Origin of the sequence: Endozoicomonas sp. ALB115 (assembly GCF_049310245.1) — a bacterium.
Lineage (GTDB): Bacteria > Pseudomonadota > Gammaproteobacteria > Pseudomonadales > Endozoicomonadaceae > Endozoicomonas.
Genome location: NZ_JBLYZG010000049.1, coordinates 1 through 43,321 on the forward strand (window position 1 = coordinate 1; position 43,321 = coordinate 43,321).

The window sequence follows — 43,321 nt, forward strand, 5'->3', positions numbered from 1 at the left end:
CTGCCTTATGCCGAAACGGTTGAGAAACTGGAGCAGCTTCTACCCTGGGCAGTGAAGGCATCTCAAGAATAAGCCGATCCGGCGGGGTTGGCTATTACGCTGGTTAAATTGGCGTTTACGTTTCTGTACTTAATATGGGGAACCTGGAGATATTCTGTCATGACAATACACGCCATGACTGCCAGAACTTGATGACTATAAAGTCAGGAAATATCCATTTGAAAGTACAACATTTGCCGAAATAAAAAAATTTTTATGCGTTCTAATCTGTTGAACTTTTATAAGATTTCTAACGTTGAAATCTATCAATACGACGGTGAATATATAAACGTCGTGGCAAGCTGGCTGGTGTAACGGAGAAACTTTAATACAAAAGAGTGGTCTTAATCTGTAATTCAATAGTTCAATAGTTCAATGAATAGACTTAACTTAGAGTCAACGTTCGTTTCTGTTGATTCCTGTCTACAGGATTCTGCAGAGACACCTTTTATACCACCTTGTTGTGTTACCAGTTTACAGCCAAGGATGGTCGGCTATTATACGCAGATACTGGGTCCATACCGTCACGGATATTTAAATGAGGTAGTAATAAGTCAGAACACACCATCTTCTCCACGTTCGATTAATGATTTTTCAATTTCTCTTTTACCACCCACTGCAAGCGAATTAGTGCCTCCTGAATTATCACCAGAAAACCTTGATGAAATTTCAGGTTGTGACTCAGCCAGTGAATCTGTTGATAATGATTTTGCATCCACAGATTTAACCTCAACAAACTCTCAACAAATAGCTCAGCAATTCCCCCGGGAAAGTTTGTTAGCTGATCTTTCTCAGCCATCATCACGTCCAATTGCTGTTGCTGGTCCGTTGAATAAAGACACACAAAAGAAAGCCATAACGAAAATTATTGAGTTTAAAGCACCTGAATTGTCCGGTTCTGGTGAACCCCTACACCCCACACCCGCAGCAGCCCACGATCAGTCCAAGAAAGGGAAGGCTTCAGAACAGTCCGAGCAACGGAAGGCTTATCAGAAAGCTTACCGTAAGTCCGAGAAGTATAAGGCTACCCAAAAAGCTTACAGACTGTCCGAGAAAGGGAAGGCTACCAAACGAACTTACAGTCAGTCCGAGAAAGGGAAAGCTGCCAGACGAGCTTACGAACAGTCCGAGAAAGGGAAGGCTGCCAAACGAGCTTGGGCACAGTCAGAGAAAGGGAAGGCTTATGGACAGTCCGAGAAAGGGAAGGCTGCCAAACGGGCCTGGGCACAGTCCGAAATAGGGAAGGCTTACCAGAAGGCTTACCAGAAGGCTTACCAAAAGGCCTTCAAGATTTTCGGTGATGTAGAACAAGCAAAAGTCGCTGGTAAGCAAGCTGCAACCTTTATAATAGAATCAAATAAAGCAAAAAAATAAAATTTGGTTTCAACTTGAATTCAAGTCCATTTAGAAATCTCTTACTAGCAGGACTTGTTGCGCTCGTTGCTTTTTATTTCAACTGTGCGACGGTATCCCGCCGTGCCGGTTTTCGTATTTTGGGCAATCAAGGCACGCCATCCAATCAAATGGCTGTCAAGATAAGGTTCATTGTTATTTGTGCTAACTTCAATAGTCCGATAATTCAATGAGTCACTTTAACAAAACATCTCAACCAGAAACTACTCTCAAGTGGTTTGATGATACTGGCACAATTAGTACAATACCTTTCCGGTTAACTGTTAACCACCGTACTCAGCGATAAGTAGCCATTTTTATGCCAGAGCGAGATGACGAGCAAAGCTTTCAGGAAGCCATGAGGGATGTACAACCATTGGTTGGCAAAAAAGGCAACAAGACGCATTCTGGCATCCATCGCAAGACGAATTCAGATATTCCACAAAGCACTCTAAGGGCTCGCCGCAAGGCTGCCGAGCTGGACAAGCCATCCTCTGGTGCTGCACTCTCTGACGCCTGGATTGAGCCTGTCGATCCTGAACAGTTTATTGAATACTCTCAGCCCGGAATCCAGACCACAAGGCTCAGGCAACTGCGTCAGGGGACGATCCCGGTTCAGTTTCAAGTGGATCTGCATGGCTATAAGATTGATGAAGCCAGAGATCTTATCCATGAGTTCATTCAGGTTTCCCGCTACCGTGGGCTGACCTGTGTACGCATCATTCATGGTAAGTCTCACCGCAGCAAAGAACGACAATCGACGTTAAAGAGCCATACCAATCACTGGTTAAAACAGATACCGGATGTTCTGGCATTTTGTTCTGCCCCGCCTTCCGAAGGTGGCACCGGTTCTGTTCTGGTTCTGCTGAAGAGGAAATAAACCGCTAACTTTCCCGGTGCAGATAGTCACCAAAATAGATGGCCGGTTTTTTCATTCTCAGCTCATTACGTTCCCGGGTTACATTTTCAAACTCTTTTGCCAACGGCATAAAATGGTAAAGGTTGCAGTCATCTTCCGAAGTACTCATCAGGGTTAGTCCGACAGGCATACCATGAACTTTATCATGGCCAACAGGCAGAGTAATTGCAGGCACATCAAGCAAGTTGGCCAGACTGGTGAGCTGACTCAACTGCAATGAACTCCGTAAGTCAGCCATACCGTATTGTTTTTCGCCCCTGATAATATCTCTGCTCACTTCGGGAATCGTGGGCATCAGAATAACGTCAACGCCTCGATCTTTGAGTGATTTAAGGTGCTGTTTGAATTGCGCACGGTTTTCTCTGGCAACGCGCTTCATCCGATCAGTAAACGATTTGGCCAAATTCATATTCAGCTTGAGTTCCGGATCGGCCTGGTTCCGTTGATCATCCGATAACGCGGTTGAATTAAAGGCTTGCAGTTCTTCAGAGCCAAAAAGTACCACATGGGACAGGGCCAGTGCCCTGGCATTCCCGGGAGAGTTCTCAAGATCCATAAGGTGGACTTCCTGCACATTTCTGGCCTTGCCATATTTACTCTGCCAGCAGCCAATGGCCTGCTGGCATTTTTCTGCAACGGCCGGATTGGCAATGCCCATGGCATCCAGATCAATCGCCACACCCAGCTTCTGGTAGTCCAAACAGCGTTTATCTGGTCTGACACTGCTGGACGCCAGAAACGCCTTTGCAATATCGCCCACCTTAAGTCCTAAAATTCCTGACTCTACCATTGACTCCGGGTTATCTTTATAGGCTCCCCCTGTCTGATCAAGAAACGATTCAGCACGACTTTCTTCCTTGCCACACTTCCCCCCGACAATGCCCGTTGCTGCCGCGGGTATGCGGACAGAACCACCACCATCACTGCCGATGGCAATGGGCAACAGACCACTGCTGACCGCAACGGCACCACCAGAAGTGGAACCACCGGGAATTTTAGGTCGGCCATTTTTCCCCAGATAGGTATTAGCCAAAGGACCATCTTTGGGATTGATACCACTGGCACCGGCACCCAGTGCATGCTGGGTGTTGGTTTGCAGCAGGCAAAATTCATCAGAAGCACCAAGCATATCGAGAAACCTTGTGGTTACCGTTTGCTTAACACCATTCCCTTTCATTCCATGGGTTGCTGTCATCCCCTTTAAGTGAAATTCAGCCTTGACCGAAACGGGTATTTTATTATGTTGGAAATCAGCGGCTTGCAACGGCTGCTCAAAAATACCCTGTTCGCTGATACACCCTCTCTCTGACTCTGATAGTTGATCTGATTGGCAGGCTTTTTTAATAGCATCTGACATATTCTCAGCATTAACGCCACACCAGTCAGACAGTGGCTTATCCAGATGGCTATCAGGCTCCCGGTCAGGCTTGATTTCAGATAACAATTGCAGATATTCATTGTCGTTTATTGTCTCTTCATCACCAGCGGCCCGAGACGTAACAGCACTATCCGAACTTGCCTGGTTTATCCTCTGATCACTGAACGTCACTCTTTCGGGCATTGAATTCGATAATCCGGAAATAAACCGCATAATCGGTGTAACGATTTCAAAACGGGACATTCGTTCAAGAACATATTTCAGAAAAGGCCCTTTGTTCATGCGGCCCGAAGGAACCAGATTCTCAGCCCGGCATTGAGGGTATTGTTTAATTATACGATGGCAGAAGAACCCGGAGTCATTAGCCTTTGATTGAGAACAAAACTCACATGCAAGAGCTACTGACTTCGATGCTGATAGTGCAGTTGACGCATCCATTTTGACCCCATCTTCTATATGTCTGCTGAAGTATCTATGTGTGTGCTATCCCTGAAGTGAATAAGTATGAAATAACTGTCATGTGAATGAAGCCACACATGATGAAAAACTGAACCGTCGCTCCCAGCGTTGCACCCAATCAGTCTGTCTTCTGATAAAACGAATACAATAACGATGCGGGTTAAACAGGGAACTTGTCTGTTCCAGTCCACTGACCAGACCGGGCAACAGTCCAGCCTGTATACCAAAAATTTTTCGCCAAAGTTTGGACAATGAACAGTAACATTAGTTCATTGCCAATATCCCAGATTTTGCCCTGTGAACTTTGAAAAAGTTCGATGAAGTTAGCTACTTGCTATCCCGCCCGCTTCAATTGTCTGAATATGGGCTTTCACTTCCTCTGGAATACTGGTCTTGCGATTGGTCAAAAAGTTAAACATAACGCCCGTTGCGGTACCGGTTGTGGTCACTTTGTTCAGGCTTTTACTGAAAATCGCATACTCCATGGTAAAACGGTCTTCCTGCACATCACGAACTCTTGAGCCCACCAGCAAGGTGTCTGGATAGGTAACCGGAACCTTGTAAAAGCATTGGGTATGACTGATCACCGGGCCAATACCACTGCCTTTCGCTTTTTCCATCATCTGCATTTTGCCGAAATAATCGATCCGGGCTGATTCAAAATAACGGAAATACACGACATTATTGACATGCTGAAGGGCATCCATATCCCCCCAGGCTACGGGTATCTCAGTGATAACGGTATAGTCTTCCAGCAGGTGCTCCACAGTAATTACTCCTTTTTTCTTTCTATTATTGTGTGCATTTAACAGGAATGCGCGTGCAACCATAAAGGGAATTCGGGTAATTAACAACAGATCGGTAACCTTCTGCTCGGTGCCTACACGTCAGGTCTCACCTGGATGGGCTGTAAAACCGGCCTTTCTACTCACCTTCTCTCTGAATACGCTTTTGATAAGGTGTGCCGCCAGGCTTCGGTCATCCTCTCTATCCGTCGAGGTAAGTTGATTGCCAGCACCGAGCCAGCCCGAACCAGGCTCTATTACTCTGGCCAGTCCAGGGATATTGACCTGAGCTGGTCGATTTAGGAATTGTTACGAAATAATTTCCACATTTTGAACTCGATCTCCGTTCATCCTGAGTGCTGAGCTTGTCGAAGTATCGAAGGGTGATTGGCACAATACATGAGGCCGGAGTTCACGCCCTTCGACAGCCTCAGGACGAACGTAGTTTTGAAACCCTGAAGTGTGGTCATTATTTCAGAACAGCTCCTTAACCGGTCCCCTGCTCCCCATATTCCGGGGAGCAGCCGCTTTTTTCGCGCCATTTGCAACCCTTTCCCCATTTATCTGTCTATATTGTCTGAGGCTTCATGAAACGCTGGATTCACTGAGGAAGTACAGATGGCAATAACAAGATGGCTGATTTTCACTCTCCTTTGCGGGATAACCGCGCTCGCCGCCGCTTATCCTGAAGCTGACCAACAGGGCGCTGTTTATAAAGGGCTGCAGGATGTCCATACCATCGCAGAAATGCAGGGAATCAACCCCCGGGATACAACGGTCCGATGGGAAATCGGCGACAATAATCTGCAGGAGTGGCTGCTCGCTCCCTGGAACAAACTGAAAGTGGACGAAGCCCTTGCCGCTTACCAACAGCAGTACGGCTCTATCACCCAGACGGCTGCCAGAGTGGTCATTGGTGCCATCAGCAATAATTTTGATGCCTCTGGCCATCTGATTACCGAAGCTGAACGCCAGCAGCTGTTAGAGCGGGTTCAGCAGACTCAATATCTTCAGAGGTTTCACCCCAGAGCCCGGGCCATAACCATCGCCGATGCTGATGCGCAGTTTTTCCCCAGTGATGTATTTTTTACCAATAATCTGGCTCAGGCTTCCAATGTTGCCGCTAACCAGAAATCATCCAGTACGCTTATTCTGAGAAATACCCCGGTCTTTGTGCTTGGTCAGTTAACGACTATTGACTCAGCAGGTCTGGAGTCTGCCGAAGATAGCTGGGTAGCCCTGTGGCGTCCGGAGTTTGGCCTCAAGTTCACCAAGGCAAGGCATATCGCCTTTGTCGATGACTCTCTGGCGGGTGAACTTCCCGTTTCATCCCGGGATCCTGATAGCCAACTGAAACTGACCGTCACCAGCCGGGTCAGAAGTCAGGACATAAACCTGCGATTGCCTTTAGGCACCCCGGTATACAGCCTGAGTGGCAGGTACTTTTTCGCAGCGCGAAACCATCAACCTCCGGCATCCCGGCAGATAGAATCGTCAGAGTTACGGCTTTATTCTGCCCAGCTGTCCCCGGAGGAATTATCGGTTGATCCTGCGGGAAAACTGGATAATCAGGTGATACAAGTGCCAATTCCCCTGAGTTACCAGAACTATCTGAACCAGCTGAGTAATACCCTGTTAAAATACCCGTCAGACTATGTTGCGCCGGAACACAATGAGAACCGTTACTTTGCCTTTGGCGAAGGCACCATTGGCCCTGACGGTGAAAGGGGGATGGACGCTTCCACCTTCGTCCTGAAGCTCATTCAGCCTTTTGGCAAATGGCTTCCCAGATATTCCGTTCATCAGGTTGAAGAAGGCATCAAAAACCGTTTGATCATGACCACTCAAAATGCATCCCCGGAGGAAAACTATCAGGCCATGCTGAATCATTGCCAGGTGGGTCATTTTGTCTCCGTGGGACGTGGCAGCAATATGGCCTGTCTGGGCAGTATTACCCTGGATCAGCTGGGACAGCTCAGTGACCAGGCCTATGCGGATGCGGTAACTACCGGAGGGATGACAGATCAGGACCGTGTCCCACTACTGGCACTCAGCACCGTCGGACTGACAACCATAGAGGATGTTATGATCAATAAACCGGCAGGTTCTATGGAATTCCAGGCAACCGGTGAAACGCTGCCGCTGTATCTGGCGGCAAAAACGTCAATGCCCGTCTGGTATATTACTGGTAAGGCGGCAGTCTACCCCGTCTTTAAATCGGGCTATCTGAGCAGCCTTATCCGCGATGGCAGATCACTGACATTTTACCGTTATTTTGAGCCTGTAGGCGCGACACCCGGTGATTGAGCTTCCGGGCACAAACTTCAGGTAGCAAAGGAAGGCGCATTCCTGCCTTCCTGCTGTCTCATTCGGCTGATACATCACATTCCAATGAGTTTGATGAATACAATCTCCGTTCACCCTGAGCGGAATCTGGACGTCATTGATAGAAGGAAACCATCAATGGAACCTATTAATTATTTTGAGGTCAAATTCCGGAATTTCCATTCCATGCTTGAAAGGTTTCATTCTGAGAGCAACAGCACCACCTTTCTACCCTTCGGGATCGATTGATCGACGAGCTGGTTCAAGCGGGACTCCTCACCGCTCCCGAAGTGCATTTAACGGTAAACAAGTATCAAACCATCAGTCTCAGAGAAGTACGACGCCGCTCCATGTCGATAGTAAATGCGTTGAAGATGCCTTTTGGGAAAAACAACCATTTCAGGGTCGTAAAGTCACCTCGGCTGTTGTCCTTAACGCCTATGGGAATGATACAACGTCCCTTCGACCTGGCTTCTTCCTGCAAAAACTGTGCTTGCAGAACATTCTCCATGGCAATAGAAAAGTTACCCCGGATCAGGTCATTCAAGAATTCAACCGTAAACCGGATCGAAATAATAAGTGCAAATTAGCCTTGGCACGCTTTATGCAGCACTGTCTCCATAGGGGCATGCCGGTGAAGGGCCAGAGTGTCACGCCGGATATGGTGGTTAAGTATTTCCCGGATGGTCCGGAAGGCAAACTGGGGTTAGCAAGGTTCAAAGAAGAATGTTGCCTGAGTGGCCTGCCGTTAAATGGCCAGCAGGTCACGACGGAAGCAGTGTTCAGGAATTATCAGGCCATCAGGGCAACACTGGAGCTGGCACGCTTCAAATCGGAATGTTGCCTGAGGGAGTTGTCGTTGCATGGTCGGCGGATCACACCGGAGGCAGTGGTTAGAGGTTGTCAGGCTGCCATGGCAACACTGGAGCTGGCGCACTTTAAGGAACAATGGTGCCTCAGGGGTCTGCTGTTGAATGGCCAGCAAATCGCACCGGATGCAGTGGTTAAGGATTATCAGACCGCCAACGCAACACTGGACCTGGCACGCTTCAAGCAAAAATGTTGCCTGAAGGGCCTGGCGCTGAATGGACAGCCGGTCACACCGGACGAGGTCGTTCAGAGTTACCCGGATAGTCCGGAAGGCAGGCTGGGGATAGCGCGCTTCATAACGGAGTGTTGCCTGCAGAACCTGCCACTGAATGGTTGGGAAGTCACAACAGATATGGTGGCCAGGAATTATCAGGCAGCCAACGCAACATTGGAGCTCGCCCACTTTAAGCAACACTGTTGCCTGATGCGGCTGCCGTTGAATGGTCAGCAGGTCATACCGGATGCAGTGGTTAAGGCTTTCCCGGACAGTCGGGAAGGCCAACTTGGCAAGGCACGCTTTAAAGCAGAATGTTGCCTGAAGCGCCTGGTGTTGAATGGCCAGTTCGTCAATCCGGATGAAGTGTTAAGGGGTTTTCAGGCAGTCAATGCAACACTGGAGCAGGGACGCTTCAAAGCGGAATGTTGCCTGAAGGGCCTGACGTTGAACGGCCAGCAGGTCTCACCGGATGCTGTGGTCAGGGATTATCAGGCAGCCAGGGCAAAACTGGAGCTGGCACGCTTTACAGCGGAATGTTGCCTGAGGGGCCTGACGTTGAATGGCCAGCCCGTCGCACCGGATTCCGTGGTTAAGAATTATCAGGCAGCCAGGGCAATACTGGAGCTGGCGCGCTTTAAGCAACAATGTTGCCTGAAAGGCCTGGCGTTAAATGGCCAGCCGGTCACCCCGGATGAGGTGGTCAGGGATTTCCCGGATAGTCCGGAAGGCAAACTGGGAATCGCGCGTTTTAAGCAATACTGTTACCTGAGGGGCATTGCATTGAATGGTCAGCAGGTTACATCGAATGAGGTGGTCAGGGGTTATCTGGCAGTCAAGGCAACACTGGAGCTGGCACGCTTTAAGGAACAATGCTGCCTGAAGGGGCTGCTATTAAATGGCCAGCAGGTTACCCCGAAAGAGGTGGTTAAGGGGTTTCAGGCAGCCAGAGCGACACTGGAGCTGGCGCGCTTTAAAGCGGAATGTTGCCTGAGGGGCCTGCCATTGGGCGGCCAACAGGTCTCAACGAAAGCGGTGGTCTCTGCTTATCAGGCAGCTTCAGCAGTACTGGAGCTGGCGCGCTTCAAAGAGGAATGTTGTCTGAGAGGCCTGACATTAAATGGCAAGCTGATTACAACGGACGAAGTGGTCAGGGGGTTCCCGGAAAGCCCCGAGGGCAAACTGAGATTAGTGCGCTTTAAGGAAGAATGTTGCCTGAGGGGCCTGACCTTGAATGGTCAGCAGGTCTCATCGGATGCGGTAGTTAAGGGTTATGAGGCAACCGGGGCTGTGCTGGAGCTGGCGCGCTTCAAAGCGCATTGTTGCCTGAAGGGCATGCTGTTGAATGGTCAGCCGGTCACACCGGATGCGGTGGTTAAGGTTTGTGAATGCGGCGGCTGGTTACTTCAAAAAGCCATTTTTTATGCTCAGCTGGCATTGAATGCCAGGGAATTGGATATTACCTGTCCGGATGACCAGGAAGTATTGGCAGCGTTTAATGAAGTCCCCGGTAATCATTCTGCAAGGCAAACCAGGTATCTGATGCTAAGGCTGCAACAATCTCAGCGGGACCATGAAACCGGTGAAGCCCGGAGTTTGCTGCAAGAGGCCTGGCAAATTTTGAACAGCGTATCGGTCAAAGGTGCAGAGGAACTTCGACTGGAATGTGTATTGACATTCATGGCTATGTATTATGGGCTGCCAATCAATCACCAGAAAGTGTCAGCAGAGCAGGTATTGCAATCCATCAAAACCCTGAGAAGTTCAGTTCAGACTTTACGCCTGCATTTCTTCTTCATGGCACACTGCTGCATCACGAAACAACCTGTAGATGGACAGGTAATCCATGAGGAACAGGTTCTGGAGTGTCTGCACAGTTTTTCTAAAGGTAGCAAAATGTCCCATGCTTTAGGCTGCTGGTTTGAACAGTCCGGCCCCGAAGCCAATGTTATGGATGAGATACTGTTGCTTCGGGAAAATACCATAGCCCTCGACAGTGATTGGCAGCTGTGAGCTGAGTGGTCGACCAGCGTCTGACGTGACAACTCTGTTAAGAAGCCAAACCAGAAGAATTTAACCCTGGAGCCTGATATGAATCGTGTTAGAGGTGTCTTTCATCTGCCCCGTGAGACTGTCAACCCGGATCCCGTTCATGAACCTCATGATAAGGTCCCGGCGGTACCTGAATTCACTGAGGCGGCGAGCAGGTTTCTGAATTCGGCAGAGATAGACGAGTTCGTTGGCAACGCCAGGGCCGTTGCGGCCGAGTTGCTTGCTCCCGATGGTTCCCTGGTGGATAGCTGGAACCTGCCCCATCAGCTTAACCCGTTTCATATTGCCTGCCTGGCGAAGAATAACGAGCTGTTGGAAGCCGCGCTTGAAGCCCCTCAATGGTGGAACATGATTGATCAATGCACCGCTGTCATTGATGTGAATGAACTGGCCGTTACTGCGGGTGATAAGAAAATGCCAGTCATGAACGGTGACCCTCCATTGCATTTTGCCCTGTCTAATGGCTGGAATGCCGGGGCTATAAGACTCATTAACGCACTTCTCAGCGCCGGAAAAATTGCCGATACGGTGAATAACACCGGCATTAGTACATTAAGCCTGGCTGCGGCCAGGAGCAACCTTAATGTAGTATCCGAGCTTTGTGATTATCTCTGTCATGAATTTCGCCAACTTTACTCCCAACGCTTTCTGATGCACCGCACAAACAATCAAAGCAATCTGCTGCATCACGCTGCACAGCAGCCAGATCCGGAGGTCTTTGAGTTTCTGCTGAAAGAGCAGCTTGCGGGTACTGGACGATCAACACTGCATCAGCCGGATGAGAGCGGGAAGACTCCGGTTGACCTGATTAAGGATTTATTGCTTGAAAGGCGCAGAATTGCCTTGAATGAAGCTGACAATTCCATGATGGCAGTTTACGCAAAGCGGCGAAAAATTGATTCGCTCCTGGCATTGTCAGACTATAAGAAGCAATTGGATAGCAATGATAGCCTGACGCGGAAATACTTTAAGGATTGCGGCTATCCTGATGGTCCATGGCAAAAGTTTTATATGGAGAATATTCTCGAGGCTGAACAGTTGCAGGCTCAATCCTCCTGGAATTCCAGCTGGTCAACCCCCGGGACATCTGCTCTGATTTCTGAGCAGCCTATGAGCCACTAATCCAAAAAACGGTCCAGAAATAACTAACCTGATTTTCTCTGCCCGGCCCCGGGTTTGACGATCAGTCGTCTTCCTTTAATACACGACGATATGCTGTGAACTGATGACCAAACGTGTCAATGCCCTCCTGGCGAAATGCAGGAGCAAGGTTTGCCAGGTAGTGATCCAGCGCATCCTGCCCGGACACTCGATAGCGAATGGAAAAACCGGTTGAATAAGGTCGTGCTGTCAGCTGATCATCTACCGTCAGCTTCAGTATCTCCGCACTGTGAAACCCTTCGGCCTTCAGCACAGCATCAACATGTGGCTTTAGCCAGGCCCTGAACTCATCCACAATTTCATTATCCACCAGACAATTGACTTCATAGATAATCATGAACGCCCCCTTCTTAAATACTCATTTGCGAGTAATGGATAATAGTGGATAAATGGCAGAAAGGCAGAAGGTCAGACTTTTCGCACAATATTTAAACCATGCCGGATGGGCAGCAGCACACTCTCAAGGTTTGGGTGCTGATAAATGTAACGATTCAGATCGGCAATCACCTGATCACGCTCCTCCTGAGGGTCAAGCACCTTCCCTTTCCAGAGGGCATCATCAATCACCACAAGCCCGTGAGGGTTCAGCATGGGCAGTACCAGCTCCAGATAATCGCGGTACTTCTTCTTGTCTGCATCAAGAAACACCAGGTCCAGTTTTTCCGCTGTTAATTCCGGGATCGTATCCAGCGCCCTGCCAAAGAGCACTTTGACTTTATGACCATGGGGAGACCGGTCAAAAAACTCCTGACCAATGGCAATGGACCGTGGGTTGGTTTCACAGGCATACACCACGCCATCATCGGGCAAACCTTCTGCCATGGATAGCGCTGCGTAGCCGGTAAACATACCAATTTCCAGCACGGTTTTACTGCGGCTGATCTTAACCAGCATTTTCAGGGTCTGCCCTACCAGCCGACCGGAGAGGTTAACGGGGTAACGGGTTCTGTCCACCGTGGCCTGAGCCAGCTCGGCCAGAAGCGGAGACTCACCGGACGTCATCGTCTGGCAATAGTTTTCTATTGCTGGATCAACCATCCAATCCATGCACTGTACCTTTCTTGATAAAAGAACCTTAATAAAAGAACCTTGATAAAAAGGGCACTCTCCATGAAGATGAGGCCACAATTTATCAAGCGTTGAAAAAAACAGCGGCGAATTTTAAGCGAGGGAGCCATGACAGAAAAGCCCGTTATTGAGATAGAGTACTGCAGTCAATGCCAATGGCTGTTGCGTTCTGCCTGGCTGGCACAGGAGCTGCTAAGTACCTTTAGTACTGATATAGGGGAAGTTCGGCTAAAGCCGGGAACAGGGGGCATCTTCATCATCAGGCTCAATGGCGAAGAGATCTGGGAACGGAAAAAGAACGGTGGATTTCCTCAACCCAAGGAAATCAAACAGAAAGTCAGGGACGTGATTGCCCCTGAAAGAGATCTTGGCCACAACGACCGTTGAGGGAGGTCAGATTCATCTAACCTCACCTCTGGAAACTCTAAGATAAACCCTAAACCCAGGCGCTCTCTTTCTTGCGGATTTTCAACATCGGCAGGAACAAACCAAGCAGAATACCCAGCAGTATTGTACCACCACCAAAGAGATACCAGCGCAGGCTGGTGTCTCTGAGCAGCTGACGGTTTTCCGCCTGCAGCACCTGCAACTGGTTCTTCAGCCGTTCGTTTTCCTCAACCAGCTGCTGGTTACGACGATCTATCGCCAGGGGCTCAGCAGAAATATCCTGAAGTCGTTTCAGCTCCACCTGCTGGCGATCCAGTTTATTATCCGCCTTGTTGAGTTCGGAGGTTACCTCTTGCAGCTGACCATCCCGTTCAATCAGGCGTTTTTCCAGCGCTTTATTGTCCGCCGCCATTTTTCTGGCCCGATCCAGGGCCGCGGGTAACTGGCGAAAAGCCGGTGGGTTGGTCATCAGGTATTGTGTCGGTACATAACCTTCCTGATCACCGTATTTCACTTTACTGAAGCCCTTGCCGGAATTTTCTTCCAGCAGTACCAGCGAAGTGCCGGTCTTCAGTCCACGGTGCAGAATCCGGTATTCATTACCGGGTCCGCTGCGCATGGGCACATAGGTAATATCAGTGATATATCGTGTCTCTGCACAGACCTGCCCGATCCATAACAACCCGAACAGAACAGCCAGCCAATGTTTTTGCATTTTCACAGGTATCAGCATCTCAAATCACGGCAGAACTTTTTTAAATGGCTTAACGATAACCTGTCGATAAACGCCAGCCTCAATATAGGGATCTGCATCTGCCCAGGCCTGGGCTTCGGTTAAGCTGGCAAATTCGGCAACCACCAGACTGCCGGTAAAACCAGCCTCTCCCGGATCATTGCTGTCTATGGCAGGACAGGGACCGGCCAGCACCAGCTGCCCTTTATCCTTTAGTTGCTGAAGCCGCTCAAGGTGTGCGGAGCGCGCCTTCATTCGCAATGGCAGGCTATTATCGACATCTTCACTGAAAATAGCGTAGAGCATTTATTTCTCCTCAGTCTGAATATGTTTTGAAATCACCAGAAACTGACCAATCACAAACAGGAATGTCAGAATAAGACTGCCGAACACTTTAAAGTCCACCCAGATATCGTGGAAGGTAAATGCCACAAACAGGTTGGCCGCCCCCAGAAGAATGAAAAAGATCACCCAGCTGATGTTCATCTTGAGCCAGATATTGTCCGGCAGTGTCAGGGCGTGTCCCATCATCCGCTCCAGCAGGGTCTTTTCACCAATAAACTGACTGCCCAGAAAAGCAACCGCAAAGATCCAGTTGACGATGGGGGTTTTCCACTTCAAAAAAGCTTCATCGTGAAACGTCAGTGTCATGCCCCCAAACAGCATAACCGCCGCGAGAGTAACCACATGGCTTTTTTCCAGCGCACGGTTTTTCAGATACAGGCTGCCGTACACCAGAACGGAAGCAACCATCAGCACCAGAGTTGCGCTGAACGGTCCACCCAGTTCAAAGTCATTTGCCCCCAGACTGACCGTTCTCGGGTCCATTTTATAGACGACAAAGAAAAGAATCAGAGGAATAAAGTCAATTATTTGCTTCATATTTGGCCAATCAGAGTAGAATAGGAGGCACCAATCAGGAGGCTGTCCGAGAATAGCGCCCGTAGCGAGGACGGCAGAAAATTGAGGATAAAAATTCGGTTTTGTGAGGTGAATAGCGGGGCTATTTGCCGAACAAAAGCGGATTTTTAGACCAATTTGCTGCCGCCACAGTAGGGCAGTCTATTCTCGGACAGCCTCCTAGTCACCCCGTTAGTAAATAACGGTCAGGGAGTTTGAGCCTGCTGGCAATAACAGTCAAACTACATAATAAACTAATTGAATTTCAGGGTAAGAGGCAATTTTGATTTCCATTGATTTACACAGCCACACCACCGCTTCTGATGGAACTCTTGACCCAGTTGAACTCTACCTCCGGGCTCAGGAACGACAGGTCCATACCCTGGCCATTACCGATCATGACACCGTTGCTGCCCATTACTTCCTCAGAGACCACCAGCCTGAGGGGGATATTCGATTAATCACCGGCATTGAGCTCTCCACTACCTGGTCGGGTGCTGAAATTCATATTGTCGGTTTGAATTTCTCCCTTGATCACCAGGACCTGGAGCTGGTCATAAAAGCCCAGGGCGAGTCCCGCAGAAAACGCTCACATCATATTGCCGAACGGCTGGCCCGCCGTTTGCCAGAATGGAATGCCGATCAGATTTTCCGCAAAGTCCTTGAGGTTGCGGTTGAACAACAGCAAAACAGCCATCATGGCTTTATGCTGAAACCGGACGACGTGCAGATTGGGCGGCCACACTTTGCCCGCTGGCTGATCAGTGAAGCACGATGCCATGATATGGATGCTGCGTTTCGCAAGTACCTCGATAACAGCAAAATTGGCAACCTTAAAGCCTTCTGGCCAAAGATGAGTCAGGGCGTTGCCTGGATCCGGGCACTGGGAGGAACGGCCGTTCTTGCCCACCCCGGAAAATACCGGATGACCGCCACCAGACTCCGGGCTCTGATCAAAGACTTTACCCTGGCAGGCGGGCACGCCATGGAGGTTCAAGGCTCTAACCACCCACACAGTCAGGTAGAGCAAATGGCACGCTATTGCCGGGAGTTTAACCTGATGGCATCACAGGGCAGCGATTTTCATAACCCGGACTACCCGTGGGTTGATATTGGTCGACTGCCTCCCTCTCTCCCTGCCAACCTGAAACCGGTTTGGGATATCTGGACATAGCACCTGCTGTGGCCGGGGAAGAAGGTGAAATCATTACCGTGTTGTCTGGGTAACACCCGTGAGTAATCACAAACAGAAATGTGAGCCCCACTGGCCAGCTCTTCTTTCCTGCTGACCTCAGTGTTATGATGCGCCACCGCTTTTGCGCAATCACCACCGTGCTCTTTCGCTGAAGCATCACTCTTTCGGCTGAAGGCTATTTTTTTAGCTAAAGACCCTTTTCTTGCTGAAGGCTCTACTACATGGTTTCAATGAGTTTGACGGGTTGTCGTGCCTCCGCACTCCGTTCGTCCTGAGCCTGTCGAAGGACCCATAGGGCCTAAAGGCGGAAACTCCGGACTCTGATAGATCGTGCCAAGCACCCTTCGTCCGTGCATCCTGAGCGGGGTCGAAGGGCGCTCAGGGTGAACGGAGATCGTACACGTCAAACTCATTGAAACCATGTACTACCCCTTCATCACTCTGAGTTATGGCCGACAAACTTGTTTGCTTGTCACCACCCACACCCCGGGCCATAGGTAGAGTGAATAACCCTGATGCTGACGATTACCATGAGCCAGTTCTTTCAGATTCACCCCGACAACCCGCAACTGCGCCTGATCCGTCAGGCTGTCGATATTATTCGCGATGGTGGTGTGATCGCCTACCCTACCGACTCAGCCTATGCCCTGGGTTGTCACATTGGCGATAAAAAGGCGGTTGAGCGCATCCGGAAAATTCGCAGGCTGGATGAAAAGCATAATTTTACCCTGGTCTGCAGAGACCTCTCCGAACTTGCGACCTATGCCCAGGTGAATAATACGCAATATCGAATGTTGAAAAATCACACACCGGGCCCCTATACCTTTATTCTGAAAGGGTCCAGGGAAGTGCCTCGACGGTTGATGCACCCGAAGAGGAAGACCATCGGCATACGTGTGCCTGAAGGTGCCATTGTGCAGTCATTGCTCAGCGAGCTGGGCTGCCCCATTATGAGTTCAACGCTCCACTTGCCTGGTGACGAGTTCCCCATGATGGATCCTTACGATATCCGCATGACGCTGGAACCCCAGCTGGACCTGATTATTGATGGCGGGTTCTGTGGCATGGAGCCGACGACAGTGGTCAGCCTGATGGAAGATGTCCCGGAACTTCTCAGGGTTGGCAAAGGTAATCCTGAGCCTTTTATGATTGATTAGTTTTTCTTGCGGTAAAGCAAGTATCAGCTGTTAGTTCACACAACTATCCATGACATGCCATGATGTGGAATTAACAGCAAATCTATTTTTCTACTATTCAGAAAAGTCGTCTAGGATAAATAGTCTAATTCAAAAGCCTGAATCCCATACTGCATCCAACAATCAAGAATCAATTAGTGAATATGTGAATAGTCGAAATCAATCAACAAAGCATTTATCAAACCATGCCAATATCAGCAATCAAAAAACCGGAAACCAAAAGATACCAAAATAAATTATTCATAATAATCTTTGGATTTCTTATACACCCTTTAGATATTCAGGCTGAACTTGGTATAAAAAACACCTATCAAACATCACAACAACACTTTTCTCAAGCCTACCCGGACACTAATGAAAAAATTGAATCAAAAGAAGTTAAAGGTGAACTTCCTGATATTATTCTTACACCCGGAGAAAAAAGAAAAATCGTATTAAAATCACTCACCCAACAAACCATCGACCAGGCCAGTTCCACAAACAAAATTCTGACACATTACGCCGTTAAAGACCTGGATTTATTAAATGGACCAACGCAGTCACCCGACCACAGCATTCTGAAAAGCCTTGGAACCCCGATTACCATATCCGGAGAAATCATGTTAGCCAATATGCTGATTACTCCGACAACCGATATCAACGTACTGAAAAAAAGACAATCCACCATTCAATACCTGATCGATAATCCAATAATCATGGCCAGGCTGGAGAATCATTTACAACGGTTCTCCGCCAATGAGGATGGCATCATATCTCTGCTTGACCCCTCCGATACTGTCTATAAAGGACTTTTCCAGAGCCTGGATGCTACCACTCAGTTTGGTATGAACCCGAAAACCAGCAATGAAAAAGAAGCCTCCCGTCGTTTTATTGAAAGCCTGAATTTGCTGAGCCTCGGGTTTATGCCAACCTACCTTTATTACAATTCTTCACATCCATTGCATCTGGTCAGCGGCTTGACACTTTATGGCCTGACACTTTATCTGACACAACGAAGTGCCAAAAGAGAGAGGAAATATTACACCTACGTAATGGAACGCAGCAGACGCCCGGGCCTTGCCTTATTTGAAGCCAGAAAACTCTGGATGACCCTTGAGAACCATCCACCGTTTCATGAAGTGCTGTTATCCTACCCGGAGCTTGCAAGGCTGGATTACTCGAAAGAGTTCCGGGAAATGCTCGCGCTATTGAAAGAGCCCCCTGAAAGCCCTGTCCGTTCTAACTGGCACTACTACACCTCTCACATGGGGTGCTACCACATGGCATTAGAACTGATGCAGAAGCACAAAAGTTCTCTGTTATACATCCTCAAGGCCGTGGGTGAAGTGGATGCCTGGCTGACCATTGCCAGACTGGTAAGCCAGGGTCAGCAAAGAGAAAGCAACCCAATTGCCTTTGCAAAATACATTCCGGAACACGCTTCACCCTACCTGAGACTTGACCGATTCTGGAATCCACATTTATCACCAGCAGTCGCCGTGCCAAACAGTATTGAAATAGGCGCGCAATTACCGTTGAACACCATCATTACAGGCCCTAATGCCGCCGGAAAATCGACCAATATGGAAGGCATTGCCATTGCCGTCCTGCTGGCACAGACCTTTGGAATTGCACCAGCGCACGATATTGAAATAACCCCGTTTTCCCTGATCCATACTCACATGGATATCAGCTCAGAGGTGGCAGCAGGGCTGTCAACCTTCAAGGCAGAATCGGTAAGAGCTATTGAACTGATGGACCATATTGAAAACATGGTAGAGTACCAGTTCAGCCTGACACTGATGGATGAGATTTTCAGCAGCACCAATCCGATAGAAGGTGAGGCTGGCACTTATGGCTACCTGAAAATCATTTCCAACAACCGGAACTGCATTAATATCTGCACAACCCACTACCCCAGACCCACACTGCTGGCTGATGAATACCCCGGAATATTCCAGAACATGCATGTTCACGCCGACATCACCAGTGACGGCAGACTGGTCTATGACTACCTTTTAAAATCCGGTTTTTCTGAACAGCATATTGCCATCAAGATTCTTGAAGATGAGGGCATTCAATCAGAATTTCTTGATATCGCCACGGACATCATCAAATATCCGGAACGATACCCTCTTCAAAACCGCAGACACTAGGAGCCTGGTTTCAAAGAGTTTGACGTGTACAATCTCCGTTCACCCTGAGCGGAGTCGAAGGGTGCTTGGCACGATCTATCAGAGTCCGGAGTTTCCGACCTTCGACAGGCTCAGGACGAACGGAGTGCGGAGGCTCAACAACCCGTCAAACTCACTGAAACCATGTACTATGAGACCGGGAAAAACGCTTTATCAATGCCTTGTTCAGGGGAACATCCAGTCTTTTGATACTGACCACAAGACCCATCCTATTATCGGCCACTAAAGCCGGTAATGCGCGGCAGGGAATACTGTCTCGCCCCTCTTTCCCCTGGATTAAAACTGTCGTACCCTGTCCTCTCAGGACTAATTTGGGAGAGCCCTTTGAGCGCTGTAGACCCTCAGTCGCGTGTTTTATCTGGCATGCGACCCACTGGCCGATTGCATCTTGGCCATTATCACGGTGTTTTAAAAAACTGGCTGGCACTGCAACACGAATACGACTGTTTTTTCTTTGTGGCAGACTGGCATGCATTGACCACTCACTATGAAGATACCCAGCACCTTCAGCAACACATGCTGGATATGGTCACTGACTGGCTCGCCGTTGGTGTGAACCCTGGCTCTTCCACCATTTTTATTCAGTCCCGGGTACCGGAGCATGCCGAACTTCACCTGCTGCTTTCCATGATGACACCGCTGTCATGGCTGGAACGGGTTCCAACGTACAAAGACCAGCAGGAAAAACTCAGAGAGAAAGACCTTTCTACCTATGGCTTTCTGGGGTATCCCCTCCTGCAAAGTGCTGACATTCTGGCCTATCGGGCAGGCAGCGTGCCTGTGGGTGCGGATCAGGAAGCCCATGTGGAGATTACCCGGGAAATTGCCCGCCGTTTTAACCATCTCTATGGCCGTGAACCCGGTTTTGAACAAAATGCCGAAATGGCCATCCGGAAAATGGGCAGAAAGCAGGGTGAAATATACCGGAAGCTTCGCAAAACCTATCTGGAAAAAGGCGATGAACAAGCCCTGGAAACAGCCAGGGCCCTGCTGAAAGAACAGAACAATATTACCCTGGGTGACCAGGAACGCCTCTTCGGTTATCTGGAAGGCACCGGCAAGGTTATTCTGCCAGAGCCTCAGGCATTGCTGACACCGCAAGCCAGAACGCCGGGGCTGGATGGACAGAAAATGTCCAAGTCCTACAACAACACCATCAGTCTCAGAGAAAGTGCGGACGAGGTGGACACCAAGATCCGGAAAATGCCCACGGACCCGGCCCGTATTCGCCGGAATGATCCGGGTGATCCCATAAAATGCCCAGTATGGCAATTTCACCGGCTCTATTCTGACCAGCAACGTCAGGACTGGGTACACAGTGGCTGTACCAGTGCCAGCATCGGTTGCCTCGACTGCAAAAAGCCGGTCATAGAAGCGATCCAGGCCGAGCTGGAACCGATACGGATTGAAGCCCTGGAACTGGAAAATAACCAGGATGTGGTCAAGAGCATTATTACCGAAGGGTGCGAGAAAGCCCGCGATGAAGCCCAGGACACCCTGAAGGAAGTCCGGGATGCCATGGGACTGCACTATCGCTAAGAGCCTGACCGAGAATTGGTATAGTTCCTCTCTGGACAGACACCACCTCTGGCAGGCATGATGGAACTGATCAGCAAATAAGCCATCTAACCTCCCAGGAGCCTGTCGGACTTAAGCGTCCGTAGCGAGGATTGCGAGAAATTGAGGATAAAAATTTCTGCTTCTGAGGAGAATAGCGGGGCTATTTGACGAAGAAGCAGGAATTTTTAGACCAATTTATCGCAACCGCAGTAGGACAGTCTTAAGTCCGACAGGCTCCCCCGGCCCAGCAAGAGGTGAACTGCCCATGACCACGACGGAAGCCGTGGCCGAACAACCAGCACAGACGTCAGCCCCATCGGAAGCAGAATCCGTTGCACCCGAAGCTCCTCATATAAGAGCGGAAAAATCGCTGGCGCTGGTTAAGGGTCAACCATTCACCAAGCTGCCTGACGATCTCTACATTCCACCGGATGCCCTGGAAGTCTTTCTGGAAGCCTTTGAAGGCCCGCTGGATCTTCTGCTCTACCTGATCAAACGGAACAACATGGATATCCTCGATATCCAGGTGGCCCAGATCACCCATCAGTACATGGAATACGTCAAGCTGATGGAAAGTTCCCAGTTTGAGCTGGCGGCAGAATATCTGGTGATGGCCGCAACACTGGCGGAAATCAAATCCCGAATGCTGTTGCCACGAACCGCAGAGGCTGAAGAGGAAGAAGACGACCCCCGTGCTGAGCTGGTCAGGCGACTGCAGGAGTATGAGCGCTTTAAGAAAGCGGCCGAAGACCTGGATGACCTGCCCAGAATGGGCCGGAATAACTGGCCAGCCAAAGTTCAGCCTCCTGAGTTTGAGCGGGTTCAGATACATCCGGATGTTGATCTTCAGGATATTCTGGTCGCCCTGAGCGAAGTCATGCGTCGGGCTGATATGTTTGAGCACCACCATGTAGCGGAAGAAGCACTGTCCGTTCGAGAGCGGATGAGCGAGGTGCTTGCCATGCTCTCCCCTGAACGCTTCACCCCCTTTGTGGCACTCTATCGGGTCAGCGAAGGCCGACTGGGCGTGGTGGTCACCTTTATGGCCATTATGGAACTGATTAAGGAATCCCTGATCGAGCTGGTACAAAGCGAACCCTTTGGACCGATTCATGTGAAGGCCCGGAATAACATGGAAAATATCAATGAGCGAAAAGCCTGATCTCTCACTGATTCTGGAAGCAGCGATCATGGCCAGCAGTCGTCCACTGACGATTGAACAGCTGGCGGCCCTCTTTCCGGAAGACAATCGCCCTGATGGCAATGAAATCCGTGAAGCCCTGGTCAAAGTATCTGACGCCTGCGAGAGCCGGGCCTTTGAACTGAAGCAAGTAGCGTCCGGCTTCCGCTTCCAGGTTCGTCAGGCCATGGCTCCCTGGATTGGCGGCCTGTGGGACGAAAAACCTCAGCGCTATACCCGTGCCCTTCTGGAAACCCTGGCCCTGATCGCCTATCGCCAGCCCATTACCCGGGGAGAAATTGAAGATATTCGTGGCGTCAGTGTCAGCAGTAATATCATACGCACCCTGCAGGAGCGGGAGTGGGTTCGCGTTGTCGGCCACCGGGATGTGCCCGGCAGACCCGCCATGTTTGCCACCACCCGGCAATTCCTGGATTACTTCAACCTGCAGAACCTGAATGAACTGCCGCCGCTGTCGGAAATCCGGGACCTGGAAGAAATCGCCAAGGCTCTGGAAATCCCGGAAGAGATTGCCGAGGCACTGGCGGCTGCAGGCGGTACGTTAGAACAGCCGGAGCTGGCAGACCAGGAGATCATCAAAGAGCGTTCGGCCCAGGAGCTGTTCGATGAACTGGACGCCATGGAAGCCGAATTACCCACTGGCTTTAATGACTTGATCAAAAAGCAGAAAATACCGGCCCTGCAACTGGAAGAGGAAAAAGAGCAACACAGTGCTGAACCAACTGAAGATGAATTAGCCACCTCTTCAGAAAGCCAGACTGCTAATGAGCAGTCATCTGAAGAATCACTTTCTTCCCAGTCTGAAGAGCCAGATGAAACCTTTTATTAATCAAATATTAATCAAAGGCACTCTGAAAGTATTCTTACAGGGTGTCTTCTGGAACAGAGCCCCCTGCCCAGCCCCAAATACCAGTAAAAATAAGCATCCAAGCATAAAAAAAAGCGTATGTGATTCAAACTATTCTTACTAATGCCATACAACTGGCTACCATTAGCCCTCACCATTAACGCGTTTACAAATATAGGAAAAAATAGAAATTGCGTTTCAGAATAGTTAAATACCACATAACCATTTTCCCTTTTAATATTGGCCATATAAGACAATGGATTGATATCAACATAATCAACTTTGTTATGAGGTATTGATTTTGATACGGCAACCAGACTCAAACCCGGCAGGCATTTTCATCGACCCACAACCTGTAACAACCCAGCCTACAGAACCGCAGGGGCAATGGAGAGGGTTGGAGGTAATTCGATTGCAAGCCCGTGAGTTAATTCGGTCATTTAATCCCTTCTATGATCCACCCAATTCCCAACCGCCACCGGATGTTGCAGACTCTGCTGCTGCTATTGACTTTCAGGGCCGTGATGGCAAGACCAGTCACTGCCTGCAGTTCACCGCACTGGCAGGACGGGCGATAGCGGCCTATGCCAACATGCCCCCGGAAATCAATAATGCGCTGAGCTATCTTGCCACCCTCGCGGTTGCAGGACGGCTTGCCAATGATCAGCTTAACGCGTTCACTGCCCACGCCGATTTGGTACCCGAGCCTGGCACACACAGGGAAACACCGGACGAGACTCCGGCAAATGCTAAAAATAAAACCGGAAAAACTTCACTGAACCCACAACAACAGCCTGATAACTCCGCCACCTCAACGCTGCGTGCCAGCCAGTTGCCAAACACCTCCGTGGCACTGGGAGCTCTGGTCGGCCTTTCCGCTGTCGGCGCGTCATCAGCATCCACCCCTGACAATACCCCCTGGGTTGAAGTGGCGGACGCCGAGACACTGGGCAAGATTTGCCAGGATGCAGAATCATGCAGCAATAAATATCGGCTGACAAAGGATATCGACGGTAGCCAATTGCCTAGGCCCATTGGCAATGAAACCCTTCCATTTACTGGCAAGGTGGTCGGTGACTGTCGTACCATCTTCAAACTTCCGCACTGCCTGATAGGACACTTGTCCGGTGACGGCCTTATTGATGACCTGCGCTTTCGTAATGCCAATATTACATCAACAACTACGGCCGGGGTTGCGGCTTGTAAAATGTCAGGCGGTGCCACAATCAGTAATATCCGGGCTGAGCATGCTTACCTTGCTACCCTTGCTACCAATGAAGTTGTAGGCGCAGCTATTGGCGTGGGTAAGGTTAATGGAGGCAATGTTATCAACACAACAGCAATAAACTGCACGGTGGAAGCCTCCATTGGTGATGATATATCAGCAGCATTTGCCGGTATTGCCGTGGGCTGGTTAGACTCGGGAATTGTTACCAACACAAATGTGATGAACTGCACAGTGAAAACTTCCGATTATTCATTCGCCGGTATCGGTGCGGGATATCTGGAACAAGGCGCTGTTACCAACACGACAGCGGTGAACTGCAATTTGGCAACCTCTGGTAGTGAAGCTAACTCCGGTATTGGGGCGGGAGAGAATAAAGGAAGTGTTACCAACACGAAAGCGGTGAACTGTCATATTGAAACAAAGAATCGTTTTGCATATGCCGGAATCGGGGCGGGACTTAGTTATGGATCTGTTACCGACACGACTGCAGTAAACTGCACGGTGACAACCTCGGGCGGACAGGCAGATGCCGGTATTGGGGCGGGAAATAATGTAGGAGCTGTTACCGGCACGACAGCGCTGAACTGCAAAGTGACAACCTCGGGCGGACAGGCAGATGCCGGTATTGGGGCGGGAATTAGTTATGGAGCTGTTACCGACACGGCTGCAGTAAACTGCAATGTGACAACCTCTGGCGCACAGGCAGATGCCGGTATTGGGGCGGGAATTATTAACAAAGGAACTGTTACCGACACCAAGGCGTTTGACAGCATCATTAATAGTGATGGTAAAGCAAATATCACGGGAGGGGATAACCCGGTTATTTGTAATGTCAGAATTAATGGTAATAAACAAACAGACAGTTCCCGAGACTGTCGTTATGGTTTGGATAATGATTTCTGTGCAAATACAGACCCCAGCCTGGTAACACCGGATTGCCAGCCCGTTAAGTATGTTATTGATACATCATACTGTGCTAATGCCACACTGACGCCCCTAATCACAGAGACGCCGGTAACGGTACCGAGTACCAACATTTCCCTTCCCGGCCCGGCTTCTGCCACACTTACGCCCTTGATCACAGAGACGCCGGTAACGGTACCAAGTGCCAACATTTCCCTTCCCGGCCCGGCTTCTGCCACACTTACCACTTTAACTCCGACAGTGGCATCACTGGGTACAGGCGCTATCACCGGTATCGCCCTGGGTGCCGCGGTGTTTTTTGTGGCGGCCGGTGCTGTTGGTTTCTGCGCCTACCGTTACCGCCAAAGATCATCATCAGCTGATATTGGCCGTAACGAACCCATGCCAATGCACTCCAACAGCCAGCCACGGACTGGTAGACCGTTGGCTGCTCCTCCTCAGCTCAATTACGAGAACGATTTCGAACGGTTGTTGCCTGCCTGCCAGACAGGAGAACACAGCGATGAGGAGCAGCTACTCGAAGATAAACTGTAGAAAAGAACCTGAATGAACTGCCGCCGCTGTCGGAAATCCGGGACCTGGAAGAAGAGGAAGAACCGGGTACTGAACCTTCAGCAAGCCAGACTACTGATGAGCAATCCTCTGAAGAAGTACTTTCTTCCCAGTCTGAAGAGCCCGATAAAACCTTCCATTAATCAACGACACTCTGGAAGTATTCTTCCAGAGTGCCTGCTGGCCCCCCCCCCCCAACCTCACCCAGCTCCTGAAATACCGGTTGAAAATAAGCATCCAACTCATGGGCAAGGTGGTTCCAGTCTTTATTTTTATCGCCATCAAGAAGGTAAGTGAAATCTGGTAATTCTTCGCCATCAAAAAACTCATCTGGAAATTGTGAGTCTAATATATTTTCCTGGTAAAATGAGAAGGAAAGTATTGGCTGATGGACGTCTTTGCTCATATCTGTGCAAAGACGATGACTGTGGCGTAGCATCGTTACATCACACCCTCTCAGATAACTGTCAATTTTATCAAGCCCTTTGCCAAGATCAGACATAACACCTGTATTAATAATACCGTTGATTAGATCATCGAACTTTATTGGAACCATTCCCCGGGTAGTGAGATCGGGTATGTAAGTGTCGAAGGAGTTAACTTTACATTTTTCAAGTAATCTGCAATTCGTTTTCTGCCACGACTCGAGTCTACAGGCAATGGTATGCAATTCTTCCAGTCTGGCTGTTGTGAAATAGTCAGCGATCGTTTCACCAAGTTCTTTCCTGACACTTTCAACGGCCTTATCGCTAGCGCCCTTCCCCGCAGAAGATATTGACGCCAGTTCATTCAAGCTGGATGTCAGAGACTCCTCCAGAATCAGCTCACCGCCACGATAAGCGCAGCCCCCTGCAGCACCTTCAGTGGAATCCGCGTCCTTTACCAGAAGAAGGCTCTTTAACATTTGCTCCAACTCCATGAAGCAATCGGGTTCTGAACCAGGACCTGAACTTAGGGAGGATAAGGGTGAAGCATCATCATCAGAACTCTCATCATCTGAGCCAACCGTAAATTTCACAACCGATGGATTATCAGTTCCACCCAATGCTGGATTCATATAATTATGGGCAGGCAAAACAGCACTTGCAGCCCGAGCACCAACGGCCGTACTGTGCTGAAGATCTTCAGTGGCACGACTCCGAAAAATACCGCCCGCATGTTGAGCATTCGCTGGCAAGGCAGAATCATTCTGGTCATAGCTGTTGCTTTGTGATCCGTTTACAAAGTTTGCCAATCCGGCATTTAGACTTGGCGGAATCATCATTAAACCTTCTAACGATAGATATTTATTCCCCATAGACAACTTGCGTTCTCAATAGGTTCAGTCATTGGAATAATATTTTGATGAGTCAAATCAGGACCTGTGACCATTACAGTGTGTAACTCAGCCCAACCCAATAAGCGCGTCCCATCTGATAACGCTTGCCTGCTGTGGTGTCCGTGTGCGGCAGTTTATTAAACAGGTTAGTAACACGCAGATCCAGCGTCGCCTTGGAATCAGGCGCGTCCCAGAACAAATATTTGGTATTCAGGTCAATTTCATAGTGAACGCTTTTGCCATCATCACCAATGATTTTATCGCTGCGGGAGAATTGATCCCGATTTTTTCTCAGTACGGTTTTCAATCGAACATTACCATCCATGGGAGTTGGAATAGTCAATGCGGCAGTCAACTCATCACTGAACGGTGTATCCAGATCAGACTCCCGATAATCTGTCGGCGAAGTAATGCGATAAACCTCCCAGTCCCCCAGCTCGCCAGTAGCCGTATTGTAGTTACGGCGATAAATCGTGCGATCAGGCTCTTGTGACTTGATAGCGTAACCCACCATGCTTTTAGCGTAATATCGGTTAGCACCTAACGTCAGGAATGTGTCGTCCATAAACTCCCACGCAGCCGTGAGTCTTGGGGCGAGATTATGATTATCAAGAAAATCATCGTGGGAGTAGCGAAGGCCAGCCCTGATATTCCAGGCACCAAGCGCCTGAGAGTACTCACTCCACAGCGCCTGACTATTGATCCGCCCCGGGCATCATGGGCGGCATAGTTTATGTATTGTCTCGCAGCGTTGTCGGCTTTACAGGATGGGTCACCAGCGGGGCAATTCCAGTCCACGCCATTGACAGGACTTTTTTGCAAACCGAAGGAGTTGTAATCGGCAGAGCGGTTTTTTTGAGCCTCGATTGTTTTTAATTCAGCTCCATAATTAACATCGCCAGAAAATAACGGAGAGCTTGCCTTAAAATTCCAGGTGTAATCCGTTTGTGTCTGTTCAAGGTCACCAACGCCGCCTTCATAACAGTTCGTTGCATCACACCAGTCAACCGTAGAACCGGACCAGCGATACTGATAATTGGGCGAGTTTCTGCTGGCATCACTATGCTGCACCGAAATCTTTGACTCCCAACGGGTTTCACCACTGAACCCGTTTACGGACAGGTAACTCTGCAAGCCGGAAGAATCATTATCATTTGCAACTAACCCGGAACCATAATCCTTCTAACACTGGTGCAGTTGCTAACATGCGGAATTTTTGGTGTTTTATTCGAAGAAAAATACATACAACAATAATTGTTTGTGTTGCTTCAGCCTTCATAACTTCATTCGCCCAGGCGACTGAAACACCAAAGTGGGATGACCAGCTAATCGTACAAACGCTGAACAACGGCTTTCGATATGTTGTGCACGACAGTAATCAGGAAAGCGCCCCCTTCAACCTCCGCCTGATTGTCAATGTGGGCTCGGTTGACGATGAACTAAAAGGTATGGCCCACATTATTGAGCATATGGTTTTTCGCACAAATTCCGGCCTTGGGAGTTCCGTTCATCAATATCATATTGCCTTTAATGCCGCCATGCAGGAACAGGATTGGGCTGTTGAAAAAAAAGTCATTATCGAGGAGATGAGGCTGGGTACCGGTGTGGCTGAGCGCATTAATAACGAAAAAAAAGCCATCGTTCGCAATAACTCCCGATACGTACAACGACCCACCATTGGTTTGGCAGAAGATGTGCAAAAAGTAGCGGTGCAGGATATCAAAGATTTTTACACCAGGTTTTACGTTCCTGCCAACATGACCCTGGTCGTCTCTGGCAATATTGATGAAAAAACACTCCAAAAAGCCATAGCCGATACCTTTGGGAAACAACCGTTCAAAGCCAAGCCTGAGAGGGATTATCTGGAACTGCCCCTGCAAAAGCAGCGCTTTATCGGCAAAGTTCAGGATCCTCAGGGTGTGACCTCAATGGTGTCCATGGGTTTTCGTAGCCCGCTGCAACCCTATGACAGAATGGCCGGGCTATACCAGCGCTTACAAAATTACTTTCTCAGAAAGCTGGCGGTCAGTCAGGTGCGTTCGCAATTGGATGCCCACGCTGATCAGGGTATCGAGTCGCTTTCAATGACGTTCAAAGAGTCGACCAATGAACGGCTGGTAGTTGCCCTGGCAGCTCGTACCGCTAACCACGATCAAGGGATGGTTGCGGTGCTGACTGAAATTGAACGACTGAAGCAGAACGGACTACGCCGGACTGAACTGGAGAAACTGAAAGAGAAAGCGAAAAAGACGATTGCAAACAATGTTGAGGCTGCTTCCCTACGCAACTTTCAGCAATGGGAAGACAAAATAACAACGGCCATTATGCAAGACGGTATGTTGGAAGATTATAACGTCCGGGCTAAACGTAACCTGCAGTGGATTGACGCCATGACGCTGGATGAATTAAACGCACGCTTGCGCACTCTGCTCAGTGCTGATGACCAGTTTGTCTATTATCAAGTTCCGGGAGCCATGGCGCGCAACCTGCCATCTCAACAACACATTGATCAATTACAAAGTAGCATTGCCAGTAAGCCATTGTCTTATGAAGTTTACAGTTCAAGTCGAATTGTCAGTGCGCCAGCCATAAAAGAAAAGACAACAATACACTGGCCAGAAGATAAACAGCACCACGGGACAGCAATCAAGCCTGAGGCCTGGGATAAAACGTCAGTTAAACGATGGACGCTGGACAATGGTGACTCGGTTGTCTGGCTGAACCGACCAACCGCTGATGGGAACCTGTATATAAAAATGCTTTCCAGTGCGGGCTATGAAAACCAGCAGTCGCCTGCCTGGTTAAGTCGGGTTGCGGCCCAGGTCTGGGAACAGGCTGATTTTTCTTTTGCTACCGCAACCCAGGTTTCTGCCTGGAAAGCCGAACAGGGAGTACAGTGGCAATGGTCACAAAAACAACAGCAGCTTGATCTGAGTGCACTCATTCAGCCGGAAAAACTGCCATCATTGATGGCGCTGTATGCGGCGCATCATAAACACTGGCGCATAACTGAGCGTGAGTTTAAGCAGTTGAACCGCCAAATTCTGGCAGAATCGGGCTCAATGGCAACGACAGCAGGTGCATCACTTGTGAATGTTGACGCATCAGGTTCCCTGCAACCCCATTCACTGACACAACCAATGCTGGAACAAAAGATTCAGGCATTGAGTGAGCAGCCTGTTACGTTATTTATTGTCGGTGAACTTGCCCAAGGTTCCATTACCGAATCCGTGATCCCCTATTTGGCAGGGCTGCCCCGGCAGAAGGCAACGGCTATAAGCAACGAGCGCCAGCCCGGTGGCCACCAAAAAATAGATCGCAAGATCCACAATGACAACAAGGCGACAGTGACAGTAAAAGGCATCAGCACAATGCCATGGAGTCCGGAAGCCAGTTTTCTGGTGTCAACGCTTAACCCGATTATCCAGAAGGCTCTGAAAAATGAATTATGACATAAGCTCGGTGGTGTCTACCGGCTGCAGTTTGAGATGCTGCTGGACCAGGGGGGCCTGGTAACCACTCGCCTGCACTTTGTCACTGCACCGGAAAGGGTTGATGAGCTGCTTAACGCCGCTAACCGGGTTCTGGCTAATCTGAACACACCATTAGACAACGAGAACTTTGCCCGAATTCGTGAGGACATCGCCTTTGCCGAAAGTCTTCGACTAAAAGACAACAACACCTGGCTAAGGAGGCTGGCACTCAGTTTTGCCCGGTACGATTCACCAGAGTATCTCGAAAGCATGTCTGAGCTGCACCAGCAGGTGAACCATACGGCCATGAAGTCTCTGACAAAACAGATTTTTCCACAAAGCAACCAGATCGTGACAGTGGATTTACCCAGGCAATCCTGATTCAACAATGCAGCCGGTTTTTTAGCAGTTGTTATAAATATTTCACAGAAGTAGATGGACTATGTTTAAAAGTTTTTTTCTTGATGCCCGTTGGCGCCTCTGGTCCTGGGCGGGCACCCTGTTGATCTTCGCCGCCTCCTGGATGAAGGCAGAGATTGATGTGGATATCAACAGCTGGTTCGGTGACTTTTATAACGCGATTCAGAGTGCTCTCTCCAATCCGGGATCAGTTACTGAAAAGGAGTTGCTCAGCCATCTCTTGACCTTTGGCAAGATATCCGTGGTTTTTATCGCTATTGCTGTCTTTCTTGAGTTTTTCTTAAGGCATTATGTTTTTCGCTGGCGCATCGCAGCGAGTACAGGAAGACACCATGCGCTTTGCAAAAATTGTTGAAGGGCTTGGTGTTTCTCTGCTGCGTTCAATTTTTACCCTTGCCATGTTCCAACCGCTGTTGTGGGAGTTGAGCAAGAAGGTTAATCAGGTGCCGTTTATTGGCCAGGTAGACCATGTTCTCATTTACGTAGCTATTTTGACGTCCATCGTTGGCACCGTGCTTCTGGCTGTCGTTGGGGTTAAGCTGCCAGGTCTTGAGTTTAACAACCAGAAAGCCGAAGCCGCTCTGCGCAAAGAGCTGGTTTTGGGTGAAGATGACGAAACCCGGGCTCAGCCCAAGTCCGTCAAAGAGTTATTTCTCCACGTCCGGGCAAACTATGTTGCGATCTATCAGCACTACCTGTACTTCGACCTGACCAAGTGGTCGTATTTACAATTGTCGTCCATTGTCCCCTATGTGGTCATGGTGCCAACCATTGTTGGCGGGGTCATCACTCTCGGCGTGATGCAACAGATTCTGCGGGCATTTAACCGCGTTGAAGGCTCTTTGCACTTTTTGATTAACAGCTGGTCCACCATCGTTGAGCTGATGTCGGTGTATAAACGACTAAAGTCGTTTGAAGATCAGATTAACGAAGCTTGCGCAACCAGCAATGTCGGTAAGCTCTCGACTAACACTATTTAATGGGAGCTTTGCGGCAGATGGGTGCAGATTGGTCATCAAGGTTTCCGATATATCTTGGGATGTCTTTATTCATTCATTTTGGCATGGCTTTGGCGATGCCAGAAGATAGTGCCGAGATCCCGGTGGCCAGGCCATCGAACAGCAACGTTATCAGCATTGGCATTCAGACAGCAATGGCAGGCACGTTTAATTCACAGCCAGTGAGTGAGTCGTTACCCAAGTTGAACTCCGAAACGGTAAAGGTCGAAGAGGTTGCACCGGAGCAGGTAAAACAACAGCCGCCCCAAACCACTGGAAAACCAATATTACAGCCACAGAAGAAGCCTGACATAAAGCAACAGCCTGAAAAAAAACCTGAGGCTTTGCCAAAGCCTCCTGAACTCGAACAACAGCCGACGCCTCAACAAGCCCGGCCTGCAATGAAGGCGGGTCATCAAGGTGTCAGTGGTTCCAGTGAAGCGCCATTAAAGCAGACAGAAACCAGGCAGAAAACCACAGAAGGCGGTGCTCGTGAAGCTGCGTTCGATAGCTATGTACTGGAACACTTGCTCGCCAGAAAGAAAAATCCCAGGCTGTTAAAGCGTCGACGCCTCAAGGCAGACGTGATGGTGGAGTTTGTAATCGATCGCCACGGGGCGCTGTTGCAGAGCAGCATTACCAAACCGTCGCGCATAAGAGAGTTTGATCGCGCCGCTATAAAATTGATAAAAACTGCCAGTCCTTTTCCACGGGCTCCTGAATATGTCGGGTGGGACCAACGCCGCTATGAAATCGTGCTCAACTATGAGGTTCGTTAGGGTCACAGGTTGCTGTCGCTCAATACACCGATGCAACCAGAGTTCATCGAGTTGGGTTTTCCTTATTCAGGGTGCATCAGCGCAAGCAGTGTTTTGACAAATTCCTTTTTCTTGCATTGGTAATCATTAACTGGCTGAAAGGCCGATAGCCAGCCATTCACTCTGTGCTCAAAACCCTTACGCCACAGATGGCTGAGCAATTTCATGTGAAGATTCTGAGTCAATGCATAAAGGCGTCGGCGCTCTTGCCCCTGGTTTGTCCGGTCGTCCGGGTTTCCGGGGTCTCCTTGAGCGTGCAGTGCAATAAACTGCCGGGCTTTATTCAGGGTAAGCAAAGAGCGTATCAGCAAACCATAAATACGGTCACTGGTGTTTTGGGGGGTGTTAAAAAGAATGGTTCGGGGCAAGGCAAATGCCGCTCCTTTTTGCAACTGCTCAGTGAGCGGATCGAGGTTATCGGTGAGAAATTTCAGCGTATCGTTCAACAACCTGGTTTCTTCAGCAAACGACAAACACCACACCAACTTCTCTACGCCGGGAACTTGAACGGCCAGTCGTGCCGCGTTTTGATGACCTACTCTGTCGTCCACGCTGACCTGCAGCCCCATTGCCCTGGCACCCAGATCACCGTCTGTCAGATTGATATTGAAAGCTTTTGGCAGTTTAATCGCCGGACATCCCGGGACTGGCCCGATGATGACACTTTGGGGGATTTCTGAATCCCTGTCGACATTCAATGTCCGCAGCTCTCCAAACAGGACTCTGGCAGGCTCTTCTGCCGTGCAAATAAGGTCTATGTCGTTGTATGATGAGCAGCGGTTTTGTAAGTAACGGGCATAGGAACCGGTAATCAGGATGGGGGGACAGGGATAAGCGTCATTGATTACCTGAATAATCTCCAGTGTTCTGAGCGTTAGCGAATTTAACTGCGGAACCTGATGATCCAAAAAAACCGCTCTGCCTGTAGTGAACGTATTTTCTTCTGTTTCACACCAGTACTCACGGGGCGGGTAAGGGAATGGATGTTCCCTGCCGAAATTGGCCACGGATGCTTCAACCGCTCTTTCTCTTCGACCAGGGTATTCTAAAACCGGGATCGCGACAGGCAGTTGGCCTCTATAGCCATATCCGGCGTTATTGACACCGTTGGCGGAATATCTGTTTTCATGACCAAAGCCAGACCGGAAGTTATCTGTGGTCTGTCTATACGATTCAGGTCTGTACGATACCGGGCACTCTCTACGAACGGCAACAGCAGCGACATGCTGACTGGCAGAGGCTGCGTATCTGTACCGACTATCACTGGCGACAGCATTTTCCGGATTAAACAGAAACTTATCCCCTGTGCCTGTTTCGTAGAGGCACTGTTCAAGGTCGCGCCCTAAAGCATGGCGCAGTTTACTTCCTTCAGGAAAACCCTTAAGGCATTCCAACACCTGATGCCTTTGGATTCTTCGTCCATAAACAGGCTGTCCAGTGATATAACAGTGTTTCAGGAAAAAGAAATAGATGCGCGAATTCTGAAATGAGGGCCTCAGTGTCTGGATGGAATGCAATACCTGTTCTGCGGACAATCTCTGGTGATCAATGGTCAATCCATTCTGCATAGCCATGAAGATCAATCTACATCGCAATCGTTGTTGCTTATCTTTGATCAATATGCTGTCCAGAAGTTGCCAGGCCTTTTGGATGGCATCCTGAGCATCATTGCTTTCATCGTATCGCTGAGGTTGTTGCAACCTGTGCATCAGGTATTCAATCTGCCTTGCGGCATGATTTCCGGGGGCTTCATTATACGCTTCCAGTACTTTCAGGTTATCCAGATAGCTGCCATTCAATTCTCTGGCATTCAATGCCAACCGGGAATAAAAAATCGCTCTTTCGAGCAACCACCCCCCCCGTTCATAATCCTTAACCACGGCATCCGGTGTGACCTGTCGGCCATTCAAATGCAGCCCCCTCAGGCAACATTCTGCTTTGAAGCGCCCTAGCTCCAGAGTTGCCCTGGCTGCCTTATAATCCCTGACCACGGTATCCGGTGTGACCTGCTGGCCCTTAACCATCAGGTTCCTCAGGCAACATTCCGCTTTGAAACGTGCCAGCTCAAGCATTGCATTGGCTGACTGATAACCCTCAATCACCTCATCAGGGGTCACCTGTCGGCCATTCAACACCGTGCCCTTCAGGCAACACAGTTCCTTAAAGCGCGCTCTTCCCAGCTTGCCACCGGTATCATTATCCGGGAAACTCTTTAACACAGCATCCGGTCTGACCGGCTGGCCATTTAACGCCAGCCCCTTCAGCCAACACTCTTCCATAAAGTGTGCCAGCCCCAGTACTGATTTATTGGCCCGGTAACCGTTAACCACCGTATCCGGTGAAACCTGCTGGCCATTCAACGGCAGCCCTCTCAGGCAACATTCCTCTTTGAAGTGCGCCACTCCCCGTTTGCCTTCCGGACTACCCGGGTAATCCTCCACCACCTCTTCCGGCGTGACCCGTCGGCCATGCAACAGCAGGTCCCTGAGGCAACATTCGGCTTTGAAGCGCGCCAGTTCCAATCTTGCCCCGACTGCCTGATAGCCCATAACCACTTCCTCCGATGTGATCTGTCGGCCATTCAATGGCAGGCGTTTCAGGCAACATTCCGCTTTGAAGCGCGCGATCCCCAGCCGACCTTTCGGATTATCCGGGAAATCCTTCACCACCGCATCCGGTGAGACCGGCTCGCCATTCAACGCCATCCCTCTCATGCAACACTCCTCTTTGAAGCGCGCTATACCCAGTTTGCCTTCCGGGCTATCCGGGAACTCCTTCACTACCGCATCCGGTCTGACCGGGCGACCATTTAACATCAGGCCCTTCAGGCAGCATTCCGACTTAAAGCGCGCTATCCCCAGTTTGCCTTGCGGACTATCCGGAAAATCGTTAACCACCTCAGCCGTTGTGACCGGCTGGCCAGCCAACAGCAGTCCCTTCAGGCAGCATTCCGACTTAAAGCGTGCCAGCTCCAGTGTTGCTTTAAGGTCCTGATAACCCTTAACTACCTCATCTGGTGTGACCGGCTGGCCATTTAACGCCAGGCCATTCAGGCAGCATTCCGACTTAAAGCGCGCTATCGCTAATAGGTACTTATTGTTTTGATCTGGTTTCCGGTTGAATTCCTGAATCACCTGTTCCGGAGTCACTCTTTTATTGTCATAAAGAATGTTCTGCAGGCAAAGTTTGAGCAGGAAGAAGCCACTTCTAAGAGACGATCTATCAGTTCCGTAGGCTGCAAGCACACTGGCCGGGGTGATTCGATGTCCATATAATGTTTTTCTCCCCCAGAAGTCATCCTCAGTAAACTTGCCGTAATCCGGGGGGGCAGCGGCCATTCTATAAGGCTGATAGTTTGCGACCCTTTTACCGTTAAATGTATGTCCGGGGTGTTCTGGCATCCCGCTGAAACCGGCTCTCTGGTCAACCCAGAGAGCAGACTGTGCATGGTAGTAGGCTGGTAAAATTGTTTTCAGAATAAAACCCTGCTAGCTGAGGCTATAAACACCGCCGTTTGACCACAAAATGATTATCAGGTTCCATTCCTCTTCTTTATTTCACCTGTTTACTCTATTTCACTGCGGCTCAACCGGATTGTTTGTACCCGAACCTCCCGTTATACTGCGTTCCCTCTTGTTAAATTCCGGGCGGAGACCCCGCCGATATCCCATGACCACAGAAACTACACTCCCTCCGCAGGGCGAAAAACTGCAAAAGATCCTGGCGGGCGCTGGCCTTGGCTCACGCCGTGAGATGGAGCGCTGGATCACTGAAGGACGCATCAGCGTCAACGGTGTCAAAGCCAGCCTTGGCGACCGTGCAGCCCTGGCCGACGTTATTGCCGTGGACGGCCGGGTTATTAAGCTGGACGCTTACGCCTCTGGTATTCGCCGTGTCATCGCTTATAACAAACCGGAAGGCGAAATCTGCAGCCGTTCTGACAAAGAAGGCCGTCCAACGGTCTTTGATAAACTCCCTAAACTGAAGGGCGAGCGCTGGATCTCCATCGGCCGTCTGGACCTCAATACCTCCGGTCTGCTGCTGTTTACCAACGATGGCGAACTGGCCAGCCGCCTGATGCACCCCTCTCATTCCATTGAGCGGGAGTACGCCGTGCGGGTCATGGGTGATATTACCCAGCAGAAAGTGAAAAACCTGTTTGAAGGTGTCGAGCTGGAAGACGGCATGGCTCGTTTTACCGATATTGTGGACTCCGGCGGTACTGGCATTAACCACTGGTTTCACGTCTGTATTCTTGAAGGGCGTAACCGTGAAGTCCGCCGTCTCTGGGAATCCCAGGATCTGAAAGTCAGCCGTTTGAAGCGGGTCCGTTTTGGCAGCATGATCATTCCTGATCACCTGCGTCAGGGGCAGTTCCAGGAGTTGGAAAAACAGGATATCGACGCGCTTGCCGCACTGGTGGACCTGTCACCCGCACCCGCCTTCCATAAAAAGCCGCAGGATCGGCTGAAAAAGAACGAAGTGCAGGCCAGGAAAGTCAAAGGCAGTACCAAACGTTTCAGTCCTCATCCGAAAAAGCGCTCCCGCTAGGAGGCTGTCCGAGAATAGCGCCCGTAGCGAGGATGGCAGAAAATTGAGGATAAAAAGTCGGAAATTTTTAGTGAATAGTGGTTCTATTTGCTAAAAATTTCCGACTTTTTAGACCAATTTGCTGCCACCGCAGTAGGGTAGTCTATTCTCGGACAGGCTCCTAGGGAAATCTTCATAATGGCAACATCCACCCGGCCCTCTCCCTGCGCTTGATGAGGGGGCTGGCGGTTGGCTTCTCATACCCACCTGGCACCGCCTGTCCGTATCATTTTTGCAGTAAGGGTGAATCCTACTGGTATGCCCGTGCTTCAACCAGCAAATGCCCCTGAAAGCCATACAAGTGCTTTTTCCTGGCAGCGCAGTAACCATAGTCTGCTTCTCCATTGAAGACTCTACTCTTGGGAGCCCTTGTACGAACAACTACGTCGATGGTGATAACTTCACTATCTGAGAGCCTGGCATAATATTTTGCTAAAAGGACAACGGCCGGTAGACAAAAGTTTTCAAGTCCTTGGGCAGCGGCAAGAAAAAGTGAACTTCATCAATCAGTTGTGATCCTTATACATTACTCACAGCCATAAAATGATGATATGAACGTAACATCACCGGGCAATCTCCCTGCACACAATATTGGTACGAGTGTAAATGAAACGACGCAATGTCCGGGTACTGACGCTAACGGCCCAGTGCCAGAAAATCTTATACGCCGCGATTCATTGTCCATTGATGCACTGTTCCCACATAACGTTAAACTTTTATCGAAATTCTCAGTCATTAAAGTCCGGGAGACCGACCCGGCCGAAATGATCCGGTTGATGAAGAAGGGTAATGTTTCCGATAACCTCTGCTATAAAATTAATGGCGACCTGTTTCCCACTCTCAGCCGGTCCCAGCGCAGCAGGATTCAGGCTGTTCCGAAACACCTGTACGTGCTCTTCAGTGTTGATTTTGAGGATTTCAGCCAACTGCCTGAGTTACCGCAAAACTTCTTCGTGGGGCGGACCCTCTTCCTTAAGGCTTGCTCCAGCCTCAGGGCTCTGCCTGAAAACCTTACCGTAGGACTGAGTGCTGAGCTTAACGAATGCCATAGCCTGGAAACTTTACCGACAAATTTCTTTGTGGGGGAGAACCTTCTGCTCAACGGTTGCACCGGACTTAAATATTTGCCCGATGACCTGATTGTCAGGCGCAGCCTGTTTCTTAACGATTGTTACAATCTGCAAAAACTGCCGGAAAATCTCTCGGTACTGGCGACCCTTAGCCTTATTAACTGCACCAGTCTCCGGGAACTGCCCAATGGTATGAACATACCGGAAAATCTATACCTTAAGGGTTGTACCAATCTGGAGTGGCTGCCACAAACCCTCAAGGTAGGCCGAAACCTTATCCTTGAAGGTTGCACTGAACTGAGAATAGCGTCAGATACTCGACTGGAAATAGGTGGCGACCTCATCCTGAAAGATTGCACCAACCTGAGTGAACTGCCTGCCAGGATCAAGCTCGGTGGCGATCTTGATCTCTCTGGCTGCGTTAGCCTGACCGCCCTGCCTCACTGGATTACAGAACTGGGCTGGAGGACGGACGGTCAGGAATTGCGTCTACGCAAGGTTTATCTGGAAAATACCGGGTTGTCGGCAGCGCAAATCGCCCGCCTTCAACATGAACAACCAGAAGGCATGCAATTTTATGTATCTGACCCGGAGGGGGTGCCAGAGCACACATTTGATACGTTTGAAGAGGCTTTTATATTTTGGGAGAATCTTGCACAGTCTGGCACATCCCCCCCAACACTGGATTTGCGGCCTGATCAGATGCAAAGCCTGATTTATTATCTGCAACGCCTGACCGGTACTGCGGATTACCAGAACCTCATAACACGACCAATTCTGGCCCAGCGGGTGTTAGGGGTCATATCGCTGCTCAGCAGTAATCAAGAGATTCAGGAAAACGCCCTGATGCGCATACACCATGCCACCAGCACTTGTGACGACCGGGTTATTCTGGCTCTGGATGACCTGGAAACACTGGAGCTGACCAGATCAGCAGAAACCATGGCTATGCAGCAGCACAGCGACCCCGAAGAATTGCGCGCCCTGGGTCGGCAAATGATGATTCTGGATGCGGTGAAAGAGATTGCCAGACGTCATATAAACACCATGAATTTCGTCAGTCCGATTGAAGTAGAGCTGGCTTATCAGATTGGTTTGCGCAAGCGCTTTAACCTGCCGGGCGCAACTCGGGACATGCTGTTCAGAGCCTGTAGCCGGGTTTACCCGTGGCATATTAACCAGGCCGCCATGGATATCGAACGACACTGTACTGAAGATGCCCTGGAAGACTTCCTGAGAACATGGGGACCCTGGCAAAAATACCTGCGCAACCTGGCCATTCCAGCTTTTGAGCAGCTCCAGCCCAGAATGGTTGCGCGGATCAGGGAATGTCCGTTCTGCCTGGACAAAACAGACCACATGGTTGTCTTTGATAACGATCACTATGATTACCACAGCCTGCGCCGGGCTTTCCTGGAAAACAGCAAGGATCCATTTTTCAAAAAGCCGCTGGACTGGTCAATTGTCTACCGGCTGACGGAAAAATCACGGGATGCCAGTTAGAACCACGTTCCTGAATATCTGATCAGCCTTTGATAACAGGTTTCACTGAAATATTGAATGTTTTGTGTTAGGAAGGAACTTTTATAAGAAAGAGTAGTCTTAAGCTGTAATTCAACAATTCAACAATCCAGTAATTCAATGGATTTCTTTAGTAGCTTACCTTTATCCGATCTTGCTTTTGACGAACTTTGTTCCGACTCATTAGATTTAATAGAACAAACATATCGATTTGATGCCAGCGAACAATCCCCGACATATCAAGGAATGTCTGTACAGACGCTGGATACTTCTTTTCCTGTTTACCATAACCATTCAGATATAGCCAAAAATAACGCTGATCCTGTTAATTCATTGATTAAACATAACATTAAACCTCTAACACTTTTAGAGACAGCAGACTGTTTTTGCACTGGTATTCCTGAAATACCACAATCAGTTCTTGATGAATATGTACCCTGGAAACCTGATAAACCCGATGAACCATCATCAAGACCAAAAATTCCTCTTATTCAGCAGATATGCTTATCAGGGAGTGATCCTGAAATTAGGGAGCCAACACCAGCGAGCCATTCGAATCCAGATTATCCATTAACTAATCTTCCTGACTTACTCTCTAAACCACAATATTTACGATCATATACTGTAGTTAGCCCGCTAAACCTGAACCAAACTACAAGTGATAACCAAACGACCCAGGCAACAGAAATTGTTGATGATCACTCTTCAATGATTGAGCGCCAAAGGCAGAGCAAAAGGGAGCGCCATAGGGAGAGCATGAGAAAGCTTCGCAAAGATCCCGCTTACGCCGAGCGCGAAAGGGAGCGCAACAGGGAGCACCAAAGGAAGCGCTACCAGAATGATCCTGATTTCGCCGAGCGCAAAAGGACAAGCCAAAGGGCGCGCCAAAAAGAGCGCTACCAGAATGATCCCGATTTCGCCAGGCCCGTCAGGAAACGCAGCGCTGAGTACAATGAGTACAAAAGGAAGCTTGGCAAAGATACAGCTGTTCAAAATGGCTGCGAAGTTCATGTTTAGAAGGTGGAATTGCTATTACGTTATTGAGCGAAAACACGCCCGGCAGGGCCGGGAGTGCGGGGAGTGTCACTTGCTCAGATCAATCTGGTACACCGCAAAACCTGTTTCATCCTGCCCCTGCTTTTGCAAGGGATAAGCTGCCCGTTTTGCAATGAAACTTTCTGCGCTTTTGGAGTTACCGGTTTCAAAGGTAATGTTCAGTTTTTTGTCTGACCTGATGGGTGCCAGACGCCAGTTGTTGTCAGCACCTGGTATCACCTGACCGTTCTTTTTGGTCTGAGCCGTAATATACGCAGAAAGAACCGTACGGTTTTCATCAGGAGAAGCAAACGCGACAAACTTATCCCCCGTTCCGGCAAAGTTACCACCGCCATAAGCGCGATAGTTATTGGTAGCAATAATAAATGCCTGGTCCGCTTTCACCGGCTTACCCTGGTAAGTCAGGTTGATGATACGGTGAGAGTCGTTTACCTGAATACCGTTTGCATCAAAACGGGCGGGCTGGGTCACATCAATCTGATAATCAACCCCATCCATCACGTCAAAGTTGTAGGTCTGGAAACCATCCCAGTTCAGCAGCGGTTGTGGCTCGGTACTTTCAGGATTGATCTGATTGAACTGACCTGCGGAGCGCTCCAGCCAGTTTTTCACCTCTTTTCCGGTGACTTTCAGAGCAACCAGTGTATTGGGATAGAGGTACAGGTCGGCAGCATTACGGAAGGTCAGGGTGCCTGCTTCCACCTCGGTGTAGCCAGCCGGATCATTTTTACGACCACCGGCTTTGAAAGGGGCAGCAGCGGAGATAACAGGAATACCTTCCAGATCAGGATCGCCCTGGATAAAGCGCTCAACGTAATCTATCTGCGCATTGTTCACGATCTGCACGGTGGGGTCGTCCTGCACCAGTGCCAGATAGCTGTACATCTGATCAGAAGCCTTGCCAATAGGCTGGTTAACAAATTCCAGGGTGCCCAGGTGCTCTTTTTTGATGATGTTAACTATGTCCCTGTAAGACTTAGCCTTGGAGGTATTGGTCCTGGTATTAAAAATAGCGCGTGTGGTTGCCCTGGCATCAACCACTTCCCATTTGCCACTGCGGTTGTCCAGTTTCAAATCAACCAGCCCCAGATGGCTGCCCCAGCGACCTGGCATAACCGCGGGTACGCCGTTGATCGTCCCTTTTTCCACATCTACGCCGGGGATCTCAGCATAAGCCTCTGCCGGAAAAACGGCGTGGGAGTGGCCAAACATGAGGGCATCAATGCCTTCTACCTGAGAAAGGTAGTAGGTGGAGTTTTCCGCCATGGCTTTGTAGGGCTCGCTGCTCATGCCGGAGTGTGGAATGGCAATGATAATATCAGCACCTTCGGCTTTCATTTGTGGAACGAACTTTTTTGCAGACTCAACAATGTCGAAAGCGACCACTTTTCCTTCGAGATGTTTACGGTCCCACTGCATGATCTGTGGTGGTACAAAACCGATGTAGCCAACCTTAACGGTCTGCAGCTTGCCATCGGAATCCTTAAACTGCTGGCTCTTGATGAGATAAGGCTGGTAGAGGTTTTTGCCGGTTTTGGCATCCACCACGTTAGCGCTTATATAGGGGAAGCGGGCATCATTAATGGCTTCATTCAGAAAGTCCAGACCGTAATTGAACTCGTGGTTACCAATATTGCCTACGTCATAGTCGAGCAGGTTCATGGCTTTGTAGACCGGGTGCATATCCCCTTGCTCAAGGCCTTTGTCGGCCATGTAATCGCCCATTGGCGAGCCCTGCAACAGATCGCCATTGTCTACCAGAACACTGTTTTCAACTTCGGCACGGGCCTGTTTGACCAGTGTTGCGACACGGGCAAGTCCAAACTGTTCGGTGGGCTTGCCCTTGTAATAATCAAAATCCATGACATTGGCGTGAAGGTCGGTTGTTTCAACAACCCGGAGGTCAATCGTAGCAGCGGAGGTCAGACCACTGACAGAAACCAGGGCAGCAAAGACAGTCATGGAAACAGGGGAACGTCGAAAGTACATGCAAAACCTTTCATTCAATGATTGCTGAGTAAGACGGTGAACTGTCGTATCACCAAATTACAAAAAACGTATAGTACAGCAGCTTTACTTTGAGTATCTATCAGGATTTGCAGGTTTTTCCCGATCAGAGGATGTTGCAGAAAGAGCCCTGGAATCAAACATTTCATCCAGCTTAAACCAGTTAGTAATTTGTACTTAGGAACTGTCATTTAATAACTTCGACATTTCAGTAAGCGCTGCCCGCTTCCCGCTGCCCGAAAAAGGCAGGCCCCTTGTACTTTTGCAGCCAGCAGCCAGCAGCCAGCAGCCAGCAGCCAGCAGCCAACGAGCTTAACAACCCTTCATTAAACCGCAGTCTAAACAAACTCCTCCACTTCGGTTTGCAGCCGCGCCGCTATTTCCGCCTGTCGTTGCCAGTCAGGTACTGCCTTGCCATTCAGTGACCCCAAACTGCCCAGCGCCACCTGGGTAATGATCTCTTCTTGCAGGTCACTATCCAGTGTGTGGTT

The 43,321-nt window shown here is 49.5% G+C and carries 32 protein-coding genes and 1 pseudogene; 21 read left to right on the forward strand and 12 right to left on the reverse strand.

The window, feature by feature from the left end; all coding sequences use genetic code 11:
- Positions 1-525: 525 nt before the first annotated feature.
- On the forward strand, positions 526-1,413 hold the full coding sequence (locus ACO6VE_RS18225) for a hypothetical protein (protein ID WP_422448569.1): 888 nt from the start codon (positions 526-528) through the stop codon (positions 1,411-1,413).
- A gap of 337 nt (positions 1,414-1,750) precedes the next feature.
- Entirely contained in the window at positions 1,751-2,311 is a 561-nt protein-coding gene (locus ACO6VE_RS18230; protein WP_422448571.1) for a Smr/MutS family protein, read from the forward strand.
- A gap of 4 nt (positions 2,312-2,315) precedes the next feature.
- Here ACO6VE_RS18230 and ACO6VE_RS18235 read toward each other — a convergent pair whose 3' ends face one another.
- Entirely contained in the window at positions 2,316-4,010 is a 1,695-nt protein-coding gene (locus tag ACO6VE_RS18235; protein ID WP_422448573.1) for an amidase family protein, read from the reverse strand.
- A gap of 500 nt (positions 4,011-4,510) precedes the next feature.
- Positions 4,511-5,017 carry an acyl-CoA thioesterase gene (locus ACO6VE_RS18240; protein WP_422462740.1) on the reverse strand — a complete coding sequence of 169 codons (507 nt, stop codon included), beginning with the start codon at positions 5,015-5,017 and terminating at the stop codon, positions 4,511-4,513.
- Positions 5,018-5,089: 72 nt separating this feature from the next.
- Here ACO6VE_RS18240 and ACO6VE_RS18245 point away from each other — a divergent pair, with 72 nt between their 5' ends.
- Both ACO6VE_RS18245 and ACO6VE_RS18250 read left to right on the forward strand, forming a co-directional pair.
- Complete coding sequence (locus tag ACO6VE_RS18245; RefSeq protein WP_422462742.1) at positions 5,090-5,275, forward strand: hypothetical protein; 186 nt, start codon at positions 5,090-5,092, stop codon at positions 5,273-5,275.
- Between the two features lie 315 nt (positions 5,276-5,590).
- A complete protein-coding gene (locus ACO6VE_RS18250; RefSeq protein WP_422462744.1) occupies positions 5,591-7,279 on the forward strand; it encodes a hypothetical protein in 1,689 nt (562 codons plus the stop codon).
- A 331-nt stretch (positions 7,280-7,610) separates the two neighbouring features.
- Here the strand turns inward: ACO6VE_RS18250 and ACO6VE_RS18255 are convergent, their stop codons facing one another.
- Complete coding sequence (locus ACO6VE_RS18255) at positions 7,611-7,844, reverse strand: hypothetical protein (RefSeq protein ID WP_422448579.1); 234 nt, start codon at positions 7,842-7,844, stop codon at positions 7,611-7,613.
- Between the two features lie 87 nt (positions 7,845-7,931).
- On the opposite strand from ACO6VE_RS18255, the gene ACO6VE_RS18260 reads away from it, so the two are divergent.
- Both ACO6VE_RS18260 and ACO6VE_RS18265 read left to right on the forward strand, forming a co-directional pair.
- Positions 7,932-10,394, forward strand: a complete 2,463-nt coding sequence (locus ACO6VE_RS18260; protein WP_422462746.1) for a hypothetical protein — start codon at positions 7,932-7,934, stop codon at positions 10,392-10,394.
- 78 nt (positions 10,395-10,472) lie between these two features.
- The gene (locus ACO6VE_RS18265) at positions 10,473-11,555 is read left to right on the forward strand and encodes an ankyrin repeat domain-containing protein (protein ID WP_422462748.1); all 1,083 of its coding nucleotides are present in this window, start codon (positions 10,473-10,475) and stop codon (positions 11,553-11,555) included.
- Between the two features lie 61 nt (positions 11,556-11,616).
- Here the strand turns inward: ACO6VE_RS18265 and ACO6VE_RS18270 are convergent, their stop codons facing one another.
- Positions 11,617-11,931, reverse strand: a complete 315-nt coding sequence (locus ACO6VE_RS18270) for a DUF4286 family protein (protein ID WP_422462750.1) — start codon at positions 11,929-11,931, stop codon at positions 11,617-11,619.
- A 71-nt stretch (positions 11,932-12,002) separates the two neighbouring features.
- Entirely contained in the window at positions 12,003-12,641 is a 639-nt protein-coding gene (locus ACO6VE_RS18275) for an O-methyltransferase (protein WP_209203402.1), read from the reverse strand.
- Positions 12,642-12,770: 129 nt separating this feature from the next.
- On the opposite strand from ACO6VE_RS18275, the gene ACO6VE_RS18280 reads away from it, so the two are divergent.
- Complete coding sequence (locus ACO6VE_RS18280) at positions 12,771-13,049, forward strand: SelT/SelW/SelH family protein (protein WP_163373176.1); 279 nt, start codon at positions 12,771-12,773, stop codon at positions 13,047-13,049.
- A gap of 49 nt (positions 13,050-13,098) precedes the next feature.
- Here the strand turns inward: ACO6VE_RS18280 and ACO6VE_RS18285 are convergent, their stop codons facing one another.
- The 3 genes from ACO6VE_RS18285 to ACO6VE_RS18295 are packed head-to-tail and all read right to left on the reverse strand — an operon-like array spanning position 13,099 to position 14,664.
- Positions 13,099-13,782 (reverse strand): TIGR04211 family SH3 domain-containing protein, encoded by a 684-nt coding sequence (locus tag ACO6VE_RS18285; RefSeq protein ID WP_422448588.1) that lies wholly within the window; start codon positions 13,780-13,782, stop codon positions 13,099-13,101.
- A 6-nt stretch (positions 13,783-13,788) separates the two neighbouring features.
- Positions 13,789-14,088 carry a YciI family protein gene (locus ACO6VE_RS18290; RefSeq protein WP_422462752.1) on the reverse strand — a complete coding sequence of 100 codons (300 nt, stop codon included), beginning with the start codon at positions 14,086-14,088 and terminating at the stop codon, positions 13,789-13,791.
- On the reverse strand, positions 14,089-14,664 hold the full coding sequence (locus ACO6VE_RS18295; protein ID WP_422462753.1) for a septation protein A: 576 nt from the start codon (positions 14,662-14,664) through the stop codon (positions 14,089-14,091).
- A gap of 301 nt (positions 14,665-14,965) precedes the next feature.
- Here ACO6VE_RS18295 and ACO6VE_RS18300 point away from each other — a divergent pair, with 301 nt between their 5' ends.
- The 7 genes from ACO6VE_RS18300 to ACO6VE_RS18330 all read left to right on the forward strand — a co-directional run bounded on the left by ACO6VE_RS18300 (position 14,966) and on the right by ACO6VE_RS18330 (position 25,541).
- Positions 14,966-15,856, forward strand: coding sequence for a PHP domain-containing protein (locus ACO6VE_RS18300; protein ID WP_422448592.1), 891 nt, complete (start codon positions 14,966-14,968; stop codon positions 15,854-15,856).
- Between the two features lie 551 nt (positions 15,857-16,407).
- Positions 16,408-17,034 carry an L-threonylcarbamoyladenylate synthase gene (locus tag ACO6VE_RS18305; protein ID WP_269676060.1) on the forward strand — a complete coding sequence of 209 codons (627 nt, stop codon included), beginning with the start codon at positions 16,408-16,410 and terminating at the stop codon, positions 17,032-17,034.
- A 224-nt stretch (positions 17,035-17,258) separates the two neighbouring features.
- Positions 17,259-19,208, forward strand: coding sequence for a MutS-related protein (locus ACO6VE_RS18310; protein ID WP_422462755.1), 1,950 nt, complete (start codon positions 17,259-17,261; stop codon positions 19,206-19,208).
- Positions 19,209-19,571: 363 nt separating this feature from the next.
- Positions 19,572-20,786: a tryptophan--tRNA ligase gene (locus ACO6VE_RS18315; protein WP_422448596.1), complete on the forward strand. Its 1,215-nt coding sequence runs from the start codon at positions 19,572-19,574 to the stop codon at positions 20,784-20,786.
- 286 nt (positions 20,787-21,072) lie between these two features.
- Positions 21,073-21,969, forward strand: coding sequence for a segregation and condensation protein A (locus tag ACO6VE_RS18320; RefSeq protein WP_422462757.1), 897 nt, complete (start codon positions 21,073-21,075; stop codon positions 21,967-21,969).
- Positions 21,953-22,837 (forward strand): SMC-Scp complex subunit ScpB, encoded by an 885-nt coding sequence (gene scpB / locus ACO6VE_RS18325; RefSeq protein WP_422462759.1) that lies wholly within the window; start codon positions 21,953-21,955, stop codon positions 22,835-22,837. The genes ACO6VE_RS18320 and scpB overlap by 17 nt, the downstream gene beginning before the upstream one ends.
- 319 nt (positions 22,838-23,156) lie before the next feature.
- Complete coding sequence (locus tag ACO6VE_RS18330; protein WP_422462761.1) at positions 23,157-25,541, forward strand: hypothetical protein; 2,385 nt, start codon at positions 23,157-23,159, stop codon at positions 25,539-25,541.
- 157 nt (positions 25,542-25,698) lie between these two features.
- Here ACO6VE_RS18330 and ACO6VE_RS18335 read toward each other — a convergent pair whose 3' ends face one another.
- Together ACO6VE_RS18335 and ACO6VE_RS18340 are read right to left on the reverse strand one after the other, a co-directional pair.
- Positions 25,699-26,463: a hypothetical protein gene (locus ACO6VE_RS18335; protein ID WP_422462763.1), complete on the reverse strand. Its 765-nt coding sequence runs from the start codon at positions 26,461-26,463 to the stop codon at positions 25,699-25,701.
- 466 nt (positions 26,464-26,929) lie between these two features.
- Positions 26,930-27,442 (reverse strand): hypothetical protein, encoded by a 513-nt coding sequence (locus ACO6VE_RS18340; protein WP_422448605.1) that lies wholly within the window; start codon positions 27,440-27,442, stop codon positions 26,930-26,932.
- A gap of 799 nt (positions 27,443-28,241) precedes the next feature.
- On the opposite strand from ACO6VE_RS18340, the gene ACO6VE_RS18345 reads away from it, so the two are divergent.
- The 4 genes and pseudogenes from ACO6VE_RS18345 (at position 28,242) to ACO6VE_RS18360 (ending at position 32,547) form a co-directional block, all read left to right on the forward strand.
- Entirely contained in the window at positions 28,242-30,329 is a 2,088-nt protein-coding gene (locus ACO6VE_RS18345) for a M16 family metallopeptidase (RefSeq protein ID WP_422462765.1), read from the forward strand.
- 36 nt (positions 30,330-30,365) lie between these two features.
- The gene (locus ACO6VE_RS18350) at positions 30,366-30,731 is read left to right on the forward strand and encodes a hypothetical protein (RefSeq protein WP_422448611.1); all 366 of its coding nucleotides are present in this window, start codon (positions 30,366-30,368) and stop codon (positions 30,729-30,731) included.
- A gap of 142 nt (positions 30,732-30,873) precedes the next feature.
- Positions 30,874-31,750 (forward strand): annotated as a pseudogene (locus ACO6VE_RS18355) (SbmA/BacA-like family transporter).
- A gap of 59 nt (positions 31,751-31,809) precedes the next feature.
- Positions 31,810-32,547 (forward strand): TonB family protein, encoded by a 738-nt coding sequence (locus ACO6VE_RS18360; RefSeq protein ID WP_422448613.1) that lies wholly within the window; start codon positions 31,810-31,812, stop codon positions 32,545-32,547.
- A 62-nt stretch (positions 32,548-32,609) separates the two neighbouring features.
- On the opposite strand, the gene ACO6VE_RS18365 is transcribed toward ACO6VE_RS18360, so the two are convergent.
- Positions 32,610-35,987 carry a hypothetical protein gene (locus tag ACO6VE_RS18365; RefSeq protein ID WP_422462767.1) on the reverse strand — a complete coding sequence of 1,126 codons (3,378 nt, stop codon included), beginning with the start codon at positions 35,985-35,987 and terminating at the stop codon, positions 32,610-32,612.
- 268 nt (positions 35,988-36,255) lie between these two features.
- On the opposite strand from ACO6VE_RS18365, the gene rluB reads away from it, so the two are divergent.
- From rluB to ACO6VE_RS18380, 3 genes are all read left to right on the forward strand, one after another.
- Complete coding sequence (gene rluB / locus ACO6VE_RS18370; protein WP_422448617.1) at positions 36,256-37,137, forward strand: 23S rRNA pseudouridine(2605) synthase RluB; 882 nt, start codon at positions 36,256-36,258, stop codon at positions 37,135-37,137.
- Positions 37,138-37,727: 590 nt separating this feature from the next.
- Positions 37,728-39,749 (forward strand): NEL-type E3 ubiquitin ligase domain-containing protein, encoded by a 2,022-nt coding sequence (locus ACO6VE_RS18375; RefSeq protein ID WP_422462769.1) that lies wholly within the window; start codon positions 37,728-37,730, stop codon positions 39,747-39,749.
- Positions 39,750-39,887: 138 nt separating this feature from the next.
- Positions 39,888-40,784: a hypothetical protein gene (locus tag ACO6VE_RS18380; RefSeq protein WP_422448621.1), complete on the forward strand. Its 897-nt coding sequence runs from the start codon at positions 39,888-39,890 to the stop codon at positions 40,782-40,784.
- 66 nt (positions 40,785-40,850) lie between these two features.
- On the opposite strand, the gene ACO6VE_RS18385 is transcribed toward ACO6VE_RS18380, so the two are convergent.
- Positions 40,851-42,812, reverse strand: a complete 1,962-nt coding sequence (locus ACO6VE_RS18385) for a bifunctional 2',3'-cyclic-nucleotide 2'-phosphodiesterase/3'-nucleotidase (protein ID WP_422462771.1) — start codon at positions 42,810-42,812, stop codon at positions 40,851-40,853.
- Positions 42,813-43,321 lie beyond the last annotated feature (509 nt).

What these genes read in the sequence shown, in the direction of transcription:
- ACO6VE_RS18225 (WP_422448569.1), top strand. Translation starts at nt 526, where the DNA reads ATGGTCGGCTATTATACGCAGATACTGGGTCCATACCGTCACGGATAT.
- ACO6VE_RS18230 (WP_422448571.1), top strand. Translation starts at nt 1,751, where the DNA reads ATGCCAGAGCGAGATGACGAGCAAAGCTTTCAGGAAGCCATGAGGGAT.
- ACO6VE_RS18235 (WP_422448573.1), bottom strand. Translation starts at nt 4,010, where the DNA reads ATGAACAAAGGGCCTTTTCTGAAATATGTTCTTGAACGAATGTCCCGT.
- ACO6VE_RS18240 (WP_422462740.1), bottom strand. Translation starts at nt 5,017, where the DNA reads ATGGTTGCACGCGCATTCCTGTTAAATGCACACAATAATAGAAAGAAA.
- ACO6VE_RS18245 (WP_422462742.1), top strand. Translation starts at nt 5,090, where the DNA reads ATGGGCTGTAAAACCGGCCTTTCTACTCACCTTCTCTCTGAATACGCT.
- ACO6VE_RS18250 (WP_422462744.1), top strand. Translation starts at nt 5,591, where the DNA reads ATGGCAATAACAAGATGGCTGATTTTCACTCTCCTTTGCGGGATAACC.
- ACO6VE_RS18265 (WP_422462748.1), top strand. Translation starts at nt 10,473, where the DNA reads ATGAATCGTGTTAGAGGTGTCTTTCATCTGCCCCGTGAGACTGTCAAC.
- ACO6VE_RS18270 (WP_422462750.1), bottom strand. Translation starts at nt 11,931, where the DNA reads ATGATTATCTATGAAGTCAATTGTCTGGTGGATAATGAAATTGTGGAT.
- ACO6VE_RS18275 (WP_209203402.1), bottom strand. Translation starts at nt 12,641, where the DNA reads ATGGATTGGATGGTTGATCCAGCAATAGAAAACTATTGCCAGACGATG.
- ACO6VE_RS18280 (WP_163373176.1), top strand. Translation starts at nt 12,771, where the DNA reads ATGACAGAAAAGCCCGTTATTGAGATAGAGTACTGCAGTCAATGCCAA.
- ACO6VE_RS18285 (WP_422448588.1), bottom strand. Translation starts at nt 13,782, where the DNA reads ATGCTGATACCTGTGAAAATGCAAAAACATTGGCTGGCTGTTCTGTTC.
- ACO6VE_RS18290 (WP_422462752.1), bottom strand. Translation starts at nt 14,088, where the DNA reads ATGCTCTACGCTATTTTCAGTGAAGATGTCGATAATAGCCTGCCATTG.
- ACO6VE_RS18295 (WP_422462753.1), bottom strand. Translation starts at nt 14,664, where the DNA reads ATGAAGCAAATAATTGACTTTATTCCTCTGATTCTTTTCTTTGTCGTC.
- ACO6VE_RS18305 (WP_269676060.1), top strand. Translation starts at nt 16,408, where the DNA reads ATGAGCCAGTTCTTTCAGATTCACCCCGACAACCCGCAACTGCGCCTG.
- ACO6VE_RS18310 (WP_422462755.1), top strand. Translation starts at nt 17,259, where the DNA reads ATGCCAATATCAGCAATCAAAAAACCGGAAACCAAAAGATACCAAAAT.
- ACO6VE_RS18320 (WP_422462757.1), top strand. Translation starts at nt 21,073, where the DNA reads ATGACCACGACGGAAGCCGTGGCCGAACAACCAGCACAGACGTCAGCC.
- scpB (WP_422462759.1), top strand. Translation starts at nt 21,953, where the DNA reads ATGAGCGAAAAGCCTGATCTCTCACTGATTCTGGAAGCAGCGATCATG.
- ACO6VE_RS18335 (WP_422462763.1), bottom strand. Translation starts at nt 26,463, where the DNA reads ATGTTAAAGAGCCTTCTTCTGGTAAAGGACGCGGATTCCACTGAAGGT.
- ACO6VE_RS18340 (WP_422448605.1), bottom strand. Translation starts at nt 27,442, where the DNA reads ATGGACGACACATTCCTGACGTTAGGTGCTAACCGATATTACGCTAAA.
- ACO6VE_RS18350 (WP_422448611.1), top strand. Translation starts at nt 30,366, where the DNA reads ATGCTGCTGGACCAGGGGGGCCTGGTAACCACTCGCCTGCACTTTGTC.
- ACO6VE_RS18360 (WP_422448613.1), top strand. Translation starts at nt 31,810, where the DNA reads ATGTCTTTATTCATTCATTTTGGCATGGCTTTGGCGATGCCAGAAGAT.
- ACO6VE_RS18365 (WP_422462767.1), bottom strand. Translation starts at nt 35,987, where the DNA reads ATGCCAGAACACCCCGGACATACATTTAACGGTAAAAGGGTCGCAAAC.
- rluB (WP_422448617.1), top strand. Translation starts at nt 36,256, where the DNA reads ATGACCACAGAAACTACACTCCCTCCGCAGGGCGAAAAACTGCAAAAG.
- ACO6VE_RS18375 (WP_422462769.1), top strand. Translation starts at nt 37,728, where the DNA reads ATGAACGTAACATCACCGGGCAATCTCCCTGCACACAATATTGGTACG.
- ACO6VE_RS18380 (WP_422448621.1), top strand. Translation starts at nt 39,888, where the DNA reads ATGGATTTCTTTAGTAGCTTACCTTTATCCGATCTTGCTTTTGACGAA.
- ACO6VE_RS18385 (WP_422462771.1), bottom strand. Translation starts at nt 42,812, where the DNA reads ATGTACTTTCGACGTTCCCCTGTTTCCATGACTGTCTTTGCTGCCCTG.